The organism is Methylobacterium sp. 1973 (assembly GCF_040545035.1).
Lineage (GTDB): Bacteria > Pseudomonadota > Alphaproteobacteria > Rhizobiales > Beijerinckiaceae > Methylobacterium > Methylobacterium fujisawaense.
Genome location: NZ_JBEPLA010000006.1, coordinates 163,375 through 219,009, shown reverse-complemented (window position 1 = coordinate 219,009; position 55,635 = coordinate 163,375). Strand labels below are relative to the sequence as shown.

Annotated in this window: 56 protein-coding genes, 1 tRNA gene and 1 riboswitch (2 of these 58 cut by a window edge); of the genes, 32 read left to right on the top strand and 25 right to left on the bottom strand. The window is 69.3% G+C overall.

Annotation, left to right across the window (positions count from 1 at the left end; all coding sequences use genetic code 11):
• The 4 genes from atpA to ABIC70_RS14095 form a co-directional block, all read left to right on the top strand.
• On the top strand, positions 1–654 hold the final stretch of the coding sequence (gene atpA, locus ABIC70_RS14110; protein WP_043383323.1) for a F0F1 ATP synthase subunit alpha. The gene continues 879 nt to the left of window position 1, outside the view; 654 of the gene's 1,533 nt are visible here — the last part of the coding sequence; its start codon lies beyond the left edge, outside the window; its stop codon occupies positions 652–654.
• A gap of 134 nt (positions 655–788) precedes the next feature.
• Positions 789–1,679 carry a F0F1 ATP synthase subunit gamma gene (locus ABIC70_RS14105; protein WP_354439944.1) on the top strand — a complete coding sequence of 297 codons (891 nt, stop codon included), beginning with the start codon at positions 789–791 and terminating at the stop codon, positions 1,677–1,679.
• 42 nt (positions 1,680–1,721) lie between these two features.
• A complete protein-coding gene (gene atpD, locus ABIC70_RS14100) occupies positions 1,722–3,176 on the top strand; it encodes a F0F1 ATP synthase subunit beta (RefSeq protein WP_043383320.1) in 1,455 nt (484 codons plus the stop codon).
• Between the two features lie 149 nt (positions 3,177–3,325).
• Positions 3,326–3,727: a F0F1 ATP synthase subunit epsilon gene (locus ABIC70_RS14095; RefSeq protein WP_043383318.1), complete on the top strand. Its 402-nt coding sequence runs from the start codon at positions 3,326–3,328 to the stop codon at positions 3,725–3,727.
• A 7-nt stretch (positions 3,728–3,734) separates the two neighbouring features.
• Here ABIC70_RS14095 and ABIC70_RS14090 read toward each other — a convergent pair whose 3' ends face one another.
• From ABIC70_RS14090 to hrpB, 7 genes are all read right to left on the bottom strand, one after another.
• Entirely contained in the window at positions 3,735–4,973 is a 1,239-nt protein-coding gene (locus ABIC70_RS14090; protein ID WP_279899436.1) for a CCA tRNA nucleotidyltransferase, read from the bottom strand.
• Entirely contained in the window at positions 4,970–5,227 is a 258-nt protein-coding gene (locus tag ABIC70_RS14085) for a DUF6111 family protein (RefSeq protein ID WP_043755696.1), read from the bottom strand. Before ABIC70_RS14085 ends, ABIC70_RS14090 begins: the two co-directional genes overlap by 4 nt.
• A 10-nt stretch (positions 5,228–5,237) precedes the next feature.
• Complete coding sequence (locus tag ABIC70_RS14080; RefSeq protein ID WP_279899438.1) at positions 5,238–5,909, bottom strand: CoA pyrophosphatase; 672 nt, start codon at positions 5,907–5,909, stop codon at positions 5,238–5,240.
• The gene (locus ABIC70_RS14075; protein ID WP_043383315.1) at positions 5,906–6,490 is read right to left on the bottom strand and encodes a DUF1285 domain-containing protein; all 585 of its coding nucleotides are present in this window, start codon (positions 6,488–6,490) and stop codon (positions 5,906–5,908) included. Before ABIC70_RS14075 ends, ABIC70_RS14080 begins: the two co-directional genes overlap by 4 nt.
• A 294-nt stretch (positions 6,491–6,784) precedes the next feature.
• A complete protein-coding gene (locus tag ABIC70_RS14070) occupies positions 6,785–8,008 on the bottom strand; it encodes an SMP-30/gluconolactonase/LRE family protein (RefSeq protein WP_354439943.1) in 1,224 nt (407 codons plus the stop codon).
• Between the two features lie 74 nt (positions 8,009–8,082).
• Positions 8,083–8,508 (bottom strand): PaaI family thioesterase, encoded by a 426-nt coding sequence (locus tag ABIC70_RS14065; protein ID WP_179698227.1) that lies wholly within the window; start codon positions 8,506–8,508, stop codon positions 8,083–8,085.
• A 47-nt stretch (positions 8,509–8,555) separates the two neighbouring features.
• Positions 8,556–11,021 (bottom strand): ATP-dependent helicase HrpB, encoded by a 2,466-nt coding sequence (gene hrpB / locus ABIC70_RS14060; protein ID WP_354439942.1) that lies wholly within the window; start codon positions 11,019–11,021, stop codon positions 8,556–8,558.
• Between the two features lie 163 nt (positions 11,022–11,184).
• On the opposite strand from hrpB, the gene ABIC70_RS14055 reads away from it, so the two are divergent.
• From ABIC70_RS14055 to ABIC70_RS14040, 4 genes are all read left to right on the top strand, one after another.
• On the top strand, positions 11,185–11,820 hold the full coding sequence (locus ABIC70_RS14055) for a carboxymuconolactone decarboxylase family protein (RefSeq protein WP_051976090.1): 636 nt from the start codon (positions 11,185–11,187) through the stop codon (positions 11,818–11,820).
• A gap of 150 nt (positions 11,821–11,970) precedes the next feature.
• Positions 11,971–12,204, top strand: a complete 234-nt coding sequence (locus ABIC70_RS14050) for a hypothetical protein (protein WP_043383304.1) — start codon at positions 11,971–11,973, stop codon at positions 12,202–12,204.
• Positions 12,205–12,310: 106 nt separating this feature from the next.
• The gene (locus ABIC70_RS14045) at positions 12,311–12,682 is read left to right on the top strand and encodes a hypothetical protein (protein WP_043755691.1); all 372 of its coding nucleotides are present in this window, start codon (positions 12,311–12,313) and stop codon (positions 12,680–12,682) included.
• Between the two features lie 111 nt (positions 12,683–12,793).
• Entirely contained in the window at positions 12,794–13,492 is a 699-nt protein-coding gene (locus tag ABIC70_RS14040; RefSeq protein ID WP_053610002.1) for a YoaK family protein, read from the top strand.
• On the opposite strand, the gene ABIC70_RS14035 is transcribed toward ABIC70_RS14040, so the two are convergent.
• The 5 genes from ABIC70_RS14035 to ABIC70_RS14015 form a co-directional block, all read right to left on the bottom strand.
• Positions 13,482–13,730, bottom strand: coding sequence for a hypothetical protein (locus ABIC70_RS14035; protein ID WP_043755687.1), 249 nt, complete (start codon positions 13,728–13,730; stop codon positions 13,482–13,484). The genes ABIC70_RS14040 and ABIC70_RS14035 overlap by 11 nt on opposite strands.
• Positions 13,731–13,833: 103 nt before the next feature.
• Positions 13,834–13,998, bottom strand: coding sequence for a hypothetical protein (locus ABIC70_RS14030; protein ID WP_170861835.1), 165 nt, complete (start codon positions 13,996–13,998; stop codon positions 13,834–13,836).
• 106 nt (positions 13,999–14,104) lie between these two features.
• Positions 14,105–14,191 (bottom strand) — tRNA-Leu (locus ABIC70_RS14025).
• Between the two features lie 33 nt (positions 14,192–14,224).
• Complete coding sequence (locus ABIC70_RS14020) at positions 14,225–15,418, bottom strand: FAD-dependent monooxygenase (protein ID WP_043383295.1); 1,194 nt, start codon at positions 15,416–15,418, stop codon at positions 14,225–14,227.
• Between the two features lie 12 nt (positions 15,419–15,430).
• Positions 15,431–15,688: a zinc-finger domain-containing protein gene (locus tag ABIC70_RS14015; RefSeq protein ID WP_043356067.1), complete on the bottom strand. Its 258-nt coding sequence runs from the start codon at positions 15,686–15,688 to the stop codon at positions 15,431–15,433.
• Positions 15,689–15,887: 199 nt separating this feature from the next.
• Between ABIC70_RS14015 and map the strand changes: the two genes are divergently transcribed.
• From map to ABIC70_RS13985, 6 genes are all read left to right on the top strand, one after another.
• Complete coding sequence (gene map, locus ABIC70_RS14010; protein WP_043383292.1) at positions 15,888–16,715, top strand: type I methionyl aminopeptidase; 828 nt, start codon at positions 15,888–15,890, stop codon at positions 16,713–16,715.
• 39 nt (positions 16,716–16,754) lie between these two features.
• On the top strand, positions 16,755–17,468 hold the full coding sequence (gene radC, locus ABIC70_RS14005; RefSeq protein WP_502916022.1) for a RadC family protein: 714 nt from the start codon (positions 16,755–16,757) through the stop codon (positions 17,466–17,468).
• A 96-nt stretch (positions 17,469–17,564) separates the two neighbouring features.
• On the top strand, positions 17,565–18,998 hold the full coding sequence (locus ABIC70_RS14000; RefSeq protein WP_043383289.1) for a circularly permuted type 2 ATP-grasp protein: 1,434 nt from the start codon (positions 17,565–17,567) through the stop codon (positions 18,996–18,998).
• Between the two features lie 65 nt (positions 18,999–19,063).
• A complete protein-coding gene (locus ABIC70_RS13995; RefSeq protein WP_043356057.1) occupies positions 19,064–20,011 on the top strand; it encodes an alpha-E domain-containing protein in 948 nt (315 codons plus the stop codon).
• A 21-nt stretch (positions 20,012–20,032) separates the two neighbouring features.
• Complete coding sequence (locus ABIC70_RS13990; RefSeq protein ID WP_043356055.1) at positions 20,033–20,860, top strand: transglutaminase family protein; 828 nt, start codon at positions 20,033–20,035, stop codon at positions 20,858–20,860.
• Between the two features lie 44 nt (positions 20,861–20,904).
• The gene (locus ABIC70_RS13985; protein WP_075379622.1) at positions 20,905–21,657 is read left to right on the top strand and encodes a proteasome-type protease; all 753 of its coding nucleotides are present in this window, start codon (positions 20,905–20,907) and stop codon (positions 21,655–21,657) included.
• A gap of 139 nt (positions 21,658–21,796) precedes the next feature.
• Here the strand turns inward: ABIC70_RS13985 and ABIC70_RS13980 are convergent, their stop codons facing one another.
• Genes ABIC70_RS13980 through thiO form a run of 4 tightly spaced genes read right to left on the bottom strand, consistent with a single transcriptional unit; the run spans position 21,797 to position 24,676 of the window.
• The gene (locus ABIC70_RS13980) at positions 21,797–22,441 is read right to left on the bottom strand and encodes a thiamine phosphate synthase (RefSeq protein ID WP_354439940.1); all 645 of its coding nucleotides are present in this window, start codon (positions 22,439–22,441) and stop codon (positions 21,797–21,799) included.
• Entirely contained in the window at positions 22,438–23,241 is an 804-nt protein-coding gene (locus tag ABIC70_RS13975) for a thiazole synthase (RefSeq protein ID WP_043383279.1), read from the bottom strand. Before ABIC70_RS13975 ends, ABIC70_RS13980 begins: the two co-directional genes overlap by 4 nt.
• 2 nt (positions 23,242–23,243) lie before the next feature.
• The gene (thiS, locus tag ABIC70_RS13970; RefSeq protein ID WP_111474225.1) at positions 23,244–23,456 is read right to left on the bottom strand and encodes a sulfur carrier protein ThiS; all 213 of its coding nucleotides are present in this window, start codon (positions 23,454–23,456) and stop codon (positions 23,244–23,246) included.
• A complete protein-coding gene (gene thiO / locus ABIC70_RS13965) occupies positions 23,453–24,676 on the bottom strand; it encodes a glycine oxidase ThiO (protein WP_354439939.1) in 1,224 nt (407 codons plus the stop codon). Before thiO ends, thiS begins: the two co-directional genes overlap by 4 nt.
• Before the next feature lie 64 nt (positions 24,677–24,740).
• Positions 24,741–24,869, bottom strand: a riboswitch (TPP riboswitch).
• Between the two features lie 233 nt (positions 24,870–25,102).
• Between thiO and ABIC70_RS13960 the strand changes: the two genes are divergently transcribed.
• Positions 25,103–25,612 (top strand): TIGR02281 family clan AA aspartic protease, encoded by a 510-nt coding sequence (locus ABIC70_RS13960; protein WP_354439938.1) that lies wholly within the window; start codon positions 25,103–25,105, stop codon positions 25,610–25,612.
• Between the two features lie 416 nt (positions 25,613–26,028).
• Positions 26,029–27,150: a glycosyltransferase gene (locus ABIC70_RS13955; RefSeq protein ID WP_354439937.1), complete on the top strand. Its 1,122-nt coding sequence runs from the start codon at positions 26,029–26,031 to the stop codon at positions 27,148–27,150.
• A gap of 103 nt (positions 27,151–27,253) precedes the next feature.
• Here the strand turns inward: ABIC70_RS13955 and ABIC70_RS13950 are convergent, their stop codons facing one another.
• The 4 genes from ABIC70_RS13950 to ABIC70_RS13935 all read right to left on the bottom strand — a co-directional run bounded on the left by ABIC70_RS13950 (position 27,254) and on the right by ABIC70_RS13935 (position 33,225).
• Positions 27,254–28,513 (bottom strand): adenylate/guanylate cyclase domain-containing protein, encoded by a 1,260-nt coding sequence (locus ABIC70_RS13950; protein ID WP_075379617.1) that lies wholly within the window; start codon positions 28,511–28,513, stop codon positions 27,254–27,256.
• A gap of 76 nt (positions 28,514–28,589) precedes the next feature.
• The gene (gene rpoD, locus ABIC70_RS13945) at positions 28,590–30,572 is read right to left on the bottom strand and encodes an RNA polymerase sigma factor RpoD (RefSeq protein WP_043356038.1); all 1,983 of its coding nucleotides are present in this window, start codon (positions 30,570–30,572) and stop codon (positions 28,590–28,592) included.
• A gap of 198 nt (positions 30,573–30,770) precedes the next feature.
• Positions 30,771–32,663 (bottom strand): DNA primase, encoded by a 1,893-nt coding sequence (gene dnaG / locus ABIC70_RS13940; RefSeq protein ID WP_354439936.1) that lies wholly within the window; start codon positions 32,661–32,663, stop codon positions 30,771–30,773.
• 100 nt (positions 32,664–32,763) lie between these two features.
• The gene (locus ABIC70_RS13935) at positions 32,764–33,225 is read right to left on the bottom strand and encodes a GatB/YqeY domain-containing protein (protein WP_354439935.1); all 462 of its coding nucleotides are present in this window, start codon (positions 33,223–33,225) and stop codon (positions 32,764–32,766) included.
• A gap of 192 nt (positions 33,226–33,417) precedes the next feature.
• Here ABIC70_RS13935 and carA point away from each other — a divergent pair, with 192 nt between their 5' ends.
• Positions 33,418–34,650, top strand: a complete 1,233-nt coding sequence (gene carA / locus ABIC70_RS13930; protein ID WP_043383260.1) for a glutamine-hydrolyzing carbamoyl-phosphate synthase small subunit — start codon at positions 33,418–33,420, stop codon at positions 34,648–34,650.
• Between the two features lie 162 nt (positions 34,651–34,812).
• Positions 34,813–35,190, top strand: coding sequence for a hypothetical protein (locus ABIC70_RS13925; RefSeq protein ID WP_043356030.1), 378 nt, complete (start codon positions 34,813–34,815; stop codon positions 35,188–35,190).
• A gap of 35 nt (positions 35,191–35,225) precedes the next feature.
• Here ABIC70_RS13925 and ABIC70_RS13920 read toward each other — a convergent pair whose 3' ends face one another.
• Positions 35,226–35,633, bottom strand: a complete 408-nt coding sequence (locus ABIC70_RS13920) for a pseudoazurin (protein ID WP_236952857.1) — start codon at positions 35,631–35,633, stop codon at positions 35,226–35,228.
• A 334-nt stretch (positions 35,634–35,967) separates the two neighbouring features.
• Between ABIC70_RS13920 and carB the strand changes: the two genes are divergently transcribed.
• The 11 genes from carB to ABIC70_RS13865 all read left to right on the top strand — a co-directional run bounded on the left by carB (position 35,968) and on the right by ABIC70_RS13865 (position 46,759).
• Complete coding sequence (carB, locus tag ABIC70_RS13915) at positions 35,968–39,441, top strand: carbamoyl-phosphate synthase large subunit (RefSeq protein ID WP_043356025.1); 3,474 nt, start codon at positions 35,968–35,970, stop codon at positions 39,439–39,441.
• Between the two features lie 90 nt (positions 39,442–39,531).
• A complete protein-coding gene (greA, locus tag ABIC70_RS13910) occupies positions 39,532–40,008 on the top strand; it encodes a transcription elongation factor GreA (RefSeq protein WP_170861838.1) in 477 nt (158 codons plus the stop codon).
• A 3-nt stretch (positions 40,009–40,011) separates the two neighbouring features.
• Positions 40,012–40,512, top strand: a complete 501-nt coding sequence (locus ABIC70_RS13905; RefSeq protein ID WP_043356024.1) for a hypothetical protein — start codon at positions 40,012–40,014, stop codon at positions 40,510–40,512.
• 51 nt (positions 40,513–40,563) lie between these two features.
• Complete coding sequence (locus tag ABIC70_RS13900; protein WP_043356021.1) at positions 40,564–41,613, top strand: mitochondrial fission ELM1 family protein; 1,050 nt, start codon at positions 40,564–40,566, stop codon at positions 41,611–41,613.
• A 14-nt stretch (positions 41,614–41,627) separates the two neighbouring features.
• Positions 41,628–41,942 (top strand): hypothetical protein, encoded by a 315-nt coding sequence (locus tag ABIC70_RS13895; protein ID WP_354439934.1) that lies wholly within the window; start codon positions 41,628–41,630, stop codon positions 41,940–41,942.
• A 46-nt stretch (positions 41,943–41,988) separates the two neighbouring features.
• Positions 41,989–42,993, top strand: coding sequence for a thioredoxin-disulfide reductase (trxB, locus tag ABIC70_RS13890; protein WP_354439933.1), 1,005 nt, complete (start codon positions 41,989–41,991; stop codon positions 42,991–42,993).
• A gap of 402 nt (positions 42,994–43,395) precedes the next feature.
• Positions 43,396–43,521, top strand: coding sequence for a hypothetical protein (locus tag ABIC70_RS13885; protein WP_257787397.1), 126 nt, complete (start codon positions 43,396–43,398; stop codon positions 43,519–43,521).
• Between the two features lie 101 nt (positions 43,522–43,622).
• Positions 43,623–44,210 (top strand): TetR/AcrR family transcriptional regulator, encoded by a 588-nt coding sequence (locus ABIC70_RS13880; protein WP_053610013.1) that lies wholly within the window; start codon positions 43,623–43,625, stop codon positions 44,208–44,210.
• Between the two features lie 110 nt (positions 44,211–44,320).
• A complete protein-coding gene (locus tag ABIC70_RS13875) occupies positions 44,321–45,136 on the top strand; it encodes an oxidoreductase (RefSeq protein ID WP_354439932.1) in 816 nt (271 codons plus the stop codon).
• A gap of 429 nt (positions 45,137–45,565) precedes the next feature.
• The gene (locus tag ABIC70_RS13870) at positions 45,566–46,456 is read left to right on the top strand and encodes a LysR family transcriptional regulator (RefSeq protein ID WP_043356004.1); all 891 of its coding nucleotides are present in this window, start codon (positions 45,566–45,568) and stop codon (positions 46,454–46,456) included.
• Between the two features lie 42 nt (positions 46,457–46,498).
• Positions 46,499–46,759 (top strand): YARHG domain-containing protein, encoded by a 261-nt coding sequence (locus tag ABIC70_RS13865; protein ID WP_043356002.1) that lies wholly within the window; start codon positions 46,499–46,501, stop codon positions 46,757–46,759.
• A 124-nt stretch (positions 46,760–46,883) separates the two neighbouring features.
• Here ABIC70_RS13865 and msrP read toward each other — a convergent pair whose 3' ends face one another.
• The 4 genes from msrP to ABIC70_RS13845 form a co-directional block, all read right to left on the bottom strand.
• Entirely contained in the window at positions 46,884–47,837 is a 954-nt protein-coding gene (gene msrP, locus ABIC70_RS13860) for a protein-methionine-sulfoxide reductase catalytic subunit MsrP (protein WP_043755665.1), read from the bottom strand.
• Positions 47,838–47,998: 161 nt separating this feature from the next.
• A complete protein-coding gene (locus tag ABIC70_RS13855; RefSeq protein ID WP_354439931.1) occupies positions 47,999–49,753 on the bottom strand; it encodes an AMP-binding protein in 1,755 nt (584 codons plus the stop codon).
• Positions 49,754–49,852: 99 nt separating this feature from the next.
• Positions 49,853–50,587, bottom strand: a complete 735-nt coding sequence (locus ABIC70_RS13850) for a hypothetical protein (protein ID WP_179698215.1) — start codon at positions 50,585–50,587, stop codon at positions 49,853–49,855.
• Positions 50,588–50,636: 49 nt separating this feature from the next.
• Complete coding sequence (locus ABIC70_RS13845; protein WP_354439930.1) at positions 50,637–52,148, bottom strand: leucyl aminopeptidase; 1,512 nt, start codon at positions 52,146–52,148, stop codon at positions 50,637–50,639.
• A 287-nt stretch (positions 52,149–52,435) separates the two neighbouring features.
• Here ABIC70_RS13845 and lptF point away from each other — a divergent pair, with 287 nt between their 5' ends.
• The 3 genes from lptF to ABIC70_RS13830 all read left to right on the top strand — a co-directional run.
• Positions 52,436–53,596, top strand: a complete 1,161-nt coding sequence (gene lptF / locus ABIC70_RS13840) for an LPS export ABC transporter permease LptF (protein ID WP_053610018.1) — start codon at positions 52,436–52,438, stop codon at positions 53,594–53,596.
• A gap of 8 nt (positions 53,597–53,604) precedes the next feature.
• Positions 53,605–54,693: an LPS export ABC transporter permease LptG gene (lptG, locus tag ABIC70_RS13835; protein WP_043760753.1), complete on the top strand. Its 1,089-nt coding sequence runs from the start codon at positions 53,605–53,607 to the stop codon at positions 54,691–54,693.
• A gap of 77 nt (positions 54,694–54,770) precedes the next feature.
• On the top strand, positions 54,771–55,635 hold the 5' portion of the coding sequence (locus tag ABIC70_RS13830; protein ID WP_051976088.1) for an LPS-assembly protein LptD. 1,715 nt of this gene lie beyond the right edge of the window; only the first 865 of its 2,580 coding nucleotides appear in the window; the start codon lies at positions 54,771–54,773; the stop codon falls past the right edge of the window.

Genomic DNA, 55,635 nt, shown 5'->3' with positions numbered 1-55,635 from the left:
GCCTATCCGGGCGACGTGTTCTACCTCCACAGCCGCCTGCTGGAGCGCGCCGCCAAGATGGGCGACGCCGCCGGCAACGGCTCGCTGACCGCGCTGCCGGTCATCGAGACCCAGGCCAACGACGTCTCGGCCTACATCCCGACCAACGTGATCTCGATCACCGACGGCCAGATCTTCCTCGAAACCGACCTGTTCTACCAGGGCATCCGCCCGGCGGTGAACGTGGGCCTCTCGGTGTCGCGGGTGGGCTCCTCGGCTCAGACCAAGGCGATGAAGAAGGTCGCCGGCAAGATCAAGGGCGAGCTCGCGCAGTACCGCGAGATGGCCGCCTTCGCGCAGTTCGGCTCGGATCTCGACGCCTCCACCCAGGCGCTCCTGAACCGCGGCTCGCGGCTCACCGAGCTCCTGAAGCAGCCGCAGTTCTCGCCGCTGAAGATGGAAGAGCAGGTCGCGGTGATCTACGCCGGCGTGAACGGCTATCTGGACAAGATGCCGGTCAGCAAGGTCCGCCCGTTCGAGGACGCGCTGCTCAGCACGCTCCGCTCGAAGCACAAGGACCTGCTCGACTCCATCGCCGCCTCCAAGGACCTGTCGGACGAAAACGCCGGCAAGCTGAAGAGCGTCGTCGAGAGCGTCGCCAAGTCGATCGGCTGATGTGAGGCCCCTCCCCGCGGGGAGGGATCTTGGGTGGTGCAGGGGGATTGCGATCCGCGCTGCACCGCCCGAACTTCCGGCTCCTTCCCGCCGAGGGAAGGAGAGGCCCATAGAACGGACCTGGACCTCACCCGATGGCGAGTTTGAAGGACCTGCGCAACCGCATCACCTCGGTGAAGGCGACGCAGAAGATCACCAAGGCCATGCAGATGGTCGCCGCCGCCAAGCTGCGCCGTGCGCAGATGGCCGCCGAGGCGGGCCGTCCCTATGCCGAGAAGATGTCGGCCGTGCTCGGCAATCTCGCGGGTAGCCTCGTCGGCGGCGTCGGCGCCCCGCGGCTCCTGTCCGGGACCGGCTCCGAGCAGACGCACCTGCTCGTCGTGTGCACGGGCGACCGCGGCCTCGCCGGCGCCTTCAACTCGTCGATCGTCCGCCTCGCGGTGCGCGAATACGCGCAGAAGCTCGCCGCCGAGGGCAAGACCGTCAAGATCATGACGGTCGGCAAGAAGGGCCTCGACGCGCTGCGGCGGCAGTACCGCGACCAGATCGTCGAGAGCATGGACATCCGTGGCAACCGCCCGGTGGATTACGAGTTCGCGGCCGGGATCGCCGACAAGATCCTGACCCGCTTCGAGAACGGCGAGTTCGACGTCGCGACCCTGTTCTACTCCGAGTTCCGCTCGGTCATCTCGCAGATCCCGACCGCGCAGCGCCTGATCCCCGCGGAGCTGCCCGCGGTCGACACGACCGCGAAGGCTGCGGCCGGCAACGCCGCGCTGGAGTTCGAGCCCTCCGAGGAGGCGATCCTCGAGACGCTGCTGCCGAAGAACCTGACGGTGCAAATCTACCGGGCGCTCCTGGAGAACGCCGCCTCCGAGCAGGGCGCGCGCATGAGCGCCATGGATTCGGCCACCCGCAACGCGGGCGAGATGATCAAGAAGCAGACGCTGATCTACAACCGGACGCGTCAGGCCATGATCACCAAGGAACTCATCGAGATCATCTCGGGTGCGGAAGCCCTCTGAGGCTCCGCCACCTGAACGCACAGCTTGAAGGGTAGGTTAACGATGGCGAACACCGCACTCCCCGGCGCCGGCTCCAACAAGGTCGGCAAGATCACCCAGGTTATCGGCCCCGTGGTCGACGTGCAGTTCGAGGGCCACCTGCCCGAGATCCTGAACGCCCTCGAGACCAAGAACAACGGCGCCCGCCTCGTCCTCGAGGTCGCCCAGCAGCTTGGCGAGCACACTGTCCGCTGCATCGCCATGGACACGTCCGAGGGCCTGACCCGCGGTCAGGAATGCACGGACACCGGCGAGCCGATCAAGGTTCCGGTGGGCATGAACACGCTCGGCCGCATCATGAACGTCATCGGCGAGCCGATCGACGAGGCCGGTCCGGTCCAGGCCGACACCTACCGCGCCATCCACCAGCCGGCCCCCTCCTATGCCGAGCAGTCGACCGAGGCGCAGATCCTCGTCACCGGCATCAAGGTGGTGGACCTGCTCGCCCCCTACGCGAAGGGCGGCAAGATCGGCCTGTTCGGCGGCGCCGGCGTCGGCAAGACCGTGCTGATCATGGAGCTGATCAACAACATCGCCAAGGTGCACTCGGGCTACTCGGTGTTCGCCGGCGTGGGTGAGCGCACCCGCGAGGGCAATGATCTCTATCACGAGATGATCGAGTCCAAGGTGAACGTGGACCCGAAGGAGCATGGCTCCGCCGAGGGCTCCAAGTGCGCCCTGGTCTATGGCCAGATGAACGAGTCGCCCGGCGCCCGGTCGCGCGTCGCCCTGACCGGCCTGACCATCGCCGAGCAGTTCCGCGACGACGGCCAGGACGTGCTGTTCTTCGTCGACAACATCTTCCGCTTCACGCAGGCGGGCTCCGAGGTGTCGGCGCTTCTCGGCCGCATCCCGTCGGCGGTGGGCTACCAGCCGACGCTGGCCACCGACATGGGCGCCCTGCAGGAGCGCATCACCACCACGACCAAGGGCTCGATCACCTCGGTGCAGGCCATCTACGTGCCGGCCGACGATCTGACCGACCCGGCGCCCGCCGCCTCGTTCGCCCACCTCGACGCCACGACCGTGCTGTCGCGCTCGATCGCCGAGAAGGGCATCTATCCGGCGGTGGACCCGCTGGACTCGACCTCGCGCATGCTGTCGCCGACCATCCTCGGCGAGGAGCACTATGACGTCGCCCGCCGGGTGCAGCAGACCCTGCAGCGCTACAAGGCCCTCCAGGACATCATCGCGATCCTGGGCATGGACGAGCTGTCCGAGGAGGACAAGCTGACCGTGGCCCGCGCCCGCAAGATCGAGCGCTTCTTCTCGCAGCCCTTCTCGGTGGCCGAGGTGTTCACCGGCTCGCCGGGCAAGCAGGTCGCCCTCGAGGACACCATCAAGGGCTTCAAGGGCCTTGTGAACGGCGACTACGACGACCTCCCGGAGGCGGCCTTCTACATGGTCGGAACCATCGAGGAGGCCCAGGAGAAGGCCAAGAAGATGAAGGCCGCGTAAGACGACGCCCTCCCCTCCCCCTCGCGGGGAGGGATCGGGGGTGGGGATGGTGCAGGCGAAGCCGCTGCGCTCCATCCTGAACCACCCCCACCTCCAACTCCTCCCTGCACGGGGAGGAGAGCTTGTTGCGGATCCGGGATCGTCCTGAGATGGCCACCTTCCACTTCGATTTCGTCGGCCCCGAGCGGACGCTGTATTCCGGCGAGGTAAGCGCCGTGCAGTTGCCCGGCGTCGAGGGCGAGATGACGGTGCTGCCGGGCCACGCGCCCGTGCTGACCTCCCTGCGGGTCGGCGTCATCGTGGTCACCGAGAGCCAGGGCAGCGGCAAGCGGATCTACGTTCGCGGCGGCTTCGCCGATATCGGCCCGACGGCCGTGACCGTGCTCGCCGAGCGTGCTGCGCCGATCGAGGAGCTGACGCACGAATCCCTCGACCGCGACATCGAGGCCATCGAGATGCAGCGTGACGCCACCGAGGACCTGCAGAAGCGCGAGGAGCTGAACGGCCAGATCGTCCAGCTCCAGGAGACCAAGGCGCTCCTGAAGCTCTGAGCCTCGTTCAGCGGGCGCCCTCCAGCGCCCGCGCCAGGAGGTCGGCCCGCGCCTCGGCATCCGTCGGGCAGCCCAACTCCAGCCAGACTTTCCGCGCCGTGGCCAGCCCACGCCCGATCGCGGGACCCGGCGCCACACCGGCCGCGACCAGATCCGCCCCCGCCAGGGGAAAGGCCGGCGACGCCCCCTCCCCCTTGAGGGTTTCAAAGGCGCTGATCGCCGTCTCCGTTACGGCAGGCCTCGGCTCCCCGGCCAGGATCGCCAGCACGTCTGCCAGCCGCGACAGGCCGTGCCCGGCCGCAAGCGCCCGCGCCGCGACCCCATCCAGCACAGCACGTCCGTGGAGATCGGCCAGCGCTTCCGCGTAGCCGATGAGCTGTCCGTGCTCGCTCTTCGAGAGACGCAGCCGTTCGCGCAGCCGATCCGCGTCGTGCCGAGCCCCGACCGAGAGGGCCGCGAGGCGCATCACCGGAGACAATCCCGCAGCGGCGGCGCGCTCCAGCCGCCCGAGTTCACCGACGCCGCCGGTGATCCGCTGCAGCAGGCCGGTCGCGCTCAGCGTCGCCACCATGGCCGGACCGCCGGAGGCCGCCAGCAGCTTCAGGAACTCCGCGCGCACGCGCTCGCGGGAGAGCCGATCCAGACTGTCCCGCGCGGCCACACAGGCGGCGAGCGCCGCCGCATCGGGCGCCCCGGCGCCGAAACGCGCCTGAAACCGGAAGAAGCGCAGGATCCGCAGGGCGTCCTCGCGAATGCGGGTCGCCGGATCGCCGATGAAGCGCACCCGTCCGGCTTCGAGATCGGGCAGGCCGCCCACCGGATCGTGCGGCGTTCCGTCGGCACCGAGCGAGAGCGCGTTGATCGTGAAGTCCCGGCGCTCGGCATCGCGGAGGAAGTCCGTGCCGAAGCGGACGACGGCGTACCGTCCGTCGGTCTCGACGTCCTCGCGCAGGGTTGTGACCTCGATGGGCCCGTCTACGGTCACCAGGGTGATCGTCCCGTGCTCGATCCCGGTCGGCACCGCCTTGAGGCCGCGCGTCCGCTGCGCCGCATGCATCACCGCCTCGGGCAGCAGGGTGGTCGCCATATCGATGTCGGCGGTCTGCACGCCGAGCAGCGCGTCGCGCACGCAGCCGCCGACCAGGCGGGTCTCGGCACCGGGGGCATCCAGGGCCGCGAGCACGCGGCGCACGCCCGGGCGGTCGAGCAGGGCCATGAGACCGGCTTGGTCGAGCGCGCGGTTCACCGGAATCCACCGGGCACGAGGCGGCCGTTCTCCATGTGGGTGGGTACGTAGCCCGCCGGGCGACGCTCGGAGAACAGCCCCTCGTAGACGAGCGTGCCGATCACCACCGCCAGCCCGGCCAGGACGAGGCGGAACAGGTGCGGGTCCCAGTGCACCCGGCGCAGAGGGTTGCGGCCGGACAGCAGCAGGTAGACCAGGAAGAGGGCGAAGGGGACGAGGAAGAGGCCAAACTCTTCGAGGACGCGGCGCAGCATGCCTGGCAGCCTATCGCGCCGGGCGACCGACGTCGCCCGACTCCGTTTCCGGATAGAGCCGTTCCCGGAGATTGTTCAGGATCCCGGCGGTGACACCCCAGATCAGCCGCTCGCCGTAGGTCAAGGCATAGAACCAGCGCTCGCGGCCCTGCCAGGCGCGGGAGCGCAGGCGATAGCGTTCCGGATCCATGACAATCGGGAATGGCACCTCGAAGACGTCGGCCACTTCGGCAGGGTTCGGCGTCAGGATTACCTCGGAATCGACCAAGCCGATCACCGGGGTCACGAGAAATCCGGTGCCCGAGAGGTACGGGTCGAGATAGCCGAGCAGGCGCACGGCCGCGGGCAGCAGCCCGATCTCCTCGAAGGCCTCCCGCAGGGCCGTATCCGCGGGGCCGGGATCGGTGGGATCGATCTTGCCCCCCGGCAGCGCGACCTGTCCGGAATGGTCGCGCAGGTTGGCCGCCCGCATGGTGAGGATGAGGCTCGGACCGTCCGCGCGGCGCACGACCGGGACGAGGACCGCGGCCCGGCGATGGGGCGGCGGCGGCATCACGGCCGTGCCATCCGGATCGAGGCTGTGGTCGCCGCGGGGATTGGAGGTCGGATCGTCCGGTCCCGGCGGATCCGGCGACAGGCCGGCCGCAGCGCGGGCGAGAAACTCGGCGAGCGGGTCGCTCACGCGGCGGCGACCGGTGCGATGGTGTGGAAGGTGCCGCCGGCCCACAGGCCGAGCCAGGGCCTCCCGTCGACGAGGCGTTCCTCGGCGAGATCCACAAGGTCGTAGGTGAGCGCCCGGGTCACGAGCGCCCACAGCCCGCGGCGGACATGGAGGTAGGGCTTCAGGGCCCCGTCCGGCCCCTCCTCGAAGCGCAGGGCGTGCTCCGCGTCGACGCTCACCAGATCGTCGACATTGGTACGGAAGGAGAGGCGCCGGTCCGCTCCCGTGCCGTCGACGGCCATCTCGACGGCCACGAAGGCCGCATCCTCGACGGTGATCCCGACGCTTTCCACCGGCGTGACCAGGACAGTCCGGCCATCCGGCTCGCGCCGCAGGATGCTGGCGAACAGCTTGACCAGCTTGTCCCGCCGGATCGGCGAACCGTTGTGGTGCCACGTTCCATCGGCGGCGATGCGGATGTCGATGGCGCCGCAATAGGGCGGATCCCAGCGTTCCACGGGCGGCAGGCCGCGCTTGGGAAGGTCCCCGAGGGCCGCGCTGAGGCGGCTCAAGGTCGGGTCGGGGGCGGGATCCACGCTCATACCCATGACAGATAGCGTGCCGGTGCGCCGTCAGCCATGGCCGGCCGAAGGATCCAGCCGGATCCGGTCCCGATCGCAGGGCCGCGCTATCGGCCCGACGCACGCATGCGCGAAGGCCGGCTCACCGATCCGCGCCCTCTTTCCTGAGGCCCCGGCGGGGATGCCTCGACGGAGGGCTTCTGGGATCACACGCGGGCTGTTCGTTCGAGGCCCACTGCCGCGGGCACCTCAGCGAGAGGGCGTGGGCGGTGGGTCGGCTGCCGCGGAGGAGCGCTGCGGGGAGCGACCGAATCCTCAGGCCGGCCCTGCACCCTGCGTGTTCACCGTCAGCGCGTAGAGCGACTGGCTGGCCGCCATGAACAGGCGGTTGCGCTTCGGGCCGCCGAAGGTGAGGTTCCCGCACACCTCCGGCAGGCGGATCCGTCCGATGAGCTTGCCCTTCGGCGACCAGACGGTGACGCCGTTGTAGCCTACGGCCCGGCCGGCATTGCTCGAGACCCAGAGATTGCCGTCGACATCGGCACGGAGGCCGTCGGGGCCGCATTTCACGCCATCCACGATGCAATCCGAGAACAGGCGCTTGTTCGAGAGTGCGGCCCCGCCTCCGACATCGAAGGCGTAGATCTCGCCCTTGCCGCCAGGCCCCGTATCCCCCGGCCCCTTCCCCGTGGAGCAGACGTAGAGCGTCCGGTGATCGGGCGAGAAGCACAAGCCGTTCGGATCGGGCACCTCATCGTCGGTGAGCACCCGGTCGATCCGCCCCGACGGGTCGATGCGGTAGACCGCGTTGGGCAGCACCCGCCGCCGGGGCGCTGTCCCGGCCGGCTGGCCGAGCCGCGGGTCGAGATGGCCCTGCGGATTGCTCGGGCCGCCCGCCGCGTCCGGCAGTCCCTCGTAGAGCAGCGCTCCGTAGGGCGGATCGGTGAACCAGTAGGCGCCGTCCGGATGCTGGACCACATCGTTGGGCGAGTTGAGCGGCTTGCCGTCGAACGCATCGGCCAGGATCGTCGCCGCCCCGTCGAGTTCGTAGCGCACGACCCGACCGGTGGCGTGCTCGCAGCTGATCTGCCGCCCCTGATGATCGAAGCTGTTGCCGTTCGCGTTGTTGCTCGGCATCCGGAAGACGGAGACGTGCCCGTCTTCCTCCAGCCAGCGCATCTGCCGGTTGTTGGGGATATCGCTCCAGACGAGGTAGCGGCCGACGGCGTTCCAGGCCGGCCCCTCCGCCCAGAGGGCGCCGGTCCAGAGCCGGCGGATGGCGCTGTTCGGCACGATGTAGGGTTCGAAGGCCGGGTCGACCGCGACGACGTCCGGATCGGTGAAGTAGGTGGTGGGGGCCGCGCCGGGCCGGAAGTCGCGCGGCGGATTGGTCACCGTGCTGGGCGGCTCAGGTTGCGCCGCCGCTCCGTCGGGCGTTGCGGCGAAGGCCGCCAACCCCGCGAGGATCGCGCGTCGGGAGGGTCGAGCCGGACCGCGCTTCGCCTCGACGCCGGATGTATCGGTCTGCGACGATCGCATGCGATCCTCCATTGCGCACCCGGTCGGAACGCCGCGACGCGCGGCGGCAAGCTAGGACAGGTGTCCTGAAATGGTCAATCCGGGCGGCGGCGCAGGATCTTCCACACGCCGTCCGCCGAGGCCAGGAGGCGCGTGTCGTCGCGGACGTCGCCACGCATGAACACGAGGGAGCCGGTGCGCTTGACCACCTGCGGCCGGATCTCGATCCAGTCGCCGAGGCGGCCGACATCGATGAACTTCATCTCCAGCTGGATCGTCACGCAATTGGCGCCGCCCGCGGCCTGCATCGCGGTCTCGCCCAGCGCGCGGTCGGCGAAGCTCATGAGCATGCCGCCATGGACCACGCCGATCAGGTTGGCGTGCTTCTGCTCGGCCCGAAACGCGTAGGCGCCGTCGGTGCCGCGGACATGAAGTGGACCGACATGGGCGATGAAGCCCTTGTCCTCCACCAGCGCCCAGCCGGCGGCTGCGGGGTCGAAAGCGGTCGTCTCCGTGGTCATCGCGTCCGATCCGTTGGTGTCGATGCGGAGGAAGGGCGTTGCGGCCGTCAGGTTCCGCGCGGCTTGGCCCGGCGCGTCGGCGCCTCGCTGAGCGGATCCTCCGGCCAGGGATGGCGCGGATAGCGGCCGCGCATCTCGGACCGCACCGCCGCCCAGGATCCGCGCCAGAATCCGGGCAGATCGCGGGTGATCTGGATCGGCCGCTGGGCCGGCGACAGCAGGTGCAGGACGAGCGGGCGTCCACCGGCGCGGGGATGCCGGTCGAGGCCGAAGAGCTCCTGGACCCGGACGGCCAGGGCCGGTTCCTCGGCCGTGTAATCCACCGGGATGCGCGAGCCGGTCGGGACCTCCACGTGGGTCGGCGCCTCCGCGTCCAGCCGGGCGCGCAGCGCCCAGGGCACCAGGCTCTGGAGGGCGCCGGCGAGATCGTCCGCGGTGACCGACGCGAGGGTGGCGCGCCCCACGAGGGACGGCGCCAGCCACGTCTCCGCGGTTCCGGCCAGCACCGCGTCCGACAGGTCCGGCCAGGTGTCGCCCTCGGCGGCGTGGAGGAAAATCACCCGGGCGCGCCATTGCGCCAGGGCCGGCGTCCACGGCAGTCGCTCGATCCCGAGATCGGCGATGCCCCGCGCCAGGATCTCGGCGCTCTCCGGATCGGACGGCACCGGCAGCGGCCGTGACCCGAGACTGACCGCGCCGAGTCGCCGGACCGCCCGCGCCCGCAGGGCGGCGGCCTGCGGGTCGAAGGCAATCTCGGTGCGCGACTCGATCCGGTCGGCGAAGAGGCGCTCGATCGCCTCGGCCCCGATCGCCGCCGCAGCCAGGATCCGGGCGCTCGCGGCCGATCCCGCCAGATCGGCGATCACCAGATAGGTTTCGCGGGCGAGCGGGCTCGCCGGGTCGAGGCGACCGGCCCGTCCGCTCGCCATCACGAACTCGCCGTCGCGGCCGCGCGCCCGGGCCACCCGGTCGGGATAGGCGAGCGCCAGGAGCGGGCCGGCGGCGACCGGGCCGGCATCCGGGAGCGCGGAATTGCCTGCCCCGGCGATCCGGGCCCAGCCGTCGGCGAGCCGGCGCATGTCGGCGGCGCGTCCGCCGCGGTCGCGGCGGAACCGCTCGACCCGCTCGTCGAGGTCGAGGCTGTCCCCCCCGAGGCCGCGCTCCACCAGCACAGCGGCGAGGTCGGCGGCGGCCCGTGCGTGGCCGTTTCCGGCCGCGACCGTCACCATACGGGCGAGCCGCGGCGGAAGCGGCAGGGCTCGCAGGCGCGCGCCGACCGGCGTCAGGCGCCCATCGGCATCGAGCGCCCCCAGTTCGGTCAGCAGGGCGCGGGCCTCCGTCAGGGCCGGCGCGGGGGGCGGGTCGAGGAAGGCGAGCGTGCCCGGATCGGTCACGCCCCAGGCGGCGCAGTCGAGGAGCAGCCCGGCGAGGTCGGCGGACAGGATCTCCGGCCGCGTGAACGGTTCGAGGGCGTTGGTGCCGGCCTCGGACCAGAGGCGCCAGCACAGGCCCGGCTCGGTGCGGCCGGCGCGGCCGCGGCGTTGGTCCACCGAGGCGCGGGAGGCACGGGCCGTGACAAGACGGGTCAGGCCCAGGCCCGGCTCGTAGACCGGAACCCGAGCCAGTCCCGAATCGACCACGATCCGGACGCCCTCGATGGTCAGCGAGGTCTCGGCGATACTGGTCGCGAGAACGACCTTCCGGGTTCCGGCGGCCGCCGGGGCGACGGCGCGGTCCTGCTCGGCGGGTGTCAGCGCCCCGTAGAGGGGCGCGAGCTGCACGTCCGGTCCGACCTTCTCGGCCAGCAGGTCGACGGTCCGGCGGATCTCCGCCTGTCCGGGCAGGAACACCAGGATCGAACCGGGATCCGCCCGCAGGGCCCGCAGCGTCACCTCGGCGATCGAATCCTCGATCCGCCGGTTCGGATCGCGCTCCGCGTATCGGGTCTCCACCGGAAAGGCGCGGCCCTCGGAGGCGACCACGGGCGCGTCGTCCAGCAGCCGCGCGACCCGGGCGCCGTCGAGGGTCGCCGACATGACGAGGATCCGCAGATCCTCCCGAAGGCCGGCCTGCGCGTCGAGCGCCAGCGCGAGGCCCAGGTCGGCGTCCAGGGAGCGCTCGTGGAACTCGTCGAACAGGACCGCGCCGATCCCGCAGAGTTCCGGATCGTCCAGGATCATGCGGGTGAAGACGCCCTCGGTGACGACCTCGATCCGCGTCCGCGCCGAGATCTTCGAGCCGAGGCGGACCCGAAGGCCGACGGTCCCGCCGACCGGCTCGCCGAGCGTCTGCGCCATGCGGGCGGCCGCTGCCCGGGCGGCGAGGCGGCGCGGCTCGAGCAGGATGATCCTGCGCCCGTCGAGCCAGGGCGCCCCCAGCAGGTCCAGGGGCACGCGGGTTGTCTTGCCGGCTCCGGGAGGGGCTACCAGGACGGCGGCATTCCGCGCGGCGAGCGCGCGACGCAGATCGGGGAGCGCCGCCTCGATCGGCAGCATGGATGCGGAGCCGGCCATCGCGGCCGCTGATGGCGCGGCGCGGCGTCGAGCGCAACCGGCTTGGCTGGTCCGTGACGCCGCGCGGGTTTCGACACGGTCTTCGCCATGCGGACCCTGGCATATGGACAGCGCTGCCGCGATCGTGCGGCCTGACGGCACAACACCCAGAATGAGAGAACCGATGAACCCCTTCCGCCGCGCGCTGACGCTCGCCGCCCTCTCCCTGGCCCTGCCGCTGGCGACGGCCGCCGCGCAGGCGCAGGACCGGCTGCCGACCATCCCGCCGAAGGACTACAGCCCTGAGCAGAAGCAGGCGGCCGAGGCCTTCGCGCAGGCCCGGGGCAAGCCGCCCTTCGGGCCGTTCGAGCCGCTCATGTATTCCCCGGAGGTGATGACGCTGGCCCGGTCGATGGGCGACTACCTGCGCTTCAAGCCGAAGATCGGCACCACGCTCTCGGAACTGGTGATCCTGATGACCGCCCGCCGCTGGACGCAGGATTATGAATGGTACGTCCACGCGCCGATCGCCGAGAAGGCCGGTATCGCCCCCGAGATCATCGCGGCGATCCGCGACGGCCGCCGGCCTGCGAAGATGAGCGACGACGAGACCATCGTCTACGACTTCACCGCGGAACTGCAGGACACCAAGCGCGTCTCCGACGCGACCTTCGCGCGGGCCGAGGCCCGGTTCGGCAAGCCCGGTGTCGTCGATCTGGCGGCGATCTCGGGCTACTACACGTTCCTGGCCATGGAGCTGAACGCGGCGCGCTATGCGATTCCCGCGGACGGCAAGCCCCTGCCGCGCCTGCCCGAGTGAGCCGGCTTATCCACAGCCCGTCAGCTGGGAAATCGGTGTTTTCCACAGGGTTCGGAGGGCGTTGCGCGAACGGCCGGGGCGACGTTGACGGAACGTTAACCCTTATGGCTTGTTCTCTTTTCGTTCCCGGACGCAACGAAGGAGAACCCGATGCTGACCCAGGTCCTGGCCCAGCGCGATGATCACGTGTGCCCCGTCGAGGCGATCAGCACCGCGTATCTCGGCTTCGCCGGCGGCGATGCCGGCATCGCCCTGCGTTGCGCGATCGCCGACGCTCTGTCCGACCTGATGGAGGCCGAGCGGCGCACCCGCGAGCGCAGCCGCCTGATCTCCCGCGGGTACATCCGGACCGCCCCGGATCCGGAGGGCGCGCCGACAAGCTGAACAGTTGCTGCAGGGCGGCTTCAGCTTCGGTGCAGCGCGGGTTTGGCACTGTCTCTCTCGTGATCCGGGACGCCGCAGGCGGTCCCCGGTTTTCTGGAGACAGGTCATGACACGCATCGCTCTGCTCTCGGCCGCCGCGCTGATCGGCGCGGGCTCCCTGGCCTCCACGACCGCCGAAGCCCGCGGCGGCGGCGCCATCGCGGCGGGCATCATCGGCGGCCTCGCGGCCGGCGCGCTGATCGGCGCCGCAACCCAGGCCCATGCGGCGCCCGGTTACGGCTATGGCTATGCCGATTACGGATACGCCCCCGCCCCGGTGGCGGTACGGCCGGCCCCGGTCTACCGCGTCTACGAGGAGGATGCGCCGGTCTACGCCACACGCCGGACCGTGACGTACGAGCGGGTTCCTGTCGGCTACGGCCCCGCCCGCCACTGGCACGGTGACTGGGATGGCGGCTACGGTTATCGCGGCTGGTGAGTTTTAGGGAGCCCAGGGGCGCTCCGGGTGCCGTGACGGCGCCCGGGCGCGTGGCTTAAGACGGCGGCGGCATCGGGCCGATTCGGCCTCCGACACTCAACCGACGCATCCATGCTGGTCCACGAAGGCGAGACGCGCAGCCCGGCGGCCGACAGGGCGCTCGCCCTGTCGCTTGCGGGGGTGGCCGGCGCGCTGAACACCGCCGGGTTCTACGCGGTCGGCCTCTACGCCTCGAACATGACCGGGAACGTCTCGGCGATCTCCGACCGCACAGGCACGGGCGATCTCGTCCTCGCCGCGCAGGCCTGCCTGCTCGTGGTCCTGTTCGTGCTCGGGGCAACGACCTCGACCTTGATGATCCGGCGCCGCCGCCGGAAGGCCGGTCCCGGCGCATATGCCTACAGCGTCTGCGCGGAGGCGCTCCTCCTCGTCGCCGTGGGCCTGCTCGTCCTGCCGCTTGCCGAGCCGGTCCGGAGCCACACCCTTGTCCTCGGCCTGAGCTTCATCCTGGGCCTGCAGAATGCGGCGGTGACCAAGATCTCCGAGGCGCGGGTGCGGACCACGCACGTGACCGGCATGATCACCGATATCGGGATCGAGCTCGCGCGTTGGCTGGACCGCGACGCATCCGCGTCCGATCGGCTGAAACCGCATGATCCGGTGCGGCTGCGGCTGTATCTGTTGACCGTCGGCGCCTTCCTGGGCGGCGGCTTGGTGGGTGTGGTCGCGTATCGGCTCGTCGGCGTGGCGCTGCTGTTCGCGGCGGCCGCGGTCCTGGCCTGCCTCGCCCTGCCCGCCCTCAGGCGCTGATATCGAGAAGCTGGCCCATCATGCGGTCGGCGGTGCGCGCGACCGCGGCATTGAGCGCGAAGGCCGATTTGGACCCGACCAGATCCGCGGCGGCACTCGTGAGATCCACCTGGGCGGCGGGCGGCAGAGCCGTGTCGCCGACCGGGGCACCGCTCGCCGCGATGGTCTCGGCCGCCTTCCCGAGCCGGTCGGTGGCCCGGGTCATGCCGGTCGTGGCGGTCTGAAGGGCGTCGATCATGTCGGAATCTCCCCGCGGGCGATCCTGGCAGGGAGACGACAAGAGCCGGTTTCGGTGATCGCTCAAATGCGACCGATCCCGGCCGACCCGCGCCGCAGGCGTCTCAACCCCGCGGCGCACACACGGTGACCGGGGAGGCCCCGCCATAGGGCCGCTCCGCTTCGGCGATCTGCTTCGCGGCGGCCTCGCAGGCCTGCTTGCTGTTGAACTCGACCGATCCGATCGCGGAGCCCGAGCCGGCCAGCATGATGATGAGCACGTAGACCACGCCATTCTCCTCCGGCGCCCCGGTCCGACGGGCGGTGCGCGGGCTGGGTTTCACGGGGCTGCGAACCGGTTGCGACCGCACGGACGGGCGCGTCGCGATGGCGGGGTGGTGCGGACGGCGGGACTCGAACCCGCACGGCCTTGCGGCCGCAAGATTTTAAGTCTCGTGCGTCTACCGGTTCCGCCACGTCCGCATGCGCCCTCGGTAGCGGGGGCGGCGGGCCCGATCAAGCGTGGGGCGTCCAGCCGTAGAGCCAGGCGTAGCGGTCGCGCATGCCGTCCGGGCCGAGCCGGGCGATCACGGCGTTGCGCACGAGCGCCACCACGCCGCCGGCATGATAGGTGCGGCCGTTGCTCCGTGCCGCCTTCTGGACGCGTCGCACCCGGGCGGTCCGCGCGCCCGAGAACGCGGCGAGCGCCGCCGGCACATCCGCATGGTCCGCGAGGGCACGCGTCAGGACTGCGGAATCCTCGATCGCCAGGGCCGCCCCCTGCGCGAGGTAGGGCAGGACCGGATGGGCCGCGTCGCCGATCAGCGCGACCCGGTCGCGAGCGAGCGGACGCGCCACGGCCCGGTCGGCGAGCGACCAGACCAGCCAGGAATCCGGAAGGCTCAGAAGGTCGCGCAGCGGCCCGGCACAGCCGCGCAGATGCCCGCGCAGGACGGCCGGCTCCCCGAGGCGGCCCCAGCCCTCGTCGCTCACCGCCTCGGGAACGACCGCCACGACGTTGAGGAACTGGCCGTCCCGCACCGGGTAATGCACCACGTGCCGGCCTCGGCCGAGCCAGAGACCGGTCGCGGCGCCGCGCAACTCCTCCGGTACCGCCTCCATGGGGATCAGCGCCCGCCACGCTGCGGCCTGGCCCGGGCGAAGCGGCGCCGTATCGAGATGGGCGCGCAGGCGCGACCGAATCCCGTCCGCACCGATCGCGAGGTCGAAGGCGACATCCTGGGCACCGCTCGCGCCCTCGACGGTGAGGGCGGCCTCGGACGGTGTCTGGGCGACGGCCGTCACGGTGCGGCCCATCATCAGTCGGATCGCCGAACGACTGCGAAGCGCGTCGAGGAGCAGGGTCTGCAGGTCTGCGCGGTGGATGACGTAGTAGGGCGCGCCGAAGCGCGCCTGCGCCTGCGCGCCGAGCGCCACGCTGCCGATGCGGCGGCCGCTGTCGAGGGCCCGGATCTCCACCGACGGCGGCTCGCTCGCCGCCCGGCGCAGGGCGGCCGAGAGACCGAGGCCGGCCAGAACCCGGCTCGCATTGGGCGAGATCTGAATCCCGGCCCCGACCTCGCTGAAGCCGGTCCGGCGCTCGATTACCGTCACGGCATGGCCGGCATCCGACAGCGCCAAAGCCGCCGTCAGCCCGCCGATCCCGGCACCGACGATCCCGATCCGCAGAGATGGCCTGTCAGAGGGCACGGGGGGCGGCGCCTACTCCGCCGCGAGCTTGGCGTCGTCCCGCCACACGCAGGCCTGCGGCTCCGCCTCGTCGGCCTTCAGGCCGGCCCGGTAGCGGTAGAGCGTCGAGCAGTACTGGCAGATGATCTCGTTGTCGGCGCCCATGTCGAGGAACACGTGCGGGTGGTCGAACGGCGGCAGCGCGCCGATGCACATGAACTCCTTCACGCCCACGGTGATCACCGGCACGCCCGGCTCGTTGTGGAAGTGCGGTACCGCCTTGCCTGCCATCCGGCCCTCGCCTGCCCCGTGAACGATCGCGCGGCGAATCTGCCCGCGCGCGCCCGGGCGCCTCGCGGCCGCTTATGCCGCCAGCCCCGCAGCCGGCGCAAGCCTCGCTCCTCCTGCATCGGACGCGGCTTGGCCTCCAGCGCGCCGCACCGTACATAGAGCGACGCCCGATTGACGACGCCGCGAAAAAGTCCCGACCATGCAGCAGGAACAGGCCAGTGCGCAGGGTGCGCGCCGCGCCCCGGAACCGCCGATTCACGGTCCCGAGGGCTTCGAGGGCATGCGCCGGGCCGGGCGCCTCACCGCCGAGGCCCTCGACCTGCTCATGGAGGCGACGCAGCCCGGCGTCACCACCGAGGAACTCGACAAGCTCGCCTACACCTTCGCCATGGATCACGGCGCCTATCCGGCCTCGCTGCTCTATCGCGGCTATCCGAAGTCGATCTGCACCTCGATCAACCACGTGGTCTGCCACGGAATCCCCAACGACAAGCCCCTGCGCGAGGGCGATATCGTCAACCTCGACATCTGCCTGATCCTCGACGGCTGGCACGGTGATTCGAGCCGCATGGCCTATGTCGGCGAGGTGCCGCGCAAGGCCCAGCGCCTGTGCGAGATCACCTACGAGGCGCTGATGCGCGGCGTCGCGGCGGTGAAGCCCGGCGGCTCGACCAACGACATCGGCCGGGCGATCCAATCCTTTGCCGAGAGCGAGCGGTGCTCGGTGGTGCGCGACTTCTGCGGACACGGGCTCGGACGCACCTATCACGACGCGCCCACGATCCTGCACTACGTCGAGGCGAGCTACGACGTGCCGTTCAAGCCCGGCCAGTTCTTCACGATCGAGCCGATGATCAATCTCGGGCGCCCCGCCGTGAAGGTGCTGGGCGACGGCTGGACCGCCGTGACCCGCGACCGTTCGCTCTCCGCCCAGTTCGAGCACACCGTCGGCGTCACCGAGACCGGCGTCGAGATCTTTACGATCTCGCCGAAGGGGCTGCACCAGCCCGTCAACCCGGCGGCCTGACCGGCCGTGGCGCCGGGGCCGGACGAGGGTGAGGCGGGGCTGTTCGCTGACAGTGCCGTCCCGTCGTCCGTGGAGAAGGAGCCGCCGCACTACCACGGCCACCGGGACCGCCTGCGGGAGAAGTTCGCGACGGTCGGCGGCGACGCGCTCCCCGATTACGAATTGCTGGAACTCGTCCTGTTCCGGGCGATCCCGCGGCGCGACGTGAAGCCGCTCGCCAAGGCGCTGGTCGCCCGGTTCGGCAGCTTCGCCGAGGTGGTCAGCGCCGAGCCGGCGCGGCTCCTGGAGGTGGAAGGGGTGAGCGCCGGGGTCGCCTCGGACCTCAAGGTGATCGAGGCGGCGGGCCGGCGGCTTGCCCGCGGTGCGATCCGCGAGCGCGCGCTTCTGGCATCGTGGAGCGCGCTGCATGAGTACCTGCGCGCCACCATGGCGTTCGCGCCGCGCGAGGAATTCCGCATCCTGTTCCTCGACAAGCGCAACCACCTCCTCGCGGACGAGGTGCAGGGGCGCGGCACCGTCGACCACACGCCGGTCTATCCCCGCGAGGTCGCCCGCCGGGCGCTGGAACTGTCGGCGACCGCGATCATCCTGGCCCACAATCATCCGTCCGGCGATCCGGCCCCGTCCGCCGCCGACGTGGCGATGACCCGCGAGATCGTGACCGTCCTGGCGCCGCTGAAGATCGTGGTGCACGATCACGTGATCCTCGGCCGCAACGGTCACGCTAGCCTGAAAGGCCTGAAGCTCATCTGATCCTCCGGCCGCCTTGAGCGTTATCGCCTGCGGATATAGCCATGAATGAATGGCGCGCCTCTTGCCTCAGAAGCGGGAGCGTACGGGAGGAGTGAGATGGCGGTGACGGCCTTCGACGAGATGAACGGGATCGGCGCGTCCGATCCGGCTGCCGTCCGTGACGCCTATGGCCAGCTCAAGGCCTGGCTGGAATCCACGCCACCCGAGCATTTCAACACCCGTCGCAGCCAGGCCGAGCTGCTCTTCCGACGGATCGGCATCACCTTCGCGGTCTACGGCGACAACGAGTCGACCGAGCGCCTGATCCCGTTCGATATCATTCCCCGGGTGATCACCAAGCCGGAATGGGCCTTCCTGGAGCGTGGGCTGAAGCAGCGGGTCACCGCCATCAACCTGTTCCTGAAGGATATCTACGGCGCCCAGGAGTGCATCAAGGCCGGCATCATCCCGGCCGATCTCGTCTACCGGAACGCCCATTACCGCATGGAGATGCGGTCCTTCCGGGTCCCCCACGACCTCTACGTCCACATCGCCGGTATCGACATCGTGCGGACCGGCGAGAACGACTTCTTCGTCTTGGAGGACAATGCCCGGATCCCGTCGGGCGTCTCCTACATGCTGGAGAACCGGGAGGTGATGCTGCGCCTGTTCCCGGACCTGTTCTCCAAGCACCGGGTCGCGCCGGTGGAGAACTACCCGGACTCCCTGCTCGCAACCCTGCGCAGCCTCGCGCCGGGCTCGACGACCCGGGACCCCACGGTCGTGCTGCTGACGCCCGGCCGGTACAATTCCGCGTTCTACGAACACTCGTTCCTGGCCGACAAGCTCGGCGTCGAGCTGGTGGAGGCATCCGACCTCTTCACCAAGGACGACGTGGTCTACATGCGCACCACCGAGGGGCCGCGGAAGGTCGATGTGATCTACCGCCGCCTCGACGACGATTTCCTCGACCCGCTGGTCTTCCGGCCCGATTCGGTGCTGGGCGTGCCCGGCCTGATGAACGCCTACGAGCGCGGCTCCGTCACCTTGGCGAACGCGGTCGGCACCGGCATCTCGGACGACAAGGCCGTCTACAGCTACATGCCGGAGATCGTGAAATTCTTCACCGGCGAGGAGCCGATCCTGCACAACGTGCCGACCTATCGCTGCCGCGAGAAGGACGCCTTCGCGTACGTCATGGACAACCTCTCCGAGTTGGTGGTCAAGGAAGTCAACGGTTCGGGCGGCTACGGCATGCTGGTCGGCCCGCACGCCAGCAAGCGCGAGCTGGACGACTTCGCCCGAAAGCTCAAGCACGCGCCCGACGGGTTCATCGCCCAGCCGACTCTCTCGCTCTCCACCTGCCCGACCTTCGTGGCCTCCGGCGTTGCGCCCCGTCACGTCGACCTGAGGCCTTTCGTGCTGTGCGGGGCGGACAAGATCCGGATCGTGCCGGGCGGTCTGACCCGGGTGGCGCTGAAGGAAGGGTCCCTGGTGGTCAATTCCAGCCAGGGCGGTGGCACGAAGGACACCTGGGTGCTCGACGCCTAAGGTCCGCGACGTCCGGACGTTCCGAGGCGCGGACACCGTGGTCCGCACGACTTGGCTGAAGACCGATGCTTTCCAGGACTGCCGACAATCTCTTCTGGCTCTCGCGCTACGTGGAGCGGGCCGACTTCGTCGCCCGCATCCTCGATGCGGCCCACCGTTTCGCCTCGCTGCCGACGAGCTACGGCGGCGGCGGGAGCAACGAGTGGGAATCCGCCCTCGCCTCGGCCGGCGACCCGGACGCGTTCAAGACGCACTACAGTGCGGTGAACGCCGACACGGTCTGCGATTTTCTGGCCTTCAGCCCGCACAACCCGTCCTCGATCCGCTCTTGCATCGAGGCGGCCCGCGAGAATGCCCGCTCGGTGCGCACGGCGCTCACCACCGAGATGTGGGACGCGATCAACGGCGCGTGGCTGGAGTTGCGCAACTACGCCGGCAAGGACCTCAACCGCGACGAGTTCGGCCGCTTCCTCGACTGGGTGAAGACCGTCTCGCTGACCTTCGATGGCTCGGCCTTCCGGACGATGCTGCGCAACGACGCCTTCTGGTTCACACGGCTCGGCACGGCGATCGAGCGGGCCGACAACACCGCCCGCATCCTCGACGTGAAGTACCAGATCCTGCTGCCGCACGACGAGACGGTGGGCGGCAGCCTCGACTACTTCCAGTGGACCACGATCCTGCGCGAAGTCTCGGCGTTCAATGCCTATCACTGGGTGTATCGCGAGAGCGTCAAGCCGCTGCTGGTGGCCGACCTGCTGATGCTCAACAAGCAGATGCCGCGCTCCTTCGCCAACTGCTACGGCGTGATCGTCGAGTATCTGGATCTCATCGCCGACGCCTACGGGCGCCGGGGCCCGAGCCAGCGGCTCGCCGGCAACATGCTGGCGAAACTGGAAGGCGAGGATATCAACCGAGTCTTCGCCTCAGGGCTGCACGAATTCGTCGAAGCGTTCATTGCCGAGAACAACAGGGTGGGCGAGGCGATCGCCAAGCAGTATCTGGTCGGCTGAACGAGACGGACAGGACAGCGCATGCGCATCCGCGTGGTTCACGAGACCATCTACACCTACGAGCAGCCGGCCCGCGGGCTCGTGCAGGTCCTGAGGCTGACGCCCCGGGATCATGACGGCCAATACGTCCGCACATGGCGGATCGACACCACCATCGACGGGCGGCTCACCGCCCGCGAGGACGGGTTCGGCAATGTCGTCCATTGGTTCACGCCGGACGAGCCGGCCGACGCCCTCACCATCCGCGTGACCGGCGAGGTCGATACCGATGACACGAACGGTGTCGTGCGCGGCACTGTGGAGCGCCTGCCTGATCAGTTCTTCCTGCGCGACACGGACCTGTGCGCAGCGAGCCCCGAGCTGCACGCCTTCGCGGAACGCGTCGCCGCGGAGGGCGACGGTGCGGTTCTGGCTCTCCTCCACAGGCTGATGGGCGCCGTCCGCGGCGCGGTGACCTACGAGCCCGGCCCCGCCTCCAGCGCGGTTCCAGCCGCCAAGGCCTTCGCGGCCGGGAGCGGCGTCTGCCAGGATCTCGCCCACGTCTTCCTCGCCGCCGCCCGCCACATCGGCATCCCGGCCCGCTACGTGGCCGGTTACCGGGCCCGGGACGACGGGCAGGCGGATGTCGAGGCGCCCCATGGCTGGGTCGAGGCCCTGGTGCCGGATCTCGGCTGGGTGGCGTTCGATCCGTGCTACGACGTCAGCCCCTCGGACAATTACATCCGCGTCGCAACGGGCCTGGACTATCTCGGCGCAGCCCCGATCCGCGGCAGCCGCACGGGGGGTGGCACTGAAACACTGGACGTGAAGCTCCGGGTCGAGCAAGGCAGGACCGCCGCCCAATCCTGATCGTTCAGACACCGGTCCGCCGGCCGTAGGAGAACCCGAAGACGATGACCTACTGCGTCGGTGTCCTGGTCGAGGAAGGGCTGGTGATGGTCGCCGACACCCGCACCAATGCGGGGCTCGACGATATCTCGACCTACCGAAAGCTGCACCATTTCAACGTGCCGGGCGAGCGGGTGATGATGCTCGCCTCGGCCGGTAATCTCTCGATCACCCAGTCTGTTCTCAGCATGCTTCAGGAGGGCGTGCCCGGCGAGGAGGACGACGAGCCGCCGCAGAAGCTCGTCGAGGCGCCGACCATGTTCCAGGCCGCGCAGCTGATCGGCCGGGCCATCCGACGGGTGCGGGCGATCGAGAAGGACGGGTTCGAGGCGGCCAGCATCCGGTTCTCGATCTCGCTGCTGTTCGGCGGCCAGATCGGGAATGGCGAGATGCGCCTGTACCTGATCTATTCGGCCGGCAATTTCATCGAGTGCAGCACCGATGCGCCCTTCCTTCAGATCGGCGAGCACAAGTACGGCAAGCCGATCCTCGACCGGGCGGTGAGATACACGACCGAGCTGTACGACGCCCTGAAGGTCAGCCTCGTCTCGATGGATTCGACCATGCGGTCGAATCTCGGCGTGGGGCTGCCGATCGACATCGCCTTGGTTCGTCGGAACGCACTGACGCTGGAAGTGAATCACCGGATCGAGGCTGGTGAGGGCTACTTCCACGACCTGCGCGAGCGCTGGTCGGCGGCGCTCCGGGCCGCGCATCGGGCCATCCCGCGGCCGCCTTACGGGCCGGCGGACAAATAGGGCTTGCGCGAGGATCCGATCCGGCGCCGTGTCCGCGCGGACTCGCGGTTGATATCGCCCCGCCCGTCGTCCCGAGCGGAGCAAAGGGCCCCGGGTCCGTGCCGGTCGCGAGGCCCGTGCGCCGACCAGGTTGCGCCCCTCACGCGGGGGCGCGATCGGCCGAGCTCCAGGCCTTCAGGACGGCCTGCGCGGCCTCGGCCGGCTCGCGCGCTCGCATCAGCCCACCCATGATGGCGACCGCCGCCGCCCCGGCGGCCCGGCATCCGCCGATTCGGTCCGCGTCGAGACCGCCGAGCGCCACGATCGGAAGCTCGCGATCGCAGGCCGCCGCGAGCCCCGCGAGGCCGAGCGCCGGGCCGTAGCCCGGCTTGCTGGCGGTCGCATAGATCGGGCTGAGGGTGGCGTAATCGGCGCCGGCCGACGCCGCCTGGGCAACCTCGTGCGCCGCATGGGCCGACACGCCGATCAGCGCCCGCTCTCCCAGCGCCGCCCGTGCCGCCGCGATGGCCTCCGGTCCCGAGCCGCCGCCGAGATGGACGCCGTCGGCCCCGAGGGCGCGCGCCAACGCGACGTCACCGCCGACCGTCAGGACGCCTTTCGCGGCCCGCACGCGCTCTGCCACGGCCTCGCCGAGGCGCCGACGGGCGTCCGTCTCCAGATCGCGATCCCGGAACCAGATCCAGCGCCCGCCGCCATCGAGGATCGCCTGCACCGTCTCGGCGAGCGGCCGTGGATGCCCGTGCCGGTCCGTCACCGCGAGCAGCGGCGACGGCAGCGCCCTCACGAGCCGACGAGGCCGAGCTGCGGGCTCGATGGCTCGGCCCGGCCGCGGCGGGGAATGCGCCCGGCGCAATACGCGTCGCGTCCGGCCTCCACCGCCCGGCCCATGGCGCGGGCCATGCGCACGGGATCGTCGGCCTTGGCCACCGCGGTGTTGATCAGGCAGGCGGCGGCGCCGAGTTCCATGGCGATCACCGCATCCGAGGCGGTGCCGATCCCGGCATCGACCACGACCGGCACCTTCGCCCGGCGGCAGATCAGTTCGAGATTGGCCGGGTTGGCGATGCCCATCCCGGACCCGATCAGTGAGCCCATGGGCATCACGGCGGCGCAGCCAATATCCTCCAGGCGCTGGCATACGATCGGGTCGTCGTTGCAGTAGGGCAGCACCACGAAGCCGTCATCGACGAGATGGCGGCAGGCCTCGATCAGCTCCATCACGTCCGGGTAGAGCGTCTCCCGGTCACCGATCACCTCGACCTTGATCCAGTTGGTATCGAGCGCCTCACGGGCGAGTTCGGCGGTCATGATCGCGTCGCGGGCCGTCTCGCAGCCGGCAGTATTCGGCAGGAAGCGCTTGCCCTTCAGGATCTTGACCGTGTCCGAGCCGTGGCCCTGCAGCGAGACCCTGCGGATCGAGGCGGTGACCACCTCGGCGCCGCTCGCCTGGACGGCGTCGCGCATGATCGCCTGCGTCGGATAGCCGGCGGTGCCGATGAACAGTCGCGACGACAGGCTCACGCCGGCGATGGTCAGGCTGTCATCCCCACCTTCGGGACGCAGCGGCGTATGGGTCTGATCCATGCTCAACCTCCCTGCATGGCGCGAACGATCTCGACGCGGTCGCCCTCCGCGATCCGGGTTTCCTCCCAGTCGCGGCGGCGCAGCACCCGGCCGTTCAGCGCGATGGCGACGCCCTGCGGGCTCTCGATGCCGCTCTCCGCGGCCTCGAGGCGGAACAGCGCGTCCACCGTCTCGGCCGCGCAGTCGCGCGGCTCACCGTTGACGACGAGCTTCATGCCGAGGCCCTCAGCGCGTCCGGCTGGCCGAAGCGCAGGCGGGTGAAGGGACGGGCGACCTCGGGCAGCGCGCCGTGCAACACCAGCGCGGCGATCGCCTCGGCGGTGACCGGGGCGAGCAGGTAGCCGTTGCGGTGATGCCCCGTGGCGGCGACGAGGCCCGGTGCGATGGTGTCGAGGATCGGCGCGTCGTCGTCCGAGGTCGGGCGGTAGCCGCTCCAGACGGCCTCGACTTCCATCTCCTCGATACCGGGCAGCACCCGGCGGGCGCCCTCCAGCAGCGCGTAGAGCCCGCCCGCGGTGACGCCGGGCCGGAAGCCGCAATCCTCCACGGTCGCGCCGACGATGAGCTGGCCGTCGCTTTTCGGCGCCATGTGGACCTGCTCGGTCCAGACCATCCGCGCGAGGGTGCCGGTGCGGGCGGTGGTGCGCAGCGCCAGGGACTGGCCCTTCAGCGGGCGGACCGGAAGGGCGAGCGCGTCGGGGAGCAGACCGCCCTCCCCGCTCCATGCGCCGGAGGCCAGGATGACGGTCTCCGCGGCGACGACGCGGTCGGCGGCGCGGATCCCGGTCACGCGGCCGCCCGACCAGTCGAGGGTGGTGACGGCGGTCCGCTCCACCAGGATCACGCCGGCCCGGCGACAAGCCTCGTTGAGGGCCTCCATGACCAGACGGGGATCGACCTGATGGTCCAGCGGGCAGTGGATCCCGGCGGTGACGGAGGGGCGCAGGCCGGGCTCCAGGCGCCGCACCTCGCTGCCCGGCAGCCAGGTGGCGTCGAGTCCCGAGCGGCGCTGCAGGTCGTAGCGGAAGCGCAGGCGTTCGACCTCGTCGCGGCCGACCGCCAGCACCAGGGTGCCGTCGGCCCGATAGTCGATGGTTCGGCCGGACTCGGCCTCAAGGGCGTCGCGGAAGCCGGGCCAGAGCCGGAGCGAGTCCAGGGCGAGCGGCAGAAGCGGGTCCGAGCCGGGCTCGTGCTCGGCGGCCGGAGCCAGCATGCCGGTGGCCGCGAGGCTCGCGCCCGCGCCGATCGTCTCCCGCTCCAGCACGGTCACCGTGCGGCCGGCCCGCGCGAGCCGCCACGCGATCGACAGACCGATCAGCCCGCCGCCGATGACGGCGACGTCGGTCCGCGCCGGCAGGACGGCGGGCGCGACGACGCTCTCGGGATTGCGGCGGCGGCCGATCGGTGAGGCAGGTCGGTCGAAGGGCACAGGCATCTCCGCGGATTGCCGTCGCGGGGAGCGGGCCGTGCGCTTCTGCCAGAAGCTGTGGCCTGCCTTTCGGGCGGCCGCGGTCCAATCCCTACGCCGGTATGAGCCGGATCAGGTTCGAAGGATTTCCGCGCCGCACGTCCTGAGGGACGTGCCAGCGGTTTCTCAGCCCCTTGCCGGGGATCTCCCTGGAACAGACGCAGATGTGGCGTCACGGCTTGTGTCGGTCAACCCCGCGCCGCCGCCCCTGCATCATTCCCGTGACAATCCGCGGGTCGCGGTGACAGTCCAGACACCAAGCGGACCGGAATCGGCGCGCGGACAGCGGTCGCGATAGGCGGCGCGCACCATCCCTTCACGCGTCTGGGATCTGATCGCCGGGATCCCGGACCTCCTCCGGGCGCCGGCACTCCACGTCACGGGCGAATTTGCGTGCGCACAATCCTGTTGATCTGCATGCTCGGCTTTCTCGGCGTCACGGCCGTCCTGAAGGTGCGCGACGGCATGCGGGCGGCGCCGGTCGCGCTCGCCGTCGCACCGCCGCCGGAGCCGGATCTCGCAGACCGTGCCGCCGCCGGTGTGGCCCTCCAGGCTGGCCGCAACGGCCACTTCTTCGTCAACGCTCTGCTGGACGGCCGTTCACTGCCGATGATGGTGGATACCGGGGCGAGCGCCTGCGCGTTCTCCGAGGAGGATGCCGCGCGGATCGGGATCCAAGTCGCTGCGTCCGACTTCACGCGCGTCTGGAACACCGCGAACGGGACGGTTCGCGTGGCGCCGATCCGGATCGCGATCGTGCAGATCGGATCGATCACGGTGCGAGACGTCGATGCGGTCGTGATCCCGCGCGGGCTCCTGTCCACCAGCCTGCTGGGCATGTCATTCCTCAGACGCCTGCGCGATTTCGGCGTCTCCGGCAGCACGATGACTTTGAGGGGCTGAAACGCCCGAACGCCCATGCCGATCTCTGGGGTCGCGGTGCGCCAACGGCGGCTGGCGCGGCCCGTCTCCCCGGGATCGGCTGCGGGACCAGGTCGATCACGCGGCCGATCCTGTGCGGAAAATATTCGGTGCGCAGGCCACGGACGGCCCGATGATGGATGGTCCCCGACCGGTTGAATAATTCAATCTTTCTCGGTTAATTTATAGATCTTAGTGTATTTTGTTTGAATATTTCTGAGTTTGACCCCGATAAAGCTGCAAATACGCCGATCAATCAGAATTGTCATGGAGCAATCGGTCGTTTTGTCAATGCGCTGATGTGGTGCTAGTAGCCGTGATGACTGCGCGTTCGAGGCGTGAGTGCATGACGGGGCGGCTTCAGGATGAAGAATCGCGAATCCACGATCTGCTTATCGATGATCGTGAAGAACGAAGCCCACGTGATCCGTCGGTGCATCGACTCTGTTCGTCCGATCATCGATCATTGGATCATCGTTGACACTGGATCGACGGATGGAACACAGGATATTGTCCGTGCCGCGCTCGCGGACATACCGGGGGCCCTGGTCGAGCGCCCCTGGGTCGATTTTGCCTTCAATCGGAACGAGGCCCTGAAACTCGCGCGGCGTCACGCGCAGTACGCTCTGATCATCGATGCGGATGATGAGCTGGTCATCCCGGCCGACTTCACGATGCCGAAGTTGCATGCGCCCGGCTATCGGTTCGAGATCATCGACGAGCAGACGCGATACTGGCGCACCCAGTTGGTCAGATGCCGGGAAAACTGGCGCTACCGGGGCGTCCTGCACGAATTTCTCAGCTGCCCCGGCGTCTCCGAGACACCGGTCCTTCCCCTCGCGATGCGCCGGGGTGATGACGGCGCCCGTCACCGCGACACCACGGCGGACGCGCGGGATATCGCCGTTCTCAAGAAGGCGTTGGCGGTCGAGACCGATCCCCACATGATCGCCCGATACACGATGTACCTCGGGACAACGTATAATGCTGCTGGAGAATACAGGAAAGCTCTCGAATGCTTTCTGAAACGAGCAGAGCTGGGCGGATGGGACGAGGAGGTCTATTACAATCTGCTGATGGCCGCCGTGAACGCGGAGCGCCTCGATGAGCCGGAGGACAGGGTGTTGCAGCTCTACGAGCGCGCGACCTCCGTCCGCCCCGCGCGGGCGGAAGCGCGCCACGGGGCCAGTCGGTTCTGCCGGTTGAGGAAGCGGTTCGCGGACGGATATCGATACGCGGAGGCGGGCCTGGCACTCGAACTTCCGAGCGAGGGGATTTCCCTGAATCCGTGGGTCTACGAATACGGCATACTCGAAGAGTTCGCCATCAACGCGTACCATATCGGCCAGTACAGCGCGTGCGGACATGCCTGCCTGAAGATCCTCGAACGGAGGCATGTCCCGAAGGAGGTGGCCATACATGCCGGCGCCTTGGCCCGGGCGGTGATGGCGAGGATGATCGACCCGGTCTGGGGTTGCCGACACAACCCCTACACTCTGCCGTTCGCGCCGAAGTGGTGAGTCCGAGCGGCGCACGGATCGGCTGCGGGCCAGGGTTCACGGCGGACGGGTGGGACGGCTTCCTGACGCCGAGAGGCGATCGAGGACGCGATCGGAGAGGGGCTCAGCTGGATTTGCGCGGGCGCAGGAACTTTGGCCGGAAGACCGCCATCGGCTCGTCGAACCCGTTGAGCCGGTGCTCGCCCAGCGGGATCGGATCCCCCCAGAGGAAGTCCACGAAGGGCTTGGACATCAGCAGCGGCTCGCCGAGGGTGCGATTCAGCTGCGCGATGCGGCTCGCGAGGTTCACGTCGCGGCCGATCACCGTGAAGTCGAGGCGGGAGCCGGACCCGACATTGCCGTAGGCGGCCTCGCCGTGGTGGAGTGCGATGCCCGCGGCCACCGGTACCGGGAACTGGTGCAGGGCGTTCGCTTCGTCGAGGGCCGCCAGGGCGTGCTGGGCCGCCGTGAGCGCACCCTTGGCCGCGCCGCCGAGGTCGTCACCGGACTCCCGGAAGATCGCCAGCAGACCGTCGCCAAGATACTTCAGGACCTCGCCGCCCTCCCGCTCGATCGGCGGCACGAGGCAGTCGAAGAACACGTTGAGCAGGCCGACGGCCTCCTCGGGCGTCATGTCGGCGGAGGTCCGGGTGTAGTCGCGCATATCGGCGAACAGGATCGCCGAGCGGATCCGCGTCACCTGTCCGCGGCGGATGTCGCCGGCCAGGATCGCCCGGTGCGGCTCGTCGCCGACATAGAGCCGCAGGACGTGGTCGAGCTGCTTGTTGAGGACGCGCATCTCCATCACGGCCGCCAGCGCCGGCATGACGAAGCGCAGGATCGCGATGTCGTCGTCCCGGAACCCCTCAGGGGCCCGCGTGGCGAAGGTGATGCCGTTCTGGGTGCCGTTCGTGAAGAACAACGGCGCCACCACGTAGTGGGTGTAGCCGCCGGCCTTCAGGTCCGGAACGATCGCGTAGGCGTCGTCCGGCGTCTTGGACAGGTCGAGGATCAGCCAGTCGCCGGTGGCGTGGACCGTATGGAACGGGCTGTTGAGATAGGCGTCCGTCGAGCGGGCGCCGTGCGGGAACAGCCGCACGGTGGTGCCGCCGTCCCGGGTCCAGATCCGGCCAACGCCGGCATATTCCGAATGCAGGGTGTCGATGGCCGTCGATGCCCGGTCCACCGGTACGCCGACGGCGATCAGACGCTCTGCGAGCCCGGTGAGCATCTCCTCGGCGTTGGGCATCCGCGCCCCCTCGCCGAGCAGCCAGTCGCGGATGCCGACGGAGGGCTGGAGCGCGCCGAAGGGTACGTCGTCGGCCTCCGATCCGTCCGCGAAGGCCGTCGGGGATCCGGGCGGTGGCGGGCGGCGTTCGAGCATGGCGCCAGAGTGGATGCCGCGCAGCGCCGAAGCAACGCGGTCGATGGGAAAGCGCCGCGTAATCCGCGGCGTGGGCTCAGTTGTCCAGGAAGCTCCTGAGCTTCCGGCTGCGCGACGGGTGCTTCAGCTTGCGCAGTGCCTTGGCCTCGATCTGACGGATGCGCTCGCGGGTCACCGAGAATTGCTGGCCGACCTCCTCGAGGGTGTGATCGGTGTTCATCCCGATGCCGAAGCGCATGCGCAGCACACGCTCCTCGCGGGGCGTGAGCGAGGCGAGCACCCGGGTCGTGGTCTCGCGCAGATTCGACTGGATCGCCGCGTCGATCGGCAGGACGACGTTCTTGTCCTCGATGAAGTCGCCGAGGTGGCTGTCCTCCTCGTCGCCGATGGGCGTCTCGAGGGAGATCGGCTCCTTGGCGATCTTCAGGACCTTGCGGACCTTCTCCAGCGGCATGGCCAGCTTTTCGGCCAGCTCTTCCGGGGTCGGCTCGCGGCCGATCTCGTGCAGCATCTGGCGCGAGGTCCGGACGATCTTGTTGATCGTCTCGATCATGTGCACCGGGATGCGGATCGTGCGGGCCTGATCGGCGATCGACCGGGTGATCGCCTGCCGGATCCACCACGTGGCATAGGTCGAGAACTTGTAGCCGCGCCGGTACTCGAACTTGTCCACGGCCTTCATCAGGCCGATGTTGCCCTCCTGGATCAGGTCCAGGAACTGCAGGCCGCGGTTCGTGTACTTCTTGGCGATGGAGATCACGAGGCGCAGGTTCGCCTCGATCATCTCCTTCTTGGCCTGCCGGGCTTCGCGCTCGCCCTTCTGGACCATGTTGACGATCCGGCGGTACTCGCCGATCTCCAAGCCCGTCTCGGAGGCGAGATCGAGGATCTGCGCGCGCAGCTCCGCCACCTGCTTCGAGCCGCGCTCGACCAGGTTCTTCCAGCCCTTGCCGCCCAGCGTGCCGACGCGCTCCATCCAGTTCGGATCGAGTTCGTAACCCTGATAGTGGCGCAGGAACTCGTCGCGGGCCACGCCGTGGCTCTCGGCGAAGCGCATCAGCCGGCCCTCGTGGCCGATCAGCTGCTTGTTGATCGAGTAGAGCTGACCGACCAGCGCCTCGATGCGGTTGTTGTTGAGCGACAGGGACTTCACGTCGGCGACGACGATGTCCTTCAGCTCGGCCTGCTTCTGATTCTGGGCCGGGGTGTTCTGCTCCCCCGCCGCCTTGCGCTCGGTGCCCTCGATCTGGAACTTGCGCAGCTTGCGGTAGTTCGCGGCGATCGCGTCGAAGGTCTCGAGGACCCGCGGCTTGATCTCGGCTTCCATGGCGGCCAGCGAGACGTTGTTCTCGAGGTCGTCCTCGTCGTCGCCGCCCTCCGGGGGCGCCGGCGGCTCGCCGTCCTCGGATCCTTCCTCGCCTTCGCCGAGCTGCGGCGCGTTCTTGCCGTCCGGCCCCGCGTAGGTCGCCTCGAGATCGATGATGTCGCGCAGGAGGACCTTGCCCTCCACGAGTTCGTCCCGCCAGATGATGATCGCCTGGAAGGTCAGCGGGCTCTCGCAGAGCCCCGCGATCATCGCCTCGCGCCCGGCCTCGATGCGCTTGGCGATGGCGATCTCGCCCTCGCGGGACAGGAGCTCCACCGAGCCCATCTCGCGCAGGTACATCCGCACCGGATCGTCGGTCCGGTCGGTCGGCTCCTTGGTGGTCGTGGCGACGGTGACGGCGCGCGCCGGCGCGACCTCGGCGACCTCGCCGCCTTCGGCCTCCTCTTCCTCGCCTTCGGCGGCCTTCTCGCCGGCCGCCTCGTCGGTCTCCTCGGCCTCGACGACGTTGATGCCCATCTCGGAGAGCTGCGACAGCACGTCCTCGAGCTGGTCCGGATCGGACTGGCCCTCGGGCAGAACCTCGTTGACCTCCTCGTAGGTCACGTAGCCGCGCTTCTTGGCGAGCTTCACCATCCGCTTGACCGAAGCATCCGTCAGGTCGAGGAGCGGCCCGTCGGTCTGCTGCTCGGGGGCAGCGTCCGTCTCGTCCCGTTCCGTTGCCTTCGTCGCCATGATCAGCCTATTGTTTCGCACGCGGCGCGTTGCGGAGGCCCCGATGGGGCCGCTCCACGCCGTCGGCGCCGCTGTATGAGATCGGCGCCGGATTGCTCCAGTCGCCTTGAGTCGTCGGTTTCCGTATGCAAGCCTGAGGCTTGACCGATTGTTAACTATGGCGAGACTCCGCCCGCCGCCACCGCCATGACACAGGGATCACGCGGCCGTCGAGTCGCTCGACACCGGTGCGTCGGCCTCCGCCTCGGCGGCGATGACGGTTTCCAGCCTCGCCTTCACTTCGCAGAGCCATGCCCATCCGGCATCGGTCGGATCGTCTTCAAACGCCTGCCGTGCTTCGCGAAGTTCGCTATGTAGCGCTCCTGCCTGCCGGTGCAAGATCATCGCCTGTCTCAGGGCGTCTGCGCGGTGTGCGGGATCGGCGTGCGGGGCCAGGGTCGTGCGGTCCCGAGAGCGGGCCAGGGCGAGGATTCTGTCAGCAGCCGCAGCAAGTCCGGCGCGATTGATGCGATTCTGCAACACTTCCGGCACCGGATGCTCGTCCTCGGCGGCGCAGGCCAGGAGGACAGATAGAATCCCTCGCGCATCCGGATCCTCGAAATCGAGATCGGCGGTCTCTTCGCCGAACTCCGCGATCATCTCGGGATGGGCGAGCAGGGTGCCCACGATGACCGCCTCGCGCACCGAAGCGGCGCCCGTGAAGCCTGCCGAGGCCGTCATGGAGGGGCTCGGACTCCCGGTGATGCGCGGCGAAACGGGCTCGCCGGGCCGGGTGAAACGCGGGCGTCCGCGCGGAGCCCCGCCGGCGGCGGCTCGCGCGCTGCGGGGTGACAGGCTCCGCAGGCGCTCTTCGATATCGTCGCGGTAATAGCGCCGCACGGTCTCGTCGCGGATCGTCGCGACGGTGGTGCGCAGGGTCTGCGTCAGGCCGGCGCGCCGCTCGGGCGTGTCGACCGGCCCCGCTTCGAGGGCGCGCCGCCACAGCAGCTCGGAGAGCGGCAACGCCGCCGTCAGCACCTGATCGATGGCCGCCGGGCCGCCCGACCGCAGCAGGTCGTCGGGATCCTGGCCGCCGGGCAGCAGCGCGATTCGGAGCGAGCGGCCGGGCGCGAGGAGCGGGAGCGCGATGTCGAGAGCCCGGAAGGCCGCCCGCTGGCCGGCCTTGTCGCCGTCGAAGCAGAGAATCGGCTCGTCGGCGTGGCGCCAGAGCAGGCCGAGCTGATCCTCCGTCAGCGCGGTGCCGAGGGGCGCCACGGTCTCGGGATGGCCGGCGAGCGTCATGGCGATGACGTCGACGTAGCCCTCGACCGCGATGATCGACCCGCGCTCGTGCGCGGCCTTCCGCGCGCCGTGGAGGTTGTAGAGCGTGCGGCCCTTGTGGAAGAGCGGCGTCTCGGGGGAATTCAGGTACTTGGCGCGCACCTCCTTGGCGAGGGCCCGCCCGCCGAAGGCCACGACCCGGCCGCGTGTGTCGGTGATCGGGAACATCACCCGGTCGCGGAAATAATCGTACGGGACCGAGACGCCCTCCCCGGCCGCGATGAGGCCGAGTTCGACCATCAGCGCCTTGTCGACCCCCTGCCCGGCGAGGTGGTCGCGCAGGGCGTAGCGATCGTTCGGCGCGTAGCCGAGGCGGAAGGCTCGCTGCGTCTCGTCCTTGAGCCCGCGGCGTTCGAGATACGCGCGGGCCTCGCTGCCCTGCCCCGCCCGAAGCCGGTCCTCGAACCAGTGCGCGGCCATCTCCATGACCTCGATCGCCCCGGCGCGCTTGCGTTCGCTGGCGCGGTTGTCCTCGGTGGGGACCGGCAGGCTGACGCCGGCCTCGCCCGCCAGCCGCTCGACCGCCTCGGGGAAGCTGAGACCCTCCGTCTCCATGAGGAAGGTGAAGATGTCGCCGTGCTTGGAGGACGAGAAGCAGTGATAGAACTGCTTCTGGTCGTTCACGTAGAAGGACGGCGTCTTCTCGGCGTTGAACGGCGACAGGCCGCGCCATTCGCGGCCGGCCTTCTTCAACTGCACGCGGCGGCCGACCACCGACGAGGCCGGCAGCCGGGAACGGATCTCTTCCAGGATGTGGGGCGGATAGCGCACGGGGCCTGGGATGGGTTGCGTGAACCCGTACCTATAGCGCGTGAGGCGTAACGGAGTCCCTCACGCGCTCGAAATCCGGTGGAGGATTGCGGGGAGAGGCTCAGCCCTTCGCGGCCAGCGCCGCCTTCACCAGACCGCTCGCCTTGCCGAAATCCATCCGGCCCGCGAAGGTCCCCTTCAGGGCGCCGATCACCTTGCCCATGTCCTTGGGCCCGGCCGCGCCGGTCTCGACGATCGCCGCCTCGACGGCCGCCTTCATCTCGCCCTCGTCCATCTGCTTCGGCAGGAAGCTCTCGATGATGGCGATCTCGGCGCGCTCGTTGGCGGCGAGTTCCGGGCGGCCGCCCTGCTCGTAGACCGACGCCGATTCGGTGCGCTGCTTGATCATCTTCTGGAGCAGCGACAGGATCTCCTCGTCGGAGGCCGGCTCCTTGCCGAGACCCCGCGCCTCGATATCCTTGTCCTTGAGGGCGGCCTGGATCATGCGGACGGTGGCGAGCCTTTCCTTGTCGCCGGCCTTCATGGCCTCCTTCATCTCGGTGGTGAAGCGCGCGCGCAGCATCTCGGTGAACCTTCCAACGGTCGAAGCGGGGGACTGGCCTGCGGTTTGCGGGTGTTGAGCCCTGCGGGCGCCGGGACCACATTGACCCCATCGCGGGCCGCTCGCTAAGAGCGCCGCACACGATCATGCTGCAAGCCGAGAGCGTCGCAACCCGGTGCCCGCCTTCGGCCGGACATAAGCGAGACTCAGCCCATGCTGCAAGACGCCGCCGCGCATGCCCCCGAGACTCGGGCGCCCGAGCCCTGGGCCGAGCCCGTCGCGACAGCTCTGCTGGTGCTCGCTGACGGCACCATCCTGGAGGGCTTCGGCATCGGTCAGACCGGCGTGGCCGACGGCGAGGTCTGCTTCAACACCGCGATGACCGGCTACCAGGAGATCCTGACGGATCCCTCCTATGCCGGCCAGATCGTCACCTTTACCTTCCCGCATATCGGCAATGTCGGCACTAACGACGAGGATCTGGAGAGCCTGGAGGCGGCGCCGGCCTCGGGCGTGCGCGGCACGGTGATCGCCTCGGCGGTGACGAAGCCGTCGAACTGGCGCTCGTCGTCGCATCTCGACGGCTGGCTCAAGGCCCGCGGCATCGTCGGCATCACCGGCGTCGACACCCGGGCGCTCACCGCCCGGATCCGCGACCAGGGCATGCCGAACGCGGTGATCGCCAACGATCCCGAGGGCAAGTTCGACCGCGAGGCCCTGAAGGCCCGGGCGGCGGCCCTCGCCCCCATGGAAGGGCTCGACCTCGTGCCGCCGGTGACCAGCCGTGCACCGTCTGAATGGTCGGAGACCGTGTGGGCGCTCGGCAACGGCTACGGCAAGCGCGCGCCCGGCGAGGGCCTCAAGGTCGTGGCCATCGACTACGGCGTGAAGCGCAACATCCTGCGCCTCCTCGCCCAGGCCGGCTGCGATGTCACCGTGGTTCCGGCCACCACCGCGGCGGAGGAGATTCTGGCGCTGAAGCCGGACGGCGTGTTCCTGTCGAACGGCCCCGGCGACCCGGCGGCGACCGGCGCCTATGCGGTCCCGGTGATTCGCAAGCTCCTGGACGCGAAGGTGCCGACCTTCGGCATCTGTCTCGGCCACCAGCTCATGGGCCTCGCCCTCGGCGGCCGGACCGTGAAGATGGGCCAGGGCCACCACGGCGCGAACCATCCGGTGAAGGACAAGACCACCGGCAAGGTCGAGATCGTCTCGATGAACCACGGCTTCGCGGTGGATCCGAACAGCCTGCCGGAGACAGCCGTCGAGACGCATGTGTCGCTGTTCGACGGCTCGAATTGCGGCCTGACGCTCACCGACCGCCCGGCCTTCTCGGTGCAGCACCACCCGGAGGCCTCCCCGGGCCCGCGCGACAGCCACTACCTGTTCGAGCGTTTCGTGACGCTGATGCGCTCCGGCACGCCGGAAACCGCCAAGGGCGCCTGAGACCGGATCCGAGCCCGCGTTGCTCCCGCGGCCCGATCCCAATCGGGCCGCGGCGGGGCCATAAAATCCGCCAGATCGGGCAGCTTAAGAGAGCCCACGACGGCCCCTGAACGGCGGCGCATCCGCGCCCCGCGCATTCGGCCCGTCGCAGGGGATTGCCGGATGACCATCGACGAGGCGCGCGACGATTTCTCCCGCCTGCATCGCAGTTTCACGTTCCACCTTGGCGTCGCCGTGGGTCTGTCCTGGCTGACCGCCGTCTATGCCGCCTTCTACGCCCCCTGGGTGCGCAACATCCGAGCCCTCATCGATCCGACGGGCGGGCTCGACCGCGTCGAGAGCACGGTGTCCTACCTGTTCGCCTTGCCGGCGGTCCTCGCCCTCGCCTGGGTTTCTCTCTACTTCGGCCGCGAGGCGCTGCGCCGCGCGCAGACGCTCTCGAACGTCGCCGTCGAGTTCGCGGCCGCCGCCGTGGTGGCCTTCGGGGTTTTCTATCTCTCGATCGACCGGGCCGTCGCGGCGCTTCACGCCGGCCTCTGAGTCGGGACGGGGCGGCCTGGCGCCACCCCGTTTGCCTACTCGACCTTCGCAAACAGCGGTTCGAAGCGCTTGGCGGCCAGCTTGTTCTGCGGGACCGCCTTGGCCGCCTCCAGATTGTCGGGCTTGTCGCCGACCTGGACCAGGCCGACCATGCCCATGATGTAGTGCGGCGAGCACTTGATGCCGTAGAGGCCGGGCTTGTCGAAGGTCACGGTCTCCTCCTTGCCGACCACCGTCTTGAACGGCGCTGCCCCCTCGGGTGCCATGCCTTTGATCAGCTCGGCATTGTGCCCCTTGTCGGCCGGCACGAACCGCACCGTGTCGCCGGGCTGGATTTTCACGTAGGCCGGATCGAAGACCATCATCCCGCCCGGACCGCTGTTCAGGGTCTTGATGGCGACTTCCGAGGCGTTCGCCCCCAGGATCGATCCGATCAGAAGCATTGCGGAAATAGGGGCTGGCCAGAGCATCTTCGGTCTCGACTCGTTGTGGTATCGATCGACGGATCGGCCGATCGATCGAGGCCTACAAATCGCTCCAAAACCCAGCAAGAAATCTTCCCGCGCGGGCGTTCATTTATAAGAGCTCCAATTCGGCCGACCGGCGTCGCATCCATGCGTCGAACGCACCGTGAGGATGCGCGGTTGTCCCGGCCTTCCAATGCGCCCGTGGCCCGTGTAAACGCGGGGCTCAACGACAATCCCGCCACGCGCGTCCGGGAGCAGGGCTGAAGTCAGCCCTGCCCGATCGGGCGCGCTTGGCCCGACAAGGCCGCAGATGCCCAAACGCACCGACATCTCCTCGATCCTGATCATCGGTGCGGGTCCGATCATCATCGGACAGGCCTGCGAGTTCGATTACTCCGGCACCCAGGCCTGCAAGGCGCTGCGCGAAGAGGGCTACCGGATCGTCCTGGTGAACTCGAACCCCGCGACCATCATGACCGATCCGGACATGGCGGACGCGACCTATGTCGAGCCGATCACCCCCGAGATCGTCGCCAAGATCATCGAGAAGGAGCGCCCCGACGCGATCCTCCCGACGATGGGCGGCCAGACGGCGCTGAACTGCGCCCTGTCGCTCCAGAAGATGGGCGTGCTGGCGAAGTACGGCGTGCAGATGATCGGCGCCACCGCGGAGGCGATCGACAAGGCCGAGGACAGGAGCCTGTTCCGCGACGCCATGACCAAGATCGGGCTCGACACCCCGAAATCGGCGCTGGCCAACGCCTCAACGGCCAAGAAGGCCGACCGGCAGGCCTACCTCGCCGAGATCGCCCGCATCGAAGCCGCCAACGCGGAGCCGGAGGCGCGGCAGAAGGCGCTGGCCGCCTTCGAGAAGAGCTGGGCCGCGGGCGAGACCGACCGGCGCAAGCGCTACGGCGAGCATGCGATCGGGCAGGCGCTGATGGCGCTGGCCGAGGTCGGACTGCCGGCGATCATCCGCCCGTCCTTCACCATGGGCGGCACCGGCGGCGGCATCGCGTACAACCGCGAGGAATTCCTCGACATCGTCGAGCGCGGCATCGACGCGTCTCCGACCAACGAGGTGCTCATCGAGGAGAGCGTGCTCGGCTGGAAGGAGTACGAGATGGAGGTCGTTCGAGATAAGAACGACAACTGCATCATCGTCTGCTCCATCGAGAACATCGACCCGATGGGCGTCCATACCGGCGATTCGATCACCGTCGCCCCGGCGCTGACGCTCACCGACAAGGAATACCAAGTGATGCGCGACGCATCGCTGGCGGTGCTCCGCGAGATCGGTGTCGAGACCGGCGGCTCCAACGTGCAGTTCGCGATCAACCCCGAGAACGGGCGCATGATCGTGATCGAGATGAACCCGCGGGTGTCGCGCTCCTCGGCGCTGGCCTCGAAGGCCACCGGCTTCCCGATCGCCAAGGTCGCCGCCAAGCTCGCGGTCGGCTACACGCTCGACGAGATCGCCAACGACATCACCGGCGGCGCGACCCCGGCCTCGTTCGAGCCGACGATCGACTACGTCGTCACCAAGATCCCGCGCTTCGCCTTCGAGAAGTTCCCGGGCGCCGAGCCGACGCTGACCACCGCCATGAAGTCGGTGGGCGAGGCCATGGCGATCGGCCGCTGCTTCGCCGAATCGCTCCAGAAGGCCCTGCGCTCCCTGGAGACGGGGCTGACCGGCCTCGACGACATCGAGATCGAGGGCCTCGGCAAGGGCGACGACCATAACGCCATCAAGGCGGCGATCGGCACGCCGACCCCGGACCGGCTGCTCAAGGTCGCGCAGGCCCTGCGGCTGGGTGTCAGCCACGAGCAGGTCTATGCCTCGTGCAAGATCGATCCGTGGTTCCTGGAGCAGCTGCAGGCGATCATCGACCTGGAGAACCGGGTGAAGGCGCATGGCCTGCCGAAGACCCCCGGCGCCTTCCGCCAGCTCAAAGCCGCCGGTTTCTCGGATGCGCGCCTCGCCGTCCTCGCCAAGACCGACGAGGCCGCGGTCAGCGCGGCGCGGCGTGCGCTGTCCGTGCGCCCGGTCTTCAAGCGCATCGACACCTGCGCGGCCGAGTTCAAGTCGCCCACCGCCTACATGTACTCCACCTACGTGGCGCCCTTCGCGGGCGCGGTGGTGGACGAGGCGCAACCCTCGGACCGCAAGAAGGTCGTGATCCTCGGCGGCGGCCCGAACCGGATCGGCCAGGGCATCGAGTTCGACTATTGCTGCTGCCACGCCTGCTACGCGCTGTCGGAGGTGGGCTACGAGACCATCATGGTCAACTGCAACCCGGAGACGGTCTCCACCGACTACGACACGTCGGACCGGCTCTATTTCGAGCCGCTCACCGCCGAGGACGTGCTGGAGATCATCGAGACCGAGAAGCAGGCCGGCACGCTGCACGGCGTCATCGTGCAGTTCGGCGGCCAGACCCCGCTGAAGCTCGCCCGGGCCCTTGAGGCCGCCGGGGTGCCGATCCTCGGCACCTCGCCCGACGCCATCGACCTCGCGGAGGACCGCGACCAGTTCAAGCGGCTGCTGGACAAGCTCGGGATGAAGCAGCCGAAGAACGGCATCGCCTATTCGGTGGAGCAGAGCCGGCTCGTGGCGGCCGATCTCGGCCTGCCCTTCGTGGTGCGCCCGAGCTACGTGCTGGGCGGCCGCGCCATGGCGATCATCCGCGACGAGACGCAGTTCGCCGACTACCTCCTCGATACCCTGCCGAGCCTGATCCCCTCCGAGGTCAAGGCCCGGTACCCGAACGACAAGACCGGCCAGATCAACACGGTGCTGGGCAAGAACCCGCTCCTGTTCGACCGCTACCTGTCGGATGCGGTCGAGGTCGATGTCGACGCGGTCTGCGACGGCAAGGACGTGTTCATCGCCGGTATCATGGAGCACATCGAGGAGGCCGGCATCCATTCCGGCGACTCGGCCTGCTCCCTGCCGCCGCGCTCTCTCTCGCCCGAGATCATGGACGAGCTGGAGCGGCAGACCAAGGCGATGGCGCTGGCGCTCAACGTCGTCGGCCTGATGAATGTGCAGTACGCCATCAAGGACGGCGTCATCTACGTGCTGGAGGTGAATCCGCGCGCCTCGCGCACCGTACCGTTCGTCGCCAAGGTCATCGGCGAGCCGATCGCCAAGATCGCGGCCCGGCTCATGGCGGGCGAGGCGCTGTCCACCTTCGGCCTGAAGCCGAAGACCCTGCCGCACATCGCCGTCAAGGAAGCGGTCTTCCCGTTCGCCCGCTTCCCCGGCGTCGACGTGCTCCTCGGTCCGGAGATGCGCTCCACCGGCGAGGTGATCGGGCTCGATACCAGCTTCGGCGTGGCCTTCGCCAAGAGCCAGCTCGGTTCGGGCACGCAGGTCCCGAAGGCGGGCGCCGTGTTCGTCTCGGTGCGGGATGCCGACAAGGCCCGCATCCTGCCGACCATGAAGCTCCTGTCCGATCTCGGCTTCACCATCCTGGCCACGGGCGGCACGCAGCGCTATCTGGTCGAGAACGGCGTTCCGGCCGAGCGGATCAACAAGGTCCTCGAAGGCCGGCCGCACGTGGTCGACGCGATCAAGAACGGCGGCATCCACCTCGTGCTGAACACCACCGAGGGGGCCGGCGCCCTCTCGGACTCGCGCTCGCTCCGGCGTGCGGCCCTCTTGCATAAGGTGCCGTATTACACCACTCTAGCCGGCGCGATGGCCGCGGCCGAGGGGATCAAGGCCTATCTAGAAGGCGATCTCAAGGTCCGCGCGTTGCAGGAATACTTCGCGGCCTGAACCTGAGGGTTCCGCTGACTTTATCTCGTGGCCCGGAGAGAGTGCTCCACTCTCGGCCGGGCCTCTTCATTGTGGCGCGAGACGATGACGATAGACAAGGTTCCGATCACGGTGCGCGGCTTCGCAGCCCTCGAAGAGGAGCTGAAGCACCGGCAGCAGGTGGAGCGTCAGCGCATCATCCAGGCGATCGCCGAGGCCCGTGCCCTGGGCGACCTGTCGGAAAATGCCGAATATCACGCCGCCAAGGAGGCGCAGTCCCATAACGAGGGACGCGTGATGGAGCTGGAGAGCATGATCGCGCGGGCCGAGATCATCGACGTCACCAAGCTCTCGGGCAACAAGATCAAGTTCGGCGCCACCGTGAAGCTCGTCGACGAGGACACGGAAGAGGAGAAGACCTACCAGATCGTCGGCGAGCCGGAAGCCGACGTGCGTTCCGGGCGCGTGTCGATCACGTCTCCGATCGCCCGCGCCCTGATCGGCAAGGGCGTCGGCGACACCGTCGAAGTCACCACCCCCGGTGGCGGCAAGTCCTACGAGGTCGTCGCCGTCCAGTACGGCGGCTGAGGCATGCGCCCGCGTTCCTGGGGCTGGCTTGCCGGCCTGATTCTCGGTGTCGTCGCGGGATCCGCGGCGGCAGGCGATTTTCCCGCCACCGCCGTCTTCTCCGACATCCGGGTCGATGTGCGGCCGCTCGTGGACAAGGGCGCAGGCCTGCAGGCCGAGGCGCTGGCTTCCGATCTCACATCGGCCCTGCGGAAGAATTTCGCCGGTCGCATCGGCGGCCGCGGGCCGCGCCTCGTCGTGGTCGTCACCAGTCTGTCGCTGCGCCCCTATGTCGGCAGTGGCGACCGGCCCGGCTTCGGCAGCAATTTCCAGACCGACTACATGGAAGGCGAAGCCCTGCTGGTCGGGCCCAAGGGCCAAGTGCTGGGACGCTATCCGCAGATGACCGCGACGCCGTCCAGCTACGGGGGCGCGTGGTACGATCCGCAATTCGAGCAACGCCGGCTGGCCGCGATCGCCGACATTTATGCCCAGTGGCTCGCCCGCGACCTGCCGCGGGATTAGAGAAGGGCCGTCCGCCCCGGCCCGCGGCGTAGGGCGTTTCCGGTGAGGAGCATGGCAAGCATCGACGTGACGGAGTCGCAGACCGCGCCGCTCAGCCGCTTGGACTCGCGGCCCGGGCGCCTGCCCGAACTCGCCCGCGCCCGCGCCTGGATCGTCACCGACGGCAAGGCCGGCGACGAGAACCAGTGCGTCGGCATCGCCGAGACTCTGGGGCTCGCCTTCGAGACCCGTAAGGTGCCCGCCTCCGGACCGTTCGGGTGGATGGCACCGTGGGGGCCGATCGACCCCCGCGAGGGCCCGCGCCGGCGCGCCGGCGCCCTGTCGGGCCCCTACCCCGACATCCTGATCGCGTCCGGGCGCCGGTCCGTGCCCTACCTGCGGGCGGTGCGCCGCGCCACGGGTGGCCGGACCTTCACGGCCTTCCTGAAGGATCCGCGGATGGGCGCGGACAGCGCCGACTTCATCTGGGTGCCGGATTACGACGACCTGCGCGGCCCGAACGTCTTCACGACCCTCACGGCTCCGCATCTCGTCACGGCCGCGCGACTGGCCGCCGCCCGGGCCCGCCCGGATCCGCGCCTTGCGCGCCTCGACGGTCCGCGGGTGGCGGTCCTGGTCGGCGGCGACAGCCGGCATCTGAGCTACCGCAAGACCGACATGATCCGTCTCGTGGAGGATCTGCGCGGGCTGGCGGCGCAGGGCTGCCGGCTCATGGTGACGATTTCCCGCCGGACGCCCAACCCGCTCCGCGAAGCCGTGAAGGCCCTTGCGGCAGAGACCGGCGGCTTCCTCTGGGACGGGTCCGGCGACAATCCCTACGTCGCCATGCTGGCGCTCGCCGAGGCGATCGTGGTCACCTCCGACTCGGCCAACATGGTCAGCGAAGCGGTGGCGACCGGCGCGCCGGTCCTGCTGTTCGATCTGCCGCGCACCTATATTCGGCATCGGCGGATGTTCGCCGGGCTTGCCATCGCCGGAGCGCTGCGGCCGTTCACCGGTCAGTTGGCGGAGCTGACGTACAAGCCGATCGACGCGACGCCGGTGATCGCTCAGGCGCTCGCCGACGTCTATGCCGCACGACGCGCGGCCGGACCGGCCTGAGGAGGCCGAAACAGATGGCCCACACGTACGCCAAACGCGTGATCGTCGGCTCCGGGCACGCCGCCGGCACGGTGGGCTTCTGTGCCGCCCGGGCCGACATGAAGCCCATCCCCGCGCCGCCCAGTCAGCCGGCCACGGCGATCAGCGACGGGTCTTTGCCCATGCGCCACGGTGGCTTCCGGAGCGAGACGCCCGGCACCGCCGGGACCGAGACCCCGAACGTGCTCGTGACGATCTCCGAACCGCTGGCGTCCCGGATGTATGTGAATCCTAACACCTGCCCGGCGAACGACGACCGTCCGCGGCCCGTGCTTGAAGCTGCGGCGTAGAGCACATTCAAGACATCTCCGCTCCCTCGCTACGTCCAGGCTCGCCATGACCACTCACAAGACGAAGGTCCTCATCATCGGGGCCGGACCGGCCGGCTACACCGCGGGCATCTATGCCGCCCGGGCCAACATGAAGCCCATCCTCGTGACGGGCATCCAGCCGGGCGGTCAGCTGACGATCACCACGGACGTGGAGAATTATCCGGGCTTCGCGACCGCCGTTCAGGGGCCCGACCTGATGGAGCAGATGCGCCTGCAGGCCGAGCACGTCGGGACCCGGATCCTCTCCGACACCATCGTGTCGGTCGACTTGTCTCAGCGCCCCTTCGTGGCCCAGGGGGATGGCGGCGACACCTACGTCGCCGATACCCTGATCGCCGCCACGGGCGCCCAGGCCCGCTGGCTCGGCCTGCCCTCCGAGATCGAGTTCAACGGGGCAGGCGTGTCGGCCTGCGCGACGTGTGACGGGTTCTTCTATCGCGGCAAGGAGGTCGTCGTGATCGGCGGCGGCAACACCGCCGTCGAGGAAGCCCTGTACCTCGCCAACCTGGCCTCGAAGGTCACCGTCATCCACAGGCGCGACCGCTTCAGGGCGGAGCCGATCCTGCAGGATCGGCTGTTCGCCCATCCGAAGATCTCGGTCATCTGGAACCACGTGGTCGAGGAGGTCCTCGGCCGAAGGGAGCCGGTGAAGGCCGTCACCGGCGTGCGGTTGCGCGACACCGGCAGCGGCGCAACGCGGGACGTGCCTGCCGACGGCCTTTTCGTCGCCATCGGTCACGACCCGGCGACGAAGCTCTTCGCTGGCCAACTCGAACTGCTGGAGGGCGGCTACATCAAGATCGTGCCGGGCACGACGCGGACCAGCGTCGAGGGCGTCTACGCCGCCGGCGATTGCGCCGAGTTCGTCTACCGGCAGGCGGTGGTCGCCGCCGGCATGGGCTGCATGGCGGCACTCGAGGCGGAGAAATTCCTCGCCGAGCACTCCCCCGACCCGAAGGTCAGGACCGAGGAGTTACAGGAGCCGGAGATGATCGGCGCCTACGACTAGGCGAGCGGACGCGCGCCCTGCATCCAGCGCCGCACTGACGTGGCGGCGCCGGGCTTCGACGCGCTGGAGGTCACGACCCTGGCGCGCGCATGGCCCGGCGGCCCCATCCTCTGGCTCTTGCCCCAGGGTACCAGCCCGTCCTTTCTTGCCTGAAGCGGCCTCAAAACGCTCCTCGGCACCGCGCAAGCCGACCTTTACGGCTCGAAGCGTTCCCGGAACGGCGTGCCTCGCCTCCACGACACCGACAGGTCCCCGAGGACCGAACTTGGCCGGAGGCGGTCAGTCCGCTTCGGCCGTCGGGTGTGGGTAAGCGGACGTTCTGCGGGCGTCGGAAGAAGGTCTCGAAGCGATCCGAGGCCGCTCGCCCAGATCGCCAACCTGGAGATCCGCAATGCGGACGCGGTGCTCGAGACCGACATCCGCGTGCCGGGTGAAGTCCCCGACGGCAAGCCTCCGCCGGACATCCACGCGCCGATCGTCCCCGAACGCACCGCGATCGAGGCGAAACGTCCGCCAGCTATTGCATAGCTACCGCCCGCGCTGGGGCAGAGAACGCGACAGCCGATCCCTTCAAAAATGATACTAAACATCTAAATTGAACATGGTCGCGGCGCACTGAGGATCCGGGGATGCCGAGAGTTTCGCAGGAGCAGGCCAAGCTTAACCGCCAGCGTGTGGTCGAGGTCGCGGCGACCCTGTTTCGTGAGCGGGGGCTCCATGGCGTCGGCGTCGCCGACATCATGGGTGCCGCGGGGCTCACCCATGGCGGCTTCTATGGCCAATTCGCCAACAAGGACGCGCTGGCGGCTGAAGCCTTCGAGACCGCGCTGACCGACAATGGGCGGGGACAGTTGGACAGCCTCGTGTCCAACTATCTGTCGATCGCCCATGTGCGCGCCCCCGGGATGGGCTGTCCCGTCGCTGCGCTCGCCAACGACGTCGCACGGGAAGCCCCGGACAGCCCGGTCCGATCCCGCTTCACGCGAGGCGTGCGCGGGATGGTGGACCTGATGGCGGCCCTCGTGCCCAAGACGCCGAAACAGAAGAGGCGGCAGCGTGCGCTGTCCTCGCTCGCGACGCTGGTCGGTGCCGTCGTCCTGGCCCGCGCGGTCGACGATGAAGCGCTGGCCGAGGAGATACTCGGAGCGGCTCGCGCCTCGCTGGGTGCCGAAGCGCCCGAACGCGATACGCCGGCGGGACCCTCCAACAGCGGATAGGGGCACGCCTCCGCGGCGACAGGGCACGCTTTCCCCTTGCCATTATAAATTATGATCATAATTTATATGGGGAGCGGTTGCGATGCAGGCCGCGTCGGTAGGAGACCACCGTGCAGCAGAGCGAAACCAGGATCGCGGTCGTGACAGGGGCCGCTTCGGGTATCGGCCTCGAGACAGCGAGAGCTTTGAAGGCCGCGGGCTACCGGGTGTTCGGCACCAGTCGAACGGTGGACCGTGTCGTGGAAGGCGGCATCACGATGCTGCCCTGCGACATCACCTGGGACGCTTCGGTCGCGGGTGCTGTCGAGGCGATCTTCGCCCGGACGGGGCGGATCGATGTGCTGGTCAACAACGCCGGCTTCGGCATCAGCGGCGGCGCGGAGGAATCCACCACCGCGCAGGCTCAGGCCCTGTTCGACGTCAATCTGTTCGGCGCCATCCGCATGACCCGCGCGGTCCTGCCCCTGATGCGGGCAAGCGGTGGCGGTCGCATCGTCAACATCAGCTCGGCCTTCGGGCTCGTCCCGGCCCCGTACATGGCGCTCTACGCCGCGAGCAAGCATGCGCTCGAAGGCTATTCCGAATCCCTCGACCACGAGGTCAGGACCCAGGGCATCCGGGTCGTCCTCGTCGAGCCCGCCTATACCCGCACGGCCTTCGACCGGAACCTCGTCACGCCGGATGCGCCGCTCGCCGTCTACGACGCCGCGCGCGCCGGCCAGGAGCGGCTGATGCGCGACGTCATGGTGGTTGCCGACGCGCCGGGGATCGTGGCCGAGAGGGTCGTGACGGCGGCGACCGTGGCGGTACCGAAGAGCCGGTACACCGCCGGCAAGATGGCCCGGCGGGTCAGCCTGCTGCGTCGTTTCGTGCCCGCTAGCGCCTTCGATAAAAGCTTCCGCAAGCAGATGCGGCTCCCGCAATGACAGGGAGAGCACCTCCGCTCGGACGGCAGCGCGCGGTGCCGCCGGACAGAGCGCGCGAGACGGCGTTCTTCGCCGCCGGCATGGGCTGACGGGCGGCGTTGGAGACCGAGACTTCTCTCGCCAGCCGCACGATCGGCGAGAGCCCGGTCCAGGCCGGCGCAGCGGAATGCCGGCGGCACCGGCCGCGGCGCTTCGCCCGCAGCGCCCACCATTTCAACAACTTCCCGCCTTCACCGCTTGCGTCGCATCATGCGCTGTGTGCATAGGAGTGCTGACTGCGCCGGGATGCACCGATTGCATGCCCGCGCGGTGCCGCGAGCGGTCATCCGCCCTCGGCGCCGCGCAGTTCGCCCGGTGATCTGCCCGCCGCCTCGTGCCCATCCTGACCCGGGCGCGACCCGCGGGCGCGCGCTGGTAGGGGTTCTTGCCTTGGACTGGGATAAGATCCGGATCTTCCTCAACGTCGCGGAGGCGGGGAGCTTCACAAAGGCGGGTGACGATATCGGGCTCAGCCAATCGGCGGTGAGCCGCCAGATCAGCGCCTTGGAGCGCGAGCTGAAGGCGCCTCTGTTCCACCGCCATGCCCGCGGCCTGCTGCTGACCGAACAGGGCGATCTCCTGTTCCGCGCCGCCCGGGACATGAAGCTGCGCCTGGAGAATACCCGCGCCCGGCTCGTGGAGACCTCCGAGCGCCCGACCGGCGATCTCAAGGTCACCACCACGGTGGGCCTCGGCACCTCCTGGCTGTCGCAGCGCGTGGGCGAGTTTCTCGACCTCTACCCGGATGTGCGCATCGAGCTGATCCTCACCAACGAGGAACTCGATCTCGCCATGCGCGAAGCCGATGTGGCGATCCGCATGCGGCGGCCGGCCCAGCCGGACCTGATCCAGCGCCGGCTGTTCACCGTGCACTACCATGCCTTCGCGAGCCCGGATTACGTCAAGCGCTTCGGCGAGCCCAAGACCATCGAAGAACTCGACGATCACCGCCTCGTCTCGTTCGGCGGAAACGAGCCGTCGTACCTGCTCGCGGCCCACTGGCTGGCGGATGCCGGCCGCGATGGCCGGGACCGGCGTCAGGTCCACCTGACCGTGAACAACATCGGCGCCCTCCAGCGCGCGATGGAGGCGGGAGCCGGGATCGGGATTCTGCCCGACTACGCGGTGGATGGCGGCCAGCAGCTCGTGCAGGTGCTGCGCGAGACCGAGATGCCGAGCCTCGAGAGCTACCTCGTCTATGCCGAGGAGATGCGCTCGGTCGCCCGGGTCCAGGCGTTCCGCGACTTCCTGGTCTCCAAGGCGCAGCGCTGGACCTACTGAGCATCCGATGCTTGAGTCGCGTCTTCTCACGGAGACGATTCGATGCGCGCTGCCCTCTACGCTCTGATCCTCGTCGCGGGTTCGACCAACGCGATGGCGGATGACTGCGCGGAAGCTTGGTACCAGCGCAACCTGATCTACAAGCAGGCCGGCTATTGTTTCAGCACGCCACGGGCGATCCGGACCTTTGGCAATACCGATTGCCGGTACGACGCCATGGACCGCATACCGCTCTCGCGCCAGGAACAGGCGACGGTGGCGGAGCTGCAGGCCTTCGAGCGCGCCCATGGCTGCCCGCGCTAGCGTGCGCGCCGCCGCAGTGGACGCCGATACCGCGTACAGACGCGTGACGACAAAGAACTGAAGCCCCGCCCGGTGGGGCGAGGCTCGGGCGGGTTTGCCTCGGCGGGTGTCGCCGAGCAGCCCCTCACACGAACAGCCGTTCGCCTTCGAGGCCCTTGTAGAGGCTGGCGACCTGCTCGCCGTAGCCGTTGTAAATCAGCGTCGGCACCCGCTGGTCGGTCCCCAGAACCCGCTCCGTGGCCTGGCTCCAGCGCGGATGCGGCACGGCCGGGTTCACGTTGGCCCAGAAGCCGTACTCGGAGGCCTGCAGCCCCTCCCAGAAGGTCTTCGGCCGGTCGGCGGTGAAAGAGATCTTCACCAGCGACTTGGCCGACTTGAACCCGTATTTCCACGGCACCGCGACGCGGATCGGCGCCCCGAACTGGTTGGGCAGCGGCTTGCCGTAGACCCCCGTCACCATGAAGGCGAGGTCGTTGCCGGCCTCGGCCAATGTCAGGCCCTCCGTGTAGGGCCAGGGATAGAAGAAGGCCCGCTGGCCGGGGGCCATCGCCTTGTCCATGAAGGTCTCGAAGCGGATGTACTTCGCGCCCGAGGCGGGCTTGGCGAGCGCCACGAGCTTCGCCAGCGGGAAGCCTGTCCAGGGCACCGCCATGGACCACGCCTCGACGCAGCGGTGGCGGTAGAGCCGCTCCTCCAGACCCACCTTCCGGATCAGGTCGTCGACGCCGATCTCGAACGGCTTCTCCACGAGGCCGTCGATCTTCAGGGTCCAGGGTTGCGTCTTGAGGGCATTGGCTGCCGGTAGCACCGTCTTCGACGTGCCGAACTCGTAGAAATTGTTGTAGTCGGCGCTGAAGCGCTCGGGCGTCAGGGGCCGGTCGAGGGTGTAGGCCGGGTTCTGTGGCGCCGGATAGAGCGACGGGTCGCCTGCGGCCGCCAGGGCCTGACGGGGGCCCAGGAGCGAGCCGGCTGCGAGTCCGGCCGCACCGCCGATCAGGGCCCGCCGGTTGATGAAGACGGCCTCCGGCGTCGCCAGATGCTCCGGAATCTCCCAACCGCGCTTGCGCTTGATCAACATGGCCGTCTCCTCGGATGTCCTGCGCGCACAACCCACAGATCGGCCGCAGCCGACAGGGGCGCAAGCGCCGCAGCCTCACCTTTCGGCGACCCGCATCCCGGCGTTACGCCGCAGGTGAGCGGCACCTGGACGCAGGCGGGTGCCCGACGATCGGCCGAGGCTCAGGCCGGCGGGGTCTCGTCGCGCAGCATCCGCCGCAGCACCTTGCCGACATTGGTCTTGGGCAGCGTCTCGTGGAACACCACGCGGCGGGGCACCTTGTAGCCGGTGAGCTGGGTGCGCGCATACGCCCGCAGGGCCTCGGGGGAGACCAACGGATCCTTCAGGACCACGTGGGCCACCACCATCTCGCCGGTTTCCTCGCTCGGTGCGCCGACCACCGCGCATTCGAGCACGGCGGGGTGGGCCGCCAGGACGTCCTCGACCTCGTTGGGATAGACGTTGAAGCCGGAGACCAGGATCATGTCCTTCATCCGGTCGACGATCCGGATCTGGCCGTCCGCCTGCAGGATCGCCACGTCGCCCGTCCGGAAGAACCCGTCCGCCGTCATCGCCCGGGCCGTCTCCTCCGGTCGGTTCCAGTAGCCGCGCATCACCTGCGGGCCGCGCACGCAGATCTCGCCGGGCTGCCCGATCGGGACCGGTTCGCCGGCGACGTCGCGGATCGAGACCTCGGTGGAGGGCAGCGGGTAGCCGATCGTGCCGGAGAAATCCCGCATGCCGTGCGGATTGACGCACACGACCGGGGAGGTCTCGGACAGGCCGTAGCCCTCGATGATCGTGTTGCCGGTCAGCGCCTTCCAGCGCTCGGCGACCGCCCGCTGCACGGCGGTCCCGCCGCCGACCACGAAGTCGAGGTTGGCGAAATCCACCGTACCGATCTTCGGGTGGTTGATCAGCACGTTGAACAGGGTGTTCACGCCCATCAGGTGGGTGAAGCGGGTGCGGCTCAGCGTCTTGACCATGCCGTCGCAGTCGCGCGGATTGGGAATCAGGAGGCAGGATCCGCCGCTGCGCATGAACTGGAAGAAGCACGCCGTGAGCGCGAAGATGTGGTAGAGCGGCAGGGCTGTGACCACGCAGCGCGGGACGCTCGGATCCTTCGAGTTGAACCAGAGCTGAGACTGCTCGACATTCGCCATGATGTTGCGGTGGCTCAGCATCGCCGCCTTGGCGATGCCCGTGGTGCCGCCGGTATATTGCAGGAAGGCGAGGTCTTCCGGTTCGACCCGGACCGTCGCCCGCGGCATCGACCGGCCCCGGCGCAGGACGGTGGCGAAGGGGATCGCGAGGCCCTCCGGAAGGCGGAACGGCGGCACGGCCTTGCGCACATGCCGGCTGGCGAGCGTGATCACGTGGCCCTTGAGCCCGAGCCCGTCGCCCGGGCCCACGAGGACGACCCGCTCCAGGGCGACGTCCGGCAGGGCTGCCGCGACCGTGGCGCCGAAATTCTCCAGGACGATCAGGATCCGCGCACCGGAATCGTTGATCTGCTGCGCACATTCCCGGGGTGTGTAGAGAGGGTTGGTGTTGACCACCGTCCCGCCCGCCAGGAGAACGCCGAAGATCGCGACCGCATAGGCCGGGACGTTCGGCAGCATGATCGCAACGCGGTCGCCCTTTGCCAGGCCCTGTCCGCGCAGCCAGGCCGCGAGGTCGCGCGCCTGCTGGCCGAGGGTCGCGTAGGTCATGGTCGAGCCGAAGCACAGCATCGCCGGCCGGTCGGCGAAGGCGGCCATGCTGGATTCGAACAGGCCGACCAGGGTCCCGAGGGCCGCGACGTCGATCTCCGCCGGAACCCGGGACGGGTAGGAGGCCAGCCAGGGGCGGTCGGAGGACCCGCCGCTTGGCGTGGCCGGCAACGCGCCGGCCGTAGCGGCTTGAGCGCCGTGCTCGATCACGTTCGCCTCGTGCATCGCGATGCCTCCCGCGGGCCCGACTCTCGGTGGCCGGGTCTCGCTACGCCTGTCGCGCAGACTCTGCGGGAACGGAGGCCGGCCCGCAAGGCAGGGGGCTCAGACGCCCCGACGATGCCGGCGCAATGTCGCCAGAGCGGTGTGGGGCAGAGCAGCGGCGATCAGCAGGCCCGCGGCGAGCGCGGCCTCCTCCGGTCGCATCGCCCGGCGCGGCCAGGGGCCGACGCCCAGGTCGCCAGCGAGGCCGATCAGGATCGCGCCGAACCACAGGGCCAGGAAGGCGAGCGCTCCGAATCCAATCCGGCGCAGGCGCGGCCGCAGGGGGCGGTTGGCCGCGACCGCGAACAGCCCGAGGACGCCGCCGAACAGCAGGGCACCCACAGCGGCGCCGAGTCCGAAAGCCAGCCACAGGGGCTGATGGGTGAGGAACGCCATGCCGCCGGTGGCGAAGGCACCGCGCAGGATGAGGCCGCCGAAGGTGGGATAGAGCCCGGCGGCGAGAAGGGCGGCCGCCCCCGCGAGGCCGAACAGGACCCGGCGCGGGACGGAGGCCGGACCCGGCTCCGCCGCCGCGCGCGCGAGATGCCCCAGCCCGTAGACCAGCGCGAAGGCGAAGAGCGGGTAGCGGCCGATGAAGTAGCCGAAGATCCAGGGCTCGAGGGCCTCCGGCACGAAACCACGCTGGCTCAGGCCGGTGACGGCGACGAGCGCCAGGGCGGCCAGCATGGCGAGAATCGGCCCGACGGCTGCCAGGAGGAGGCCGCCGACGCGGCCTCCGGACGTCCCGTCACCCGGATCGGCCCGATCGCGCGCGGCGTTGGCGTGTGCGGCCATGCTGAGATTGCCCGGACCGGCGCGCGGCGTCTGGACCGCCGCGGCCGCCTTAGCGGGCCTCGTAATGGTCGCGAATCAGCCGGTCGAGGAGGCGCACGCCCCAGCCCGCGCCCCAGCTGCGGTTGATCTCGCTGGCGTTCGACGACATCGCCACGCCCGCGATGTCGAGATGCGCCCACGGCACGTCCTCGACATAGCGCTTGATGAACGAGGCCGCAGTGGCGGCGCCGCCGTGACGGCCGCCGGTGTTCTTCATGTCGGCGAACTTGGAATCGATCGCCTTGTCGTAGGCCGGGATCAGCGGCATCCGCCAGACCTTCTCGCCCGTCGCCTCGCCGGCGGCGTGGATGTTGCCCGCCAGCGTGTCGTCGTTGGAGAACATGCCGGCGATGTCCTGGCCCAGCGCCACGATGATCGCGCCCGTCAGCGTCGCGAGGTCGACCAGCGCCTTCGGCTTGGTGCTGCGGATGACGTGGGTGATCACGTCGGCCAGCACCAACCGGCCCTCGGCGTCGGTGTTGATCACCTCGATGGTCTGGCCGGACATGGAGGTCAGGATGTCGGAGGGGCGGTAGGAGCCGCCATCCGGCATGTTCTCCACGATGCCGATGGCGCCGACCACGTTGCAGCGCGCCTTGCGCGCGGCGAGGGCATGCAGGGCACCGACCACGGCGGCCGCGCCGCCCATGTCGCCTTTCATGTCCTCCATGCCGCCCCCGGGCTTGATCGAGACGCCGCCGGAATCGAACACGACGCCCTTGCCGATGAGGGCCACGGGCGGCTCGGCGGCGGGGCCGCCGTTCCAGCGCATGATCACGATCCGCGGCTCGCGGGCCGAGCCCTGCGCCACCGCGAGCAGCGCGCCCATGCCGAGCTCCCGCATCCGGGCCGGCTCCAGCACCTCGATCTCGACGCCGAGCTTGGCGAGTTCCGAGGCGCGGCGGGCGAATTCCGCCGGGAAGAGCACGTTCGGCGGCTCGTTCACGAGGTCGCGCGCCAGGATCACGCCGTCGGACAGGCTCCGGGCGCCCTCACCCTCGCGGGCGGCCGCGCCGTGATCGGCGAGCAGCAGGGTCAGCGCGGTGACGGACTTGTCGTCGGCGTCGGGCTTCTTCTTGGTCTTGTAGCGGTCGAACGCGTAGGTCCGCAGGCGCGCGCCGAGGGCGAACTCGCCGGCCTGCGTCGCCGTGACCGTCGTGCCGGGCCAGTCGAGCACGACCCGGGCGGTCCGCCCCGCCACCTTGCCGGCGGTGAAGCCGCCGAGCGCCGGCCAGTCGGTCTTGGCCCGATCCTTCTCGGAGCCGAGGCCCACGACCACGAGGCGGTCGGCGCCGACGCCCGAAGGGGCCGGCAGCGTCAGCGCGCTGAGCGCGCGGCCCTTGAACTTCTCGGAGGCCGCGGCGCGGGCCACGAGATCCGACCCGGAGGCGCCGAGCGCTTCCCGGGCCGCCGATCCGAGCGACAGGTCGTCGCCGACGAAGACCACGAGATCGCCGGATCCGCCGGGGCCCTGGCCGCTCTGCTCCAGGGGACCGAAACCGATCTCGATACCGTCCGCCATACCCGTCGCCCTGCCCGTTATCCCGGAGCCGTACTACGTACCCGCGCGCCGAGGCGCGGGCCATCCGCTCTGTGTAGCCGCTGAGACGGAGAACGCAACGCGGCGTGACAGCCCTGGAATCGCCCCTTTTGTCGGGTCCCTGCCGCTCCGAGGGCGCAAGAGGATGGGACCATCATGCCGGATTTGAAGGATCCGGCACGGCGGGCTCGAGCTTTGGATTCGCATCGTCTTTGCCCGAAAGCCGGCACAACCTTTCGGGACGATGCTGAAGCGGGACTGCCGGGCCGATGAGGCAGATCGAGCGCTACATCTTTCGGATCGCCCTGGGCGCCACCCTCGCCTGCCTGATCGGGCTGACGGGCACGATCTGGCTGACGCAGGCCCTGCGCGAGCTCGACCTCGTGACCGCCAAGGGCCAGACGCTGCTGGTCTTCCTGTTCGTCACGGGCCTGTCCCTGCCGACCCTCGTGGTGGTGATCGCCCCCGTCGCCCTGTTCATCGGCACGATCTACGCCCTCAACAAGTTGAACGGCGATTCCGAGCTGATCGTCATGTCGGCGGCCGGGATGCCGCCCCGCTCGCTCCTGCGCCCCTTCCTGACCCTGGCGCTGTTCGTCAGCTTCCTGGTGGGATTCCTGGTGGTGGTGGTGATGCCCGCGAGCTTCCAGGAGCTGCGCGACGTGATCACCCGGGTCCGCGGCGACTTCATCGCGAACGTCGTCAAGGAGGGGCAGTTCACCCAGCTCGACAACGGCATCACCTTCCACTTCCGCGAGCGCGGTCCGGGGGGCACCCTGAAGGGGCTGTTCATCCAGGACCGGCGTGAGGCCGGGAAGACCAAGGTCTACCTCGCCGAGCGCGGCAACGCGGCCGACGTCGATGGACAGAGCTATCTGATCCTGGAGAACGGCAGCGTCCATCAGCAGCAGAAGGATTCCCGCGATTCGTCGATCCTGACCTTCGAGCGCTACACGATCGACCTCGCTGCCTTCGCGCCCCCGGATTCCGACACGATCTACAAGCCCCGGGAGCGATCGACGGCGCAGCTCCTGTTCCCCGACACGACCGAAGGCTACTACAAGCTGCAGAAGGGCCGGTTCCGGGCGGAGCTGCACGACCGGCTTTCCGCCTGTCTTTACCCGCTGGCCCTGGTCTTCATCGCCTTCGCGGCGCTGGGCGACCCACGCACGACACGGCAGGGGCGCGGCGTCGCGGTCGCCGGGGCGATCCTCGCCGTGGTGGCCCTGCGCATCGGTGGCTTCGCGGCGGTCAGCGCCGCCGCGCGCAGCCCGGCGGCCGTGGGGGCGGTCTACGGCGTGCCGCTTCTGGCGATCGTCCTGTCGAGCCTCCTGATCTTCTTCGGACCGCGGGTGCGCGCATTCAACGCCGCCCTGGCCCGCTTCGTGCGCGGCCTGTTCCGCGGCCCGCGCCTGGCGCCGGCGGCCTGAACCCGATGATGCTGATCGGCCCCACCCTCGGGCGGTATTTCGCCGCCCGGTTCCTCCGCACGGTGCTCGGCGTGTTCGTGACCGTGTTCGCCCTGGTCTACACCCTGGACTTCGTCGAGCTCCTCCGCCGCGCTGGCGAGGCCCAGGGCGCCTCCGCGGGGCTGATGGCGCAGCTCTCGCTCTATCGCACCCCCGCGGTGGCCGAGGGCGTCCTGCCTTTCGCGATCCTGTTCGGCTCCATGGCGGCCCTGCTCCAGCTCTCGCGCAAGCTGGAGCTGGTGGTCGCGCGGGCAGCCGGGATCTCGGCCTGGCAGTTCCTGCAGCCCGGCTTCTTCGTGGCCCTCACCCTCGGTGCGCTGGCCGTCGGCGTCTACAACCCGGTCTCGGCGCTGCTGAAACAGCGCTCCACCGAGATCGAGGCGAAGATCTTCGCCAAATCCACCAAGGCGAGTTCGGGCAAGGACCTCTGGATCCGCCAGAAGGGCCTCGACGGCGAGGCGATCCTCCGCGCCGAGACCGCCATCGAGGGCACGACCACCCTCGCCGGCGTGTCGGTCTTCACCTTCGACGCGGCCGGCAAGTTCGCCGAGCAGCTCGTCGCGGCCCGCGCCACGCTGCACGACGGCTACTGGGAACTCTCCGATGTGCGCGTTCTCACACCGGACACGCCCCCTGAGTCGTTCGACACCTACCTGATCGCCTCGAACCTCGACCCCGCACAGGTGCGTCAGGGGTTCACGCCCCCCGAATCTGTGCCTTTCTGGCAACTTCCCACAACGATCGCGCGGACCGAGCGGGCCGGTTTGGACGCCACCCGATACCGGCTCCAGTACGATGTCCTGTGGGCAAGGCCGGTGCTGTTCGTGGCCATGGTCATCGTCGCCGCAACCGTTTCCTTACGGTTCTTCCGCTTTGGTGGTGTCGGAAAACTCGTGCTCGGTGGCGTCGCGGCCGGCTTCGCTCTCTACGTGGTCCGACAGGTCATGGAGGGGCTCGGGGCGTCCGGACTCGTCGCCGCACCGGTGGCGGCCTGGTTCCCGGCCGTGGTAGGCAGTCTTCTCGGTACGCTCACGCTTCTGTACCAGGAAGACGGCTGACTTCCGCGAGCCTTCGCGGGACGGGAGACGGGTGTTGAGGTTGGTGGCGGCAGACGTCACAGGGGTTGGGACGCGCGTTGCGTAAGGTCGCCGACATCCTGCGGAAGGCTGGTTTCCGAGCTGTGCTGGCGCTCGCCGCGCCGCTGGCGGGGGGCCTGTCCGCCCATGCCCAGGGCCTGCCCGCCGTGACGGCCGGCAAGCCCGGCGACAAGCTCCTCGTCGAGGCCGACGAGCTGATCTACGACAACGACCACGGCACCGTGACGGCGCGGGGCAACGCCGAGCTGCATTACGGCCCGCGGACCCTGCAGGCCGACCGCGTGCGCTACGACCGGACTTCCGGCCGGGTCTTCGCCGAGGGCAATGTCCGCCTCACCGAGGCCGATGGCGGCGTCGTGACCGGCGCGCGCATGGAGCTCACCGACGACTTCAAGACCGGCTTCGTGGATGCCTTCCGCGGCCAGCAGACCGTCCAGCGCAAGTTCGAGACCGTGCGCACCCGGTTCTCCGCGCCCCGGGCCGAGCGCCTGAACGGCGAGCAGACGAGCTTCGAGTCCGGCAGCTACACGGCCTGCGAGCCGTGCAAGGACAACCCTGAGACGCCGCCGCTGTGGCAGATCAAGGCGAAGAAGATCATCCACGACAACGAGACCCACACGGTCTACTTCGACGACTCGACGCTCGAGATCGCCGGGATCCCGGTGGCCTACCTGCCGTATTTCGAGGCGCCGGATCCGACGGTGAAGCGCAAGACCGGCTTCCTGACGCCGCGCTTCATCACGACGACCGCCCTCGGCAACGGCGTGTCGCTTCCCTACTTCATCAATCTGGCGCCGAACTACGATCTGACGGTGACGCCGACGCTGCTCAGCCGGCAGGGCCTGCTCGCGCAGGGCGAGTTCCGCCAGCGGATCGACAACGGCTTCTACAACATCCGCCTGT

Excerpts from the sequence above, each read along its gene's own strand:
- rpoD (WP_043356038.1), bottom strand. The coding sequence starts at position 30,572 with ATGGCGACGAAGGCAACGGAACGGGACGAGACGGACGCTGCCCCCGAG.
- ABIC70_RS14065 (WP_179698227.1), bottom strand. The coding sequence starts at position 8,508 with ATGACCACGGAGACGACCGCTTTCGACCCCGCAGCCGCCGGCTGGGCG.
- ABIC70_RS14095 (WP_043383318.1), top strand. The coding sequence starts at position 3,326 with ATGGCCACCTTCCACTTCGATTTCGTCGGCCCCGAGCGGACGCTGTAT.
- ABIC70_RS13990 (WP_043356055.1), top strand. The coding sequence starts at position 20,033 with ATGCGCATCCGCGTGGTTCACGAGACCATCTACACCTACGAGCAGCCG.
- ABIC70_RS13925 (WP_043356030.1), top strand. The coding sequence starts at position 34,813 with ATGACCATCGACGAGGCGCGCGACGATTTCTCCCGCCTGCATCGCAGT.
- ABIC70_RS13935 (WP_354439935.1), bottom strand. The coding sequence starts at position 33,225 with ATGCTGCGCGCGCGCTTCACCACCGAGATGAAGGAGGCCATGAAGGCC.
- ABIC70_RS13985 (WP_075379622.1), top strand. The coding sequence starts at position 20,905 with ATGACCTACTGCGTCGGTGTCCTGGTCGAGGAAGGGCTGGTGATGGTC.
- ABIC70_RS14015 (WP_043356067.1), bottom strand. The coding sequence starts at position 15,688 with ATGGCAGGCAAGGCGGTACCGCACTTCCACAACGAGCCGGGCGTGCCG.
- ABIC70_RS14105 (WP_354439944.1), top strand. The coding sequence starts at position 789 with ATGGCGAGTTTGAAGGACCTGCGCAACCGCATCACCTCGGTGAAGGCG.
- ABIC70_RS13950 (WP_075379617.1), bottom strand. The coding sequence starts at position 28,513 with ATGCTCGAACGCCGCCCGCCACCGCCCGGATCCCCGACGGCCTTCGCG.
- ABIC70_RS13855 (WP_354439931.1), bottom strand. The coding sequence starts at position 49,753 with ATGCACGAGGCGAACGTGATCGAGCACGGCGCTCAAGCCGCTACGGCC.
- atpD (WP_043383320.1), top strand. The coding sequence starts at position 1,722 with ATGGCGAACACCGCACTCCCCGGCGCCGGCTCCAACAAGGTCGGCAAG.
- ABIC70_RS14055 (WP_051976090.1), top strand. The coding sequence starts at position 11,185 with ATGAACCCCTTCCGCCGCGCGCTGACGCTCGCCGCCCTCTCCCTGGCC.
- thiO (WP_354439939.1), bottom strand. The coding sequence starts at position 24,676 with ATGCCTGTGCCCTTCGACCGACCTGCCTCACCGATCGGCCGCCGCCGC.
- trxB (WP_354439933.1), top strand. The coding sequence starts at position 41,989 with ATGACCACTCACAAGACGAAGGTCCTCATCATCGGGGCCGGACCGGCC.
- ABIC70_RS13850 (WP_179698215.1), bottom strand. The coding sequence starts at position 50,587 with ATGGCCGCACACGCCAACGCCGCGCGCGATCGGGCCGATCCGGGTGAC.
- msrP (WP_043755665.1), bottom strand. The coding sequence starts at position 47,837 with ATGTTGATCAAGCGCAAGCGCGGTTGGGAGATTCCGGAGCATCTGGCG.
- lptG (WP_043760753.1), top strand. The coding sequence starts at position 53,605 with ATGCTGATCGGCCCCACCCTCGGGCGGTATTTCGCCGCCCGGTTCCTC.
- ABIC70_RS14085 (WP_043755696.1), bottom strand. The coding sequence starts at position 5,227 with ATGCTGCGCCGCGTCCTCGAAGAGTTTGGCCTCTTCCTCGTCCCCTTC.
- hrpB (WP_354439942.1), bottom strand. The coding sequence starts at position 11,021 with ATGGCCGGCTCCGCATCCATGCTGCCGATCGAGGCGGCGCTCCCCGAT.
- carB (WP_043356025.1), top strand. The coding sequence starts at position 35,968 with ATGCCCAAACGCACCGACATCTCCTCGATCCTGATCATCGGTGCGGGT.
- ABIC70_RS13975 (WP_043383279.1), bottom strand. The coding sequence starts at position 23,241 with ATGGATCAGACCCATACGCCGCTGCGTCCCGAAGGTGGGGATGACAGC.
- map (WP_043383292.1), top strand. The coding sequence starts at position 15,888 with ATGCAGCAGGAACAGGCCAGTGCGCAGGGTGCGCGCCGCGCCCCGGAA.
- ABIC70_RS14050 (WP_043383304.1), top strand. The coding sequence starts at position 11,971 with ATGCTGACCCAGGTCCTGGCCCAGCGCGATGATCACGTGTGCCCCGTC.
- ABIC70_RS14070 (WP_354439943.1), bottom strand. The coding sequence starts at position 8,008 with ATGCGATCGTCGCAGACCGATACATCCGGCGTCGAGGCGAAGCGCGGT.
- ABIC70_RS14040 (WP_053610002.1), top strand. The coding sequence starts at position 12,794 with ATGCTGGTCCACGAAGGCGAGACGCGCAGCCCGGCGGCCGACAGGGCG.
- ABIC70_RS13895 (WP_354439934.1), top strand. The coding sequence starts at position 41,628 with ATGGCCCACACGTACGCCAAACGCGTGATCGTCGGCTCCGGGCACGCC.
- ABIC70_RS14035 (WP_043755687.1), bottom strand. The coding sequence starts at position 13,730 with ATGATCGACGCCCTTCAGACCGCCACGACCGGCATGACCCGGGCCACC.
- carA (WP_043383260.1), top strand. The coding sequence starts at position 33,418 with ATGCTGCAAGACGCCGCCGCGCATGCCCCCGAGACTCGGGCGCCCGAG.
- ABIC70_RS13955 (WP_354439937.1), top strand. The coding sequence starts at position 26,029 with ATGATCGTGAAGAACGAAGCCCACGTGATCCGTCGGTGCATCGACTCT.
- ABIC70_RS13865 (WP_043356002.1), top strand. The coding sequence starts at position 46,499 with ATGCGCGCTGCCCTCTACGCTCTGATCCTCGTCGCGGGTTCGACCAAC.
- ABIC70_RS13900 (WP_043356021.1), top strand. The coding sequence starts at position 40,564 with ATGGCAAGCATCGACGTGACGGAGTCGCAGACCGCGCCGCTCAGCCGC.
- ABIC70_RS13880 (WP_053610013.1), top strand. The coding sequence starts at position 43,623 with ATGCCGAGAGTTTCGCAGGAGCAGGCCAAGCTTAACCGCCAGCGTGTG.
- ABIC70_RS13845 (WP_354439930.1), bottom strand. The coding sequence starts at position 52,148 with ATGGCGGACGGTATCGAGATCGGTTTCGGTCCCCTGGAGCAGAGCGGC.
- ABIC70_RS13920 (WP_236952857.1), bottom strand. The coding sequence starts at position 35,633 with ATGCTTCTGATCGGATCGATCCTGGGGGCGAACGCCTCGGAAGTCGCC.
- ABIC70_RS14045 (WP_043755691.1), top strand. The coding sequence starts at position 12,311 with ATGACACGCATCGCTCTGCTCTCGGCCGCCGCGCTGATCGGCGCGGGC.
- thiS (WP_111474225.1), bottom strand. The coding sequence starts at position 23,456 with ATGAAGCTCGTCGTCAACGGTGAGCCGCGCGACTGCGCGGCCGAGACG.
- ABIC70_RS14000 (WP_043383289.1), top strand. The coding sequence starts at position 17,565 with ATGGCGGTGACGGCCTTCGACGAGATGAACGGGATCGGCGCGTCCGAT.
- ABIC70_RS14075 (WP_043383315.1), bottom strand. The coding sequence starts at position 6,490 with ATGAGCGTGGATCCCGCCCCCGACCCGACCTTGAGCCGCCTCAGCGCG.
- ABIC70_RS13905 (WP_043356024.1), top strand. The coding sequence starts at position 40,012 with ATGCGCCCGCGTTCCTGGGGCTGGCTTGCCGGCCTGATTCTCGGTGTC.
- ABIC70_RS13995 (WP_043356057.1), top strand. The coding sequence starts at position 19,064 with ATGCTTTCCAGGACTGCCGACAATCTCTTCTGGCTCTCGCGCTACGTG.
- lptF (WP_053610018.1), top strand. The coding sequence starts at position 52,436 with ATGAGGCAGATCGAGCGCTACATCTTTCGGATCGCCCTGGGCGCCACC.